Raw genomic sequence first — 57,671 nt, forward strand, 5'->3', positions numbered from 1 at the left:
AGCCCTGCAGGTTGCCCACCGTGTAGTTGAGGATGGTCGTGTAGTAGGGAGGCACATACCCCTTGACGTAGGGAAGGCAGATGTCGGCCGTACCGTCCCAGATGCTGACGCTGAAGTTGGGGTTGAGCAGCTGGCGCAGCGGACCGGCCGGCTGACGCTGCATCGTCTGGGGGTTGAACTGGAAGTTGCGCGAGAGCACGAGCGAGTCGGTCGACTTCTCGAATTCGGCCAGCCGTTCGGCGCGCCGCTTTTCGCGTACTTCGCGTCGCTCCTCCTTGGGCGACAACACTTTCTTCTGACCGATGACGGTCCATGCCGTGACGCAGAGCAGCGCTCCGGCAACGATGAGGATGACTTTTTTCATGGTATATGGGGTTTATGCCCCACTCCCATGCAAAAGCGGTGCCTAAATCCCCATCCGCCGCAAAAATTCTCCGGTGTAACTGCCTTGCGTGCACGCAATTTCATGCGGAGTGCCTGCAGCGACGATTCTTCCGCCCGCAGCGCCACCCTCGGGGCCGATGTCGATGATGTGGTCGGCGACCTTCACCACGTCGAGGTTGTGTTCGATGACCACCACCGTGTTGCCCCGGTCGACGAGCTTGTTGAGCACCTCGAGCAGCTGGCGGATATCCTCGAAGTGGAGACCCGTCGTCGGTTCGTCGAGGATGTAGAGCGTGCGTCCCGTGTCGCGTTTCGAGAGTTCGGCCGCGAGCTTGATGCGCTGGCTCTCACCTCCGGAGAGGGTTGTGCAGGGCTGCCCGAGGGTCAGGTAGCCGAGCCCCACCTCCTGGATGGCGCGCAGCTTCTGGTGGATGGCGGGAATGTTCTCGAAGAACTCCACCGCCATGTTGACCGTCATGTTCAGCACGTCGTCGATGTTCTTGCCCTTGTAGCGCACCTCGAGCGTCTCGCGGTTGTAGCGGTGGCCGCCGCACTCCCGGCAGCGGACGTAGACGTCGGGCAGGAAGTTCATCTCGATGGTCTGCACACCGGCGCCGCGGCACGTCTCGCACCGCCCGCCCTTCACGTTGAAGGAGAAACGGCCCGCCTTGAAACCGCGAATTTGGGCGTCGGGCGTCATTTCGAAGAGCTTGCGGATGTCCGCGAAGACGTTCGAATAGGTCGCCGGATTGCTGCGGGGCGAGCGCCCGATGGGCGACTGGTCGACGACGACCAGTTTGTCGACATGCTCGATGCCCTCGATGGAGTCGTATTCGAGCGGCTGGTCGTAGGAGCGGTAGAGCTCCCGCGCGAGGATGGGACGCAGCGTCTCGTTGATGAGCGTCGACTTGCCCGAGCCGCTGACGCCCGTCACGCAGATGAACTTTCCGAGCGGAAACTCCGCCGTGATGTTCTTGAGGTTGTTGCCCCGTGCGCCGCGGATGATGATGCTCTGCCCCGTCCCCTTGCGGAGCGTCGCGGGAACCTCGATGCGGCGGCGGCCGGTCAGGTAGTCGGCCGTGATGGAGTTGGACTTCAGAATGTCGTCCAGCGTGCCGGCGGCGACGATGTGCCCGCCGAGACGGCCCGCCTTGGGCCCCACGTCGACGATGTAGTCGGCCGCGCGCATCATCTCCTCGTCGTGTTCGACCACCAGCACCGAGTTGCCGGCGTCGCGCAGCTCCTCGAGGCTGTGAATCAGCCGCTGGTTGTCGCGCTGGTGGAGTCCAATGCTCGGCTCGTCGAGGATGTAGAGGACGTTGACCAGCTTCGAGCCGATTTGCGTGGCCAGGCGGATGCGCTGGCTCTCGCCGCCCGAGAGCGAACGTGACGAACGCGCCAGCGAGAGGTAGCCCAGCCCCACGTCCATGAGGAAGCGCAGCCGTTCGCGAATCTCCTTGATGACCTCCTGTCCGATTTTGCGCTCCTTCTCCGACATGTGCTCCTCGATGTGGACCATCCACTCCGAGAACTCCTCGATGGACATGGCCGAGACCTCGGCGATGTTCTTGCCGCCGATGCGGAACTGCAGCGCCTCCTTCTTGAGCCGCGTGCCTCCGCAGACCGAACACTTGCGGTAGACGAGGAACTGCTCGCGCCACTTCTGGCCGCGCTTCGAATCCTCGTCCTCCGTGCGGCTGATGTACTCGGCGACGCCCTCCCACGAAATCAGATGGTTGCCGCCCGCCGAGGAGAACTCCGCCAGGTTGACCGTGAGGGGCTCGGAGTCGCCGTAGAGGATGGCGTTGAGCCCCTCCTCGGAGATGCTCTCCACGGGGTCGTCGAGCGTGAAGTCGTAGCGGCGGCCCAGCATCTCGAGGATGGCGAAGAGCATGTTGTTGCGGTATTTGCCCAGCGGCTCGACGGCCCCCTGCCGGAGCGAGAGCGAGCCGTCGGGGATAATCTTCCTCAGGTCGAAGACCGCCTCCTCGCCCAGTCCGTTGCAGTGGGGGCAGGCCCCCTTGGGCGAGTTGAACGAGAAGGTATGGGGTGCGGGGTCCTCGAAGGCGATGCCCGTCGAGGGGCACATCAGGTGGCGTGAAAAGTAGCGCAGCTGTTCGGTGCCGTAGTCATAGACGGCCATCGTCCCCTTGCCCTGGTGCATTGCCTCCTTGAGCGAGGCCATCAGCCGGTCGTCGAACGCCCCCGTGATGCTGAGCCGGTCGACGACCAGGTCGATGGTGTGGATTTTGTAGCGGTCGAGCTTCATGCCGGCCGTGATTTCGCGGATTTCACCGTCGATGCGGGCGTAGATGTAGCCCTTCTTGGCCAGGCTCTCGAAGAGCTCGCGGTAGTGGCCCTTGCGCCCCTTGACGACGGGGGCCATCAGCGCAATCTTCCTCCCGGCGAACCCCTTGGCAATCAGTGCGGCAATCTGTTCGTCGGTATAGTGGACCATCTCCTCCCCCGTGACGGGTGAATAGGCGCGCGAGGCGCGGGCGTAGAGCAGACGCAGGAAGTCGTTGATTTCCGTCACGGTTCCTACCGTCGAGCGGGGGTTCTTGTTGGTGGTCTTCTGCTCGATGGCCACCACGGGGCTGAGGCCCGTGATTTTGTCGACGTCGGGACGCTCCATCGTGCCGACGAACTGGCGGGCATAGGTCGAGAGGGTCTCCATGTAGCGGCGCTGCCCCTCGGCATAGATGGTGTCGAAGGCGAGCGACGACTTGCCCGAGCCCGAAAGTCCGGTTATGACCACCAGCTTGTTGCGCGGAATCTCCACATCCACGTTCTTGAGGTTGTGGACCCGTGCGCCGAATATCTGAATCGTGTCGTTTTTCATCTTTGCGGACGAGCCGCCGCACGGTTTTCGGTGCGAGCAGCGGCAATCATGCAAAGATACGACATTTTCGCGTGATAGCCGATTTTTTCAACGGGAAAAGAAGCTTTGCAGATTCCGAGACGGAGTGCATGTCTCGATGATTCGTCAGTCGTTTTCATGTGCTTATCTTGTTGAAGGGGCATATCTCGGGATTGAATTGGGTTCGGATATGGTTTTGTGCAGCGTTCATTTTTACAAAAAAACACCAGAGTACATTGGATGCATCAAATAATTCACTATTTTTGTAATGATAAAAAAGACTGCCTATGAAGAAATGACCTTGTAAATTAGGGACATATTGACATAAAAAGCGTTAGCTTCTATTCTTGTTTCTGAAAATCGCCAAATTAAAGAAACTCCCAAGAGTAAAAGTTGATGCTCACGTTGTTTACCAACGTGGGCTTTTACTTGTTTGGGAGTAAGGTGTTTGGCGATACCTCAGAAACAAATGAAGTTAAAGGTCCGCGTTTTTTATTTGTCCGAGCCCCTTCCCGAAAACTGCAACGGACCGGAAAATAAAATGAAAACAAAATCAAAAGACAACGTATGAAACGTATTATATTTACTGGAATCATTGCAATTATTTCCCTGTTTGCATTTTCAAGTTGTTCGACATTGGGCAAAACCTGCGCTTCTGCGCCCTTTGCCTATACGGAAGTGCACCCTAACGAGATTCGAGCCGATTTGAATTTCAATACATCCGAAAAGTTGGAAGGAACGGTCCGTGTCGGATATCTGTTCGGCATAAAGGTCAGCGGCGGGCGTAAATATGCCGAGGTCTTGACTACCAACAACAGCAAGTCCATTTTTGGTCTGCGTGGCAAGCGCATTCGTTCGATGGCCATGGCGAAAGCGTTGGAAGGAACGGATTATGATATGGTCATAAATCCGCAATATGAGACCAAACGCAAGAGAGTTCTATTCGGGTTGTGGACTCGTTATACCGTTACAGTCAAAGGTTATGGCGCCAAGGTTTCTCGGCTTTATCAGGCGGATGAACCTTCTGTAAGGCAGGATATTCCTCTGATAAGAGACTAAAGCAATCAAAAACTGCCGCATCCGATGGCGGGGATTCCGCTGACGGATTGTACGCAGTGATTATACTTTGAGTTGGAAAAACCGGGCGCGTGCATTTGCACGCGCCCGGTTCGATTTGGAGGTTGCACATGTTTGTATCGCCATAATGCTGCAATCCTGTGGGTTCTCTTGTAATGCAGGAGCCGAATCTCCCGGATACAACACAGCCCGGAACGGGCCTCAGGCTCGTCCCGGGTGTATCTTTTTTTGCGCGGCACTCCGGCCTCGGGGCGGTGCCTTTGCCCGGCACCCGGCTTCGGGTCAGCGCAGCTCGAAGTTGTCGGCGTCAATCCAGGCGGGGAACTTCTCGCGGAAGGCCGCCATCTGCTCCGTGTCGAGCGTGGCCGTGAGGGTTCCCTCGCTGCAGCCGGCGTCGACCAGCGTCCGCCCCTTGAAGTCGATGATGGCCGAATCGCCCGCATATTCGGCGTCGGGGTCGCGTCCCACGCGGTTGACGCCGATGACGTAGCACTGGTTCTCGATGGCGCGGGCCCGCAGCAGCGTGCGCCACACCTCGCGGCGGTCGTCGGCCCACGAGGCGCTGTAGATAATCGCGTCGTAGTCGCCCCGGTTGCGGCTCCATACGGGGAAGCGCAAATCGTAGCAGACCAGCAGCAGGAAGCGCAGCCCCATGTACTCCACGATGACGCGCCGTTGGCCGGGTTCGTAGTCGCGCGCCTCGCCGCCCGGACGGAAGAGGTGGTGTTTGTCGTACCAGGTCATCTTGCCCGAAGGCTCGACGAAGAACTGTCGGTTGCGGAAGAGACCCCCTTCCGAGATGACGGCGCTGCCGACCACCGCCTTGCGGTATTCGCGCGCCCAGCGGAGCATCGTGGTCACCACTTCGCCGTCCATCGGCTCGGCCACCACGGCGGGCCGGAGCTTGAATCCGGTGGCGAACATTTCGGGCAGGACGACGATGTCGGCCTTGGCCTCGGCAACGGCAGGTTCGAACCGGGCAAGGTTGCGGGAGGTGTGCTCCCACTCCATATCAACTTGGCAAATTGCTACATCTACTTTCATGGTTACTGTTTGTGTGCTAACACAAATATAACAAAAATTCCTGCCGATGGTATCTGTAGCTTAAAAAATAGATGATATTGTGCCGTTTGTTTTAATAAATGAAACCCCCCTGTTTTGAAAAATATCGGGTACGGAGCCCCTTTCTTCCCGCCCTCTTGCGTTAATCGTTCGCGACACGGAGCGTAACCGACGAGGCGCGCCCCCGCTCGTGGAGCAGCGTCACCTCGCAGGGCAGAAACTCCTCCGGCCGGCAAGTCCACGGGTTGACGAACTGCTGCGGGCTGCGCTCGGCGAGCGGGAACCATGAGCTCTGCACCTGCACCACGATGCGGTGGCCGGCGCGGAAGGTGTGCACGGCGTCGGGCATCGTGAAGCGCACCTCTTCGACCCGTCCGGGGCGGAACGGCTCGGGGCGGGAGAAGCTGTGGCGGTAGCGTCCCCGCATCACGTCGCCGCGCACCAGCATCCGGTAGCCCGGCAGCGAATCCCCCTCGGGAAACTGGTCAGAGAGGCGGACGACGAAGTCGGCGTCGGTGGTCGAGAGCGTCGCATTGAGCGTCACCTCGACGGGGCCGGCGAGCGTCAGCTCCTCGGCCAGCGGCTCCGAGACGAAGGTGAGCACGTCGCGGCGGCCGTCGGTGAAGCGTTGGTCGGCCACCATGTAGCGCTTGTCGCGTTTGCGGCCGAGCGGCTCCATGTAGGGCACCGGGTCGTTCGGGTCGGAGCGGTAGCTGCTTCGCGAGCGGCGGGCCGTGGGGCGCAGCGTGTCGAGCGCTCCGCCCTCGTGCAGGTAGAGGGTCACCTCGCGTGATGCGGCGGGCGGCCAGCGGTCGAAGCCCTGCCACTCGTTGCGTCCCGGAACGTAGACCCGGACAGCCTCGCTGTCGGACGGAAGCGAATCCCGGACCTCCTCGCGGCCGCGCAGCCAGTGCTCGAAGAAGGGCAGCTCGAAGTGTTCGACGTAGTAGCGTCCCGATGCCTCCACTCCGAAGTCGAAGGGACCGAGCCGGCCGTCGCCGCTGCGCCAGGCGCCGTGCGACCAGGGGCCGATGACGAGTCGGCACGTCGTTGCGGGGCTCTGGCTGCGGATGGTCCGGTAGAGGTTCCATGTGCCGTAGCAGTCCTCGGCGTCGTAGGTGCCGCCGACAATCAGCACCGCGGGGCGGATGTCGCGGCAGCGTTGCCGCACGTCGCGCGCCTGCCACCAGGCGTCGTAGTCGGGATGGGCGGCCATCTCCTCCCAGAAGGGGGTGGGCGGCAGCATCCGGCTGAGGCTGTCGAGCGTGGCGATGCGCAGGAAGAATTCATATTCGGTCATCCCTTCGGGGCAGGTCGGCTGCCCTCTCGAGGGCATGCGCTCGGCCGGGGTATGCTTCCCGGGGCGGCTCATGCCGGGGATGAAGCGGTAGGAGTCGGTGAGCATCAACACGCCGTTGTGGTGCGTGTCGTCGCCCATGAACCAGTCGACCACGGGGGCCTGCGGCGAGACGGCACGCACGGCGGGATGACCGCACAGGGCGCCCATCAGTGCGTAGAAGCCCGGATAGGAGCTGCCGGCAAAGCCCACGCGGCCGTTGTTGTGCGGCACATGACAGACGAGCCACTCCACCGTGTCGTAGCTGTCGGTCGTCTCGTCGACAGCGCCCTTGCCGGCGGCGGGACGGACGTTGACAAACTCCCCTTCGCTCATGTAGCGCCCCCGCACGTCCTGCAGGACGAGGATGTAGCCCCGGTCGAGGTAGGTGCGCAGATAGCCCTCCTCGAGCGACGAGGGAAAGCGCCCGGGGCCGTAGGGGGCGCAACCGTAGGGGGTGCGGAAGATGAGGATGGGGGCCGGTTCGGCGCTGCGCGGCGCGTAGACGGTCGTGTGGAGCCGTACGCCGTCGCGCATGGCGATGCGGTGTTCGGTTTTGGTGCAGAGGCTGTCGAGCGGCTGGGCCGGGGCGATGCGGAGTGCGGCCAGCGCGATGAGCAGCAGCGGTATGAATCGTTTCATCGGAGCGTAGGATGGTTCAAACAGTGGTGAAAGGTAGCAAAAAATAGATGAAAGCGGCAAAAAACGGAGCGAAAAGAGGCAACAGTCGCGAAAAAGACGTATTTTTGTTTGTCTTTTCAACCCATCCCTACAACCTGACTTTGTCATGAAAAAATCGCTGCTTCTGCTCTTTCTGCTACTGCTCTTTGCCCCTGCCGGGGCCGCCGAATCCCGCCCGCGCGAGGTGGTTGAGGCCGAGCAGGTGATTCGCCGCACGTTCGGCCGCCTGCCCGAAGAGCTCCGTCTGGTTCTGACCGCACCCGACGCCTCGGGCTGCGACGGCTATGCCGTGAGCGTCGACGACGGGCTGCTCCGCATCGAGGGGAGCAGCTGCGTGGCCCTCTGCCGCGGATTCTACGACTACATCCTCTCGCATGGATACGGCGTGGCCAACTGGTCGGGCAACCGCCTCGAACTGCCCGACCGTCTGCCCGACATGAAGCGGCGCGAGACCCGTTCGCCCTTCCGCCACCACCTCTATATGAATGTATGCACCTTCGGCTATACGACCCCCTTCTGGGACTGGAAGCGGTGGGAGCAGGAGCTCGACTGGATGGCACTCCACGGCTTCGACATGCCGCTGGCACCGGTGGCCACCGAGGCTATCCTGGCGCGCGTATGGCGCAAAATGGGGCTCACGCAGGAGGAAATCGACGCCTACTTCACCGGTCCGGCCCACATGCCCTGGATGCGCATGGGCAACATGACGGGGCTCGACGGCGCCCCCTCGCAGGAGTGGCACGAGCGGCAAATCGAGCTGCAGCACCGGATTCTGGAGCGCATGCGGGCGCTGGGCATGAAGCCCGTCTTCCAGGGCTTTGCCGGCTTCGTGCCCGACGGCATGCGGCGCCTCTACCCCGACCTGGCGCTGACCCGTACCCGCTGGTCGGGATTCGAGAGCAACCTCCTCTCGCCGCTCGACACGCGCTTTGTCGAAATCGGCGCGGCCTTTGTCCGCGAATGGGAGCGGGAGTTCGGCCCGGGCAAATACTATCTGGTCGACTGCTTCAACGAGCTGGACGTCCCCTTCGGCAAGAAGGGTTCCGACGAGCGTGCAGAGACGTTGCGCCGCTACGCGCGGACGGTCTACAGCTCGCTCTCCGAGGCGAATCCCGACGCCGTGTGGATGATGCAGGGGTGGATGTTCGGCTACCAGCGCACCATCTGGGACCCCCACAGCGTCGAGGCGCTGCTGAGCGGCGTTCCCGACGGGCGGTTGTGCATCATCGACCTTGCGGTCGACTTCAACGACTACGTCTGGCGTTCGGAGAGGAGCTGGGACTACTATTCGGGCCTCTACGGCAAGGAGTGGATATACAGCACGGTGCCCAACTTCGGCGGCCGCTCGGCGCTGACGGGCGTGCTCGACTTCTACGCCAACGGCCACCTCGGGGCGCTTGCCTCGCGCAACCGGGGCGAACTGGTCGGTTACGGCACCTCGCCCGAAGGAGTCGAGAACAACGAGGCGGTCTACGAGGTGATTTCCGCCGCCGGATGGAGCTCCCGCCGCATCGACGTGCTGCGGCTGCTGCACGACTATTCGCGGGCCCGCTACGGCAAGTCGGTGCGGGGCGTCGACCGCTTCTGGCGCGGCATGCTCGGCTCGGCCTACGGCGAGTTCACCAACAACGCCCGCTTCCGTTGGCAGCTGCGGCCGCTCTCGCGCCGCATGGCGACGATGGGGGTCAACGAACATTATTTCGAAGCCATCGAGGAGTTCCTCGGCGCGGCTCCCGAACTGGGCGAAGCGCCCAACTACCGCACCGATGCCATTCAGTATGCGGCCTTCTACCTTGCCGGCAAGGCCGATATCCTGCTCGATGCCGCCGTGTGGGCCGCCATGCACGGTGAGACGGAACAGGCTGCCCGCTGCGAGCGGCGCTTCCTCGCCCTGCTGCGCGAAGCCGACCGCCTGCTGGCCTCGCATCCCCTGTTGAGGCTGGAGCGCTGGAATGAGCAGGCCCGTGCGGCGGGCTGCTCGGAGGAGGAGCGCGACCGCTTCGTGCGCGAGCAGCGGCGCCTCATCTCCGTTTGGGGCGGCCCGTCGCTGAGCGACTATTCGGCCCGCATCTGGTCGGGCCCCATCCGCGACTTCTACATTCCGCGCTGGCGCAACTTCTTTGCGGCGCTCAACGAGGGGCGCAGCTTCGACTTTCGTTCGTGGGACGAGGGGTGGCACCAAACCGACACTCTTTCGCGCGTGAAGCCCTTTGCCGAGCCGCTTACGGCGGCCTGCAAGCTGGTCGAAGCGACCCGCGACATCTCGCCCGAGATGGTGCAGCGCCCCGAGCGGGCGGTCTGCTGCTGGCTGCCCTTCGACTTTGCGCAGGAGCGCACCCGGGTCTCCTTCACCATCGGACACGAGGAGTTCCGCCGCATGCGGGGGCTGCGCTTCACCACGCTGCGTGGCTCCGAGTCGGTGACGCTCGAAAAGCTCCGCATCACGGCCAGCCGCCACTGCTGGGCCGAACAGGAGCCCGCGCTGCGGATTGAGCCGGGTAGCGACGGCGTGACGCTCCGTGTGGAGAAGCGCGACGTGGAGGCCCCTCTGGCCAAGGAGTTCACCGTGACGCTCACGCTGCACGGACGTCCGGCTGCCGACAACTATACGGCCGTTGAGCTGCTCTACTGACCCTCTGCCGGCCGTTGCCCTCTTCCGTCCTCGTTTCGCCGGGCTTCGTCCCTCGCTCCTTGCGGCCGGAAAGTTGCACGGCGTGAAAATAAAACGTATTTTTGCGGCGCAAATCCATCGAATACCGAATTTTCGTATGCTCAGAGCCGGACATGTTCAGCAACTCACCGTGAGCCGCATCTCGGAACACGGACTTTTTCTGGCGGACGAGGAACAGCAGGAGGTGCTGCTGCCCAACCGCTATGTTTCGCTTGCCGACAAGGTCGGCGACACGAAGGAGGTCTTCGTCTACCACGACTCCGAGGACCGGCTCGTCGCAACGACCGAAACGCCTCTGCTCAAGGTCGGTGAGGCGGGTTACCTCAAGGTGGTTGACAAGACCGAACACGGCGCCTTCCTCGACTGGGGACTCTACGGCAAGGACCTCTTCCTGCCGAACCGCAACCAGCAGGGGGGCGTGCTTCCGGGACGGAGCTATATCGTCTACCTCTACGAGGACAACATCACGGGCCGCTGCGTGGCGACCATGAAGCTCAAGGGCTTCATCAACAACGATATCATCACCGTGGCTCCCCGCCAGGCGGTCGAGCTGCTCGTTGCCTCGGAGAGCCCCATCGGCTACCGGGTCATCGTGGCCAACCGCCACTGGGGCATGCTCTACCGCAACCAGCTGTTCCGTTCGGTGTCCATCGGCGAGCGGCTGCAGGGCTACGTCAGCCGCATCACCGACGACAACCGCATTGACGTGAGCCTGCAGCAGACGGGGCTGGCCCAGGTGAAGAGCTCGGCCGAGACGCTGTTGGCGCTGCTGCACGACAACGGCGGCTTCCTGCCGCTCAACGATGCGAGCGCACCCGAGGAGGTGGCCGCACGCACGCAGATGAGCAAGAAGGTCTTCAAGCGTTCGCTGGGCATGCTGCTCAAGCGCGGCGAGGTGGAGATGACGGAACGGGGAATCAAACTGCGCAAGGGAAAATGAGCCGAATCAATACCGCGGAACGGGTCTCGCGTGAGACCTCGGACAACTTTGTCTTCCAGCGCTCGCTGCTGGCCTACCACGCCGCCGCGGAGCGCGTTGGCGGCGATACGCTCGAAATCGGCACCGGTTCGGGCTATGGCATCGAGGTCATTGCGCCCCGTGTCGACCGTTTCGTGACGCTCGACAAGCATGTTCCGGCGCCCGAACTGCTGCAGGTGCCCAACGTGGAGTTCCGCCGGGCGACGGTTCCTCCTCTGCCTTTCGCGGACGAAAGTTTCGACTGCGTCATCTCGTTCCAGGTCATCGAGCATATCAAGGATGATGCCTTGTTCGTGCGCGAGGTGGCCCGCGTGCTGCGTCCGGGCGGCTGCTTCGTGGTGACGACGCCCAACGCCCCGATGTCGCTCACGCGCAATCCGTGGCACGTGCGCGAATACCGCCCCGAAGAGTTGCGGCGGCTGCTCGCGTCCTCGTTTGGCGAGGTGGAGCAGCTGGGCGTCTTCGGCGACGAAAAGGTGATGGCCTACTACGCCGAGAACCGCCGCAGCGTCGAGCGGCTGCTCCGCTTCGACCCGCTGGACCTCCAGCACCGCCTCCCCCGCCGGCTGTTGCAGCTCCCCTACGACCTGCTCAACCGGCTCAACCGCCGCCGGCTGCTGCATGCCAATACGGAGCTGACTACCTCGATTCGCATGGAGGACTACCGCATCGCCCCCGTCTCGGAGGAGTGCTTCGACCTCTTCTACATCGCCCGCAAATAGTCCCGCAGGGGGCTCGAAGGGCTATTCCGTAGTTTCTGAAAAGGCTGCCGCGAAGACAGCCTCCGGACAAGTGCAGGATTTCCGCGGCGTCCCGATTCCCGCACTTCGGTGTGCCGTCTGCCGCATTGGGCGTCAGGCTGTCCGGGGCCGCGCTCCGAAAATAGGGGGCGGAATGTTTCCCCGTCTCGCCTGCTTTTCGTAAATTCGCAGCCGATAACACCTTTTTCCATGCAACAACGCAGAGTCAATTTCCATACACTCGGCTGCAAGCTCAATTTCTCGGAGAGTTCCACCTTCGCCCGCCAGTTCGAACAGGGGGGCTACGTGCGTGTGGCTCCCGATGAGGAGGCCGACATTTGTGTCATCAACAGCTGCTCGGTCACGGAGCATGCCGACAAGAAGTGCCGCAACCTGATACGCAAGCTTCATCGCCGCAATCCGCAGGCAATCATCGCGGTGACGGGGTGCTACGCCCAGCTCAAGCCGCAGGAGATTGCCGCCATCGAGGGGGTCGACCTCGTGCTGAGCAACAACGACAAGGGCGAGCTCTACCGTCGCGTGACGGAGCTGGCCGGCAAGGGACGCGCGCAGGTCTACAGCTGCGAGACGGACGAGCTGACCAACTTCTTCGCCGCCTTCTCGAGCGGCGACCGTACGCGCGCCTTCCTCAAGGTGCAGGATGGCTGCGACTACTGCTGCTCCTACTGCACGATTCACTATGCCCGCGGCTCGAGCCGCAACATGCCCATTGCCGACCTGGTGGCCGAGGCGCGGCAGATTGCCGCCGCCGGGCAGAAGGAGATTGTCATCACGGGGGTCAACACGGGTGACTTCGGCCGGACGACCGGCGAGACGTTCATCGACCTGCTCCGTGCGCTCAACGAGGTCGAGGGCATCGAGCGCTACCGCATCTCCTCCATCGAGCCCAACCTGCTGACCGACGAAATCATCGCCTTCTGTGCCGCGTCGCCCAAGTTCCAGCACCACTTCCACATTCCGCTGCAGAGCGGTTCGGACCGGATTCTGGGGCTCATGCGCCGCCGCTATACGACGGCCCGCTTCGGCGAGCGGGTCGAGGCCGTGCGCCGGCTGATGCCCGACGCCTTCATCGGCATCGACGTCATTGTGGGCTTCCCGGGCGAAACGGAGGCCGACTTCCGCACGACGTACGACTTTCTGGAGCGGCTCGCTCCCGCCTTCCTCCACATCTTCCCCTTCTCGGAGCGCCCCGGAACGCCGGCCGTCGATTTTCCCGGCAAGGTGCAGTCGTCGGTGGCAACCCGCCGCGTGGAGGAGCTGGAGGCCCTCTGCGCGCGGCTGCACGGCGATTTCTGCGCCCGCGGAACAGGCACGGAGGCCGACGTGCTGTTCGAAAGCACGCGCCGCGGCGGTATGATGTTCGGCTTCACGGGCAACTACCGCCGCGTGAAGGTCCCCTACGATGCGGCACGCGTCAATACGGTCTGCCGCGTCCGGTTGGGAAAAATGGACGAATCGCACGACCTGGAAGGGGATATTCTGGGTTAAAATTCGTATATTTGCACTAAAAGTGAATAGGAAGCTATGATGACAGGTTTGCGCAAACGGGTGACTACGGGATTCGTGAGCATCGTCTGCCTGCTCTTCTTCTCGGGTATGGTCTCCTTCCTCGAGCTCAGCCACCTGAGCCGCGATACGGAGGATATCCTCAAGGCCAATGCCCGCAACATCGAGCTGGCCCGCGAGATGCTCGATGCCGCCCACGAGCAGAACATCGCACTGGTGCACCTCTCGGTCTTCGGCGACCGCGAGTATGACTCGCTGTGCCGTGCGAGCATGGAGCGGCTGGAGAGTGCGCTGCTGGTGGCTCAGACCGAGGCGCTCGACAAGTCGTTCCTCGATTCGCTGGCCTTTGCCACCACCGAGCTGCGCCTTCTGACGGACAGCTACCTGACGTGGGCCGAGGAGGCTCCCGCGGGAAAGCCCGCCACGGCCTCGGGACCCGATTCGCTGCGCCACGGCTGGTACGACGGCGAGTACGAGGCGTTATACGGGCGTCTGACCTCGGCCATCAAGAACTACATGACCTCGACCCAGAGCTCGCTGGCGCCCCGTGCCGAGCAGATGAAGAAGAACGCCTACCGGGCCGTCACGCCGGTGCTCATCTCGCTGGCAGTGATGATTGCCATCGTGCTGATGCTCTCCTACTTCATGAACCTCTACTGCGTCGACCCGGTGCTCAAGATGAACAAGGGGCTGGGCGACTACCTCGTCTACCGGGTTCCCTTTGTTGCCAAGGGGGACTTCAAGGACGAGATGCTGCAGCTCAAGGAGAAGATAGATGCGCTCATTGCGCTCTCGAAACAACAGAAAAACTGACGCGCCATGCGGATGGATGTAGTCTTGCGGTATGTGGGCAGCGTGATGCTTTTCATCGCGCTGTTCATGCTGCTTTCGGCCGTAATCTCCTACGTCAGCGGCGTCGACTCGTCGTTCTATCCGCTGCTGCTCTCCTCGCTGCTGACGGCCCTGCTGGGGGTCTTCCCGCTGATTTTCGTCGAGAAGAGCGAGCAGATTACCACCAAGGAGGGCTTCTGCATCGTCGTCGGCTCGTGGTTGGTGGCCTGCGTGGTGGGGATGTTCCCCTACCTGATTTGGGGAGGCGAGTTCAGTCTGGTCAACGCCTGGTTCGAAAGCGTCTCTGGCTTCACGACCACCGGCTCGTCGATTCTTACGGATGTTGAGGCGCTGCCGCGCGGCCTGCAGTTCTGGCGCTTCTCGTCGACGTGGATTGGCGGTATGGGCGTGGTGATGTTCGCCCTGCTGATTCTCCCCTCGCTGGGACGCAGCAAGATGACCCTCTCGAACGTCGAGCTCTCGTCGATGGCCAAGGACAACTACCGCTACCGGACGCAGATGATTGTCCAGGTTCTGCTGGTGGTCTACGTCGGACTGACGGTGCTGTCGACCCTGCTGCTCAAGATGGCGGGCATGAACTGGTTCGATGCGTTGTGCCACGCCATGTCGGCCTGCGCCACGAGCGGCTTCTCGACCAAGAATGCCAGCATCTCGTTCTACAACAGTCCGGCCATCGATACGATTCTCATCCTGGTGATGGCCATTGCCGGTATGCACTTCGGACTGATTTATGCGACGGTGACCGGCAAGCGGAGCAACCTGTTCCGCTCGGAGGTGACGCGTTTCTACGTCGGGATGCTCCTCTTCTGCAGCCTGGCCATCGCCGTGAGCCTCTATGCGGCGGAGCTCTACCCCACGTTCGGCACCTCGTTCCGCCACGCCTGCTTCCAGTTCGTCACGGTGGCCTCGACGACGGGCTTCGCCACGGCCGACTCCAATACGTGGACCTCGTTCGCCATCATCACGCTTCTGTTCGGGTCGATGGTCTGCGCCTGTGCCGGTTCGACGGCCGGCGGTATCAAGGTCAACCGTCTGGTGCTGGCGCTCAAAATGATGCGGGCACAGCTGCGCCAGCAGCAGCACCCCAATGCGGTGATTCGCTTCAAGCTCGACGGCGTGATGCAGGAGCGCGAGACGCTCCACGCCGTGATGACCTTCATCTTTGCCTACCTGTTGCTGCTGCTCATTGGTACGGTCTTCAGCACGGCCTGCGGGGTTGACCTGCTGACGAGCTTCTCGTCGTCTGTTGCCTCGCTGGGCAACGTCGGCCCCGGATTCGGCGAGGTGGGTTCGCTCGACAACTATTCGGGACTGCCCGCCATGGTGAAGGTTTCCAATACGCTGCTGATGTTGCTGGGGCGTCTCGAGATATTCGGTTTAATCCAGTGGTTCTTTATCAAATGGTGGAGATAATGCTACGTAAGATGTTCAAATACATGTTGTCTGCGGTGGCTCTGTGTACGGTCGGAACGCTCTGTGCGCAGGAGGTTGCCCCCCGCATTGCCGGTCTGGAAGGCAACGAAGAGTACATGTCGCTGCTGCGCGAGGATGCGCGGCTGCAGTTCCGCGAGGACTCCGTCACGCGGGTGATTGAAGAGTCGCGACGGCTGCTGCGCGAGGAGCCCGAGACGCGGGCCGAGCGTTCGCAGCAGATTCTGGCGCTCGAGAGCGAGGTCTTCGAAATCCGCAGCGCCAAGGGTCGTCTCATCGACCGAATCAATACCATCGAGCAGGATTGGATTCTCTCCAACCTCGGCTCGGAGCCGACGCCCGAGAGCGAGCAGCCGGCGCTGCCCGTGCGCAGCGGCCGGGTGCGCTATCTGGTCCAGAGCCCCTATTTCCGCGAGCAGCTGCCCCAGGCCGACTACGCCGCGCTGCAGCAGGCTCAGCGCGAAGAGTATGCGGCGGCGGAGGATGTGCAGCGCTATTTTGAAAACTACCGCGCTCTGGCCGACTCGGTGCAGGCCTACGAGAAGGTCGACAACGAGCAGGCTGCGACGTCGCTTTACGAGCACTGCACGGTGCTGCAGCAGCTCAACCGGACGCTGGCCGATTCGCTCTCGAAGCGTTGGAACTACATCTTCGACAACAAGTCCTACGCCTATTCCTACGTGCTCGAGACGCTGGGCCGCGAGGAGGCGCTGGCCCGCGAAGAGGAGCTGCTGGCCAAGGCAACGCGCCGTCTTGCCGCACTGAAGGGCAGGACCGAATCGGACGAGGTGGTCGACTACTTCCTGCGCAAGGAGGTGCTGCTCGACTACGAGGTCTCGGTGGCCGAGGCGCTTGGACTCGATGCGGCGCGCGACTCGCTGCGTCAGGCCGGCGTCTGGCTCAACGGCGCCGAGTTCCAGTTGCCGAAGATAGAGCTGCGCGAGCGTTACTTCCTCGACTACGACAGCATCACTTTCGCGTCGACGCCCCGCTATACCTACAAGAACCCGATTCCCGAGTGCCCGGTCTATACGAACGGCACCATCTACCGCATCCTGCTCGGAACGTTCAACACCAAGCGGGCCGTCTCGACCTTCCGGGGTGTCGAACCGCTCTTCTATCTGGTCAACGACGAGCACAAGTGGTGCTACTACGCCGGCGGCTTTGCAACGCGCGAAGAGGCGGAGGCTGCCCAGGCGCTGCTCAAGGAGCACGGGTTCCTCCGTCCCGAGGTGGTTGTCTGGGTCGACGGCGTCTACCGCAATCTGGCCCGCGACCCCCAGCCCGCCCTCTCCTATAGGGTTGAAATTGCCGGGCTGCCGGCGCTGCCCGACCCCGTAAAGGAGGCGATTGCCGCGACGGCAGGCGGCCGCGAACTCTCGCGTGTGGGTCAGCAGCTCTTCGTCGTGGGGCTCTTCGACGACCGGGCCGAGGCCCAGCGGGTGGCCGACGCCGTGGCGCAGGCGGACAACGCACTTGAAATAAAAGTGGCCGAAATCGCCCAACAAACGGAATAAAGCGTTAACTTTATAGCAGAACCAACAAGCCTCATCCGCCATGTTCTACATCATTCTGCTCATCGTGCTGGGACTGCTGTTCCTCGTTGCGGAAATCGTGCTGCTGCCGGGCGTCTCGGTCGGTGCACTGCTGGCGCTGGTCTGCGATGGAAGCGCCATCTACCTCGCCTTCCGCTACCACGACACTCCGACGGGCATCGTCGTGGTCGTGCTCATCGTCATCCTCTCGCTCGTGGCGACGATTCTCTCGCTGCGCGCCAAGACGTGGCAGCGCTTCTCGCTGCGCCAGAAGATTGACTCGTCGAGCATGCCTTCGCCCCAGACGCGGCTTCGCGTCGGCGAACGCGGCGTCACCCTTTCGCGCCTGTCGCCCATGGGCCGGGTCGAAATCGGAGGCGAACTCTACGAGGCCAAGTCGCTCGATGCCTACGTCGACCCCAGAACCGAGGTCGAGGTGGTCGGCTTCGAGAACTTCAGCGTCATCGTCAAACCAATCCCAAAACAATAACCGTAAAACTCCTCTCTGACCATGGATTTGCAATCGGGTATCATCATCCTCATCGTATTCGTCTGCCTGCTGGCCATCTGGCTGGTTTTCTACTTCATCCCTGTGGGGCTGTGGTTCTCGGCTCTGGTGTCGGGCGTGCGCATCAGCCTGCTGCAGCTGATTCTGATGCGCTGGCGCAAGGTTCCCCCTTCGACAATCGTCTCCTCGATGATTGAGGGGACGAAGGCGGGGCTGCATCTGGACCCCAACGAGCTGGAGGCGCACTACCTGGCCGGCGGCAACGTCACGAATGTTGTGCACGCGCTCGTATCGGCCCAGAAGGCCAACATCATGCTCGACTTCAAGATGGCGACGGCCATCGACCTGGCGGGTCGCGACGTCTTCGAGGCGGTGCAGATGTCGGTCAACCCGAAGGTCATCAATACGCCTCCGGTCGCCGCGGTGGCCAAGGACGGCATCCAGCTCATCGCCAAGGCGCGCGTCACCGTGCGTGCCAACATCAAGCAGCTGGTTGGCGGTGCGGGCGAAGAGACCGTGCTGGCCCGTGTGGGCGAGGGTATCGTCTCCTCGATTGGCTCGGCCGAGACGCACAAAATCGTGCTGGAGAATCCCGACTCCATCTCGCGCGTGGTGCTGGACAAGGGGCTCGATGCCGGAACGGCCTTCGAGATACTCTCGATTGACATCGCCGACATCGACGTGGGCAAGAATATCGGCGCCCAGCTCCAGATGGACCAGGCCGAGGCCGACAAGAACATCGCCCAGGCCAAGGCCGAGGAGCGGAGGGCCATGGCCGTTGCGCTCGAACAGGAGAACAAGGCCAAGGCGCAGGAGGCCCGCGCCAAGGTGATTCTGGCCGAGGCGGAGGTGCCGCTGGCCATGGCCGAGGCGTTCCGCAACGGCAATCTGGGCATCATGGACTACTACAAGATGAAGAACGTGATGGCCGATACCGCCATGCGGGAGTCCATCGCGCGCCCCGAGACCAAGAAATAGGCCTGCTGGACCATCGACAGCAAAACGCCGGGCGGATGAGGAGAATCATCCGCCCGGCGCTTTTGTTACGGGCTTATTTGGGCTGCTGTCCGAGTGGACAGCCGCTTTTAGTTGGGTAGCCGGGCCGCTGCCTTTGGGCTGGTCGCTCCGCCTGTCGGCCCGGTTGGCTGACTCCATTTTGCCGGCAGCTGTCTTTGGGCCGGCACGACCGGCACGACAGTCCTGCCCTTCCGCTACCCTTCCGTTGCGGGCTCCGGGACGCGCTCTTCGAGCCCGTCCCGCCATTTGACGGAGGCGTGCGTGCCGTCGCAGAAGGGTTTGTCGGCCGAACGTCCGCAGCGGCAGAGCACGACGCGGTTGCGTGCGGCGTAGGTGCGCCCGTCTTCGCGTCGGAGCGTAATGCCGCCGCGCAGCCACAATCCGCCGCTGGCCCCGATGGAGGGGGCCTCAATCAGCCCGAGACTCGGCTCGTAGAGGATTTCGAAGGGCTCGCCGCTCTGACGGTCGCGCGCCGTGAGGCGGCCTCCGGGGCAGAGCTCCGCCTCGTGGACGGCTCGCCGGCGGGACTCCGGCTCGTCGGAGCGCCCGACAAGCGAGCGCACGTCGCCCTCGGCCTGGCAGAAGCGGGCCAGCGTGCAGCGGCGCGGATTATCCTCGAGCGTGAGCGTCGCCCCCTCGATGACGGTGCGTCCCGCCGTGGTCTCCTGCATGGGTGCTGTGAGCGTCGGGTCCCAGGCCGTCGTGGCGTGCGTGCCGTCGCAATAGGGCTTGCGGCGCGAGGCGCCGCAGCGGCAGAGCGCCGTGGGGTCGGTCCGCATCTCGAAGCGGGTCCCCTCTTCGAATCCGGGACCGCCCGGACGCGGCCCGAGGCGGATGCTCTGCAGGTTCAGAGGCGGCCGTCCATAGACCAGATAGGGCCCCTTTTCCGTCACCACGACACCGTAGCGGTCGGCCGGGTTGTCTTTTTTCGTAGGTTCAATTTTGTGGTCCGACATACTATGAGGATTTAGAATTCGTTAGAAGAGAGGCGGCAATAATTGTTCCCGAATGCAAATATTCGGAAGGGGCAGTAGGAAATACGCCGCTTTTTGGTATCTTTGCGTGAATTTTCGAAGTTGAAAAATGATTTTTCCAACGCACATGAAGAGTTTTTTCGAACAGAGTATCCGATGGGTCGTACTGCTTGTCGTTGCGGCGGCATCGTTCGTCTCCTGCAGCAAGGATGGTGATTCGGGCCGTATGGTCCTCAGCCAGTCGGCGCTTTTCATCGAGGAGCCGGGTGGCACCGGAACGGTAGGCCTCACAACCTCGAACGTCAGCTCCATCTCATTTTCCAACCTCCCGGGCGGCTGGACGGCCGAGGCCGACCTCTCGACCGGGACGCTGCGCGTGACCGCCCCGTCGGTCATCGACGAGGAGCATGTCGAGTCGGGCAACCTCATCCTCTCGGGTCGTACGACCGGCGGAGGGTATGTCTCGGCGACGCTCTACGTGGCGATTGCCGCTACCGATGACCTTTCGACGCAGCAGGCCAACTGCTTCGTGGTGACCCGGCCCAATACCAACTACTCGTTCGACGCGACGCTGCGCGGCGAAACCTCCGAGATGATGCCCACGGCCAAGGTGGAGGTGGTCTGGCAGACCGAGTCGGGGCTGCTGCAGTACCTCAATCTGCGTGACGGCAAGGTGAGCTTCTACGTTGGTGCGGAGGACGATGACGAGACGCAAATCAAGCAGGGCAACGTGCTGCTCGGCGCCTACGATGCCGCGGGAACGCTGCTATGGACGTGGCATATCTGGATTACCGGCTACGACCCCGTGGGCAAGGCCGTCACGCTGGCCAACGGTACGACGGTCATGGGCAGCAATCTGGGCGCCATGAACAACTCCAACGCGACGACGGACGAAATCCTTGAATCCTACGGACTCTACTACCAGTGGGGCCGCAAGGAGCCCTTCATCGGCCCGAGCGCCTACAACTTCTCGATGGGCAGCAGCGAGGCGATGTATGACGGCAATGCTAAGCGCGTCTACAATGCGTTCGAAGCCTCCGATGCAACGAAGGGAACGCTGGATTATGCCTCGCGGCAGCCGCTCTGCTTCCTGCTCGGTGTCGAGCAGTCGCGCTACGACTGGCTCTATGCCTCGCACTCCGAGGAGCTGTGGAACTCCTCGTCGAAGAGCCTCTACGACCCCTGCCCCAAGGGGTGGCACGTCCCCTCGGCCGATGCCTTTGCGGGACTTTCGATTGCCGACAAGTCGGGCTCTGCCACGGATTACATGGATAAATACGGCTGGGAGCTGACCGACGGCACGGCGACGATGCTCTTCATGGGCGCCGGACGCCGCGTCTATACCGACGGCAAGTTCCAGAATGTCTACAACCCGCTGCCCGAATCGCGCAACGAGGCGCTCGAGGCGCAGCCCTGGGTGGGTCTCTACTGGACGGCCGATGCGCTGACCAATGCCCAATCGGCGGCCTTCTATTTCTACTTCAACAAGAAGGATGTGGCGGCGAGCGGTGTGGAGCCTTCGGTGGCCCACTACCGTGCCAACGGCATGCCGGTCCGCTGCGTGAAGGAGCAGTAGCCGCTCCGAAGCGACGGAATCGGACAAAACGACGCGGAAGCGGCCCCATGGGGCCGCTTCCGCTTTTTGGTATGACAGTTGCGGTTACGGCCCGAAAATCCCGCAACCATGAAAATCCGAACCGGCAAAGGGCCCATTCCGCTCTCGGCGCTGCTTGCCATCTGGTCCGTCTCGGCCGTCGCCTCGCTGCCGGGGCTGGCCGTCTCCCCCATTCTGGGCGACATGAACCGCATCTTTCCCCATGCCACCGACCTCGAGATTCAGATGCTCACGTCGCTTCCGTCGCTGCTCGTCATCCCCTTCGTGCTGCTGTCGGGTAAAATTTCCGAACGGCGCAACAAGTTCACGCTCCTGGCCACGGGGCTTGCGCTCTTCTTCCTGAGCGGCGTGGCCTGCCTCTTTGCAGGGAGCATGACCGAGCTGATTGTCATCAGTTCGCTCCTGGGCGTGGGTGCCGGCATGGTGATTCCCCTCTCGACGGGACTTGTGGTCGACTACTTCACGGGCGACTACCGCGTCCGGCAGTTGGGTTACAGCTCGGCCATCAACAACCTGACGCTCGTGCTGGCCACGGCGCTGGCCGGCTATCTGGCCAACATCGAGTGGCACCTCCCCTTTCTGGTCTATACGCTGCCGGGCATCTCCTTTGCGGCCGTCTTTCTGCTGCGCCGCACACCGGCGGCCGCCGAGCCGCCGCAGAGCGACCAGCTCAAGCACACCTCCATCGACTGGCGCAAGCTGGCCGGGGTGATGGCGCTCTACTTCGCCATCACCTTCCTGGTGCTTACGGTGACCTACTACGTCTCGTTTCTGGTCGAGGCCCGCGGGCTGAAGGATTCGCTCTCGGGAGTGCTCATCTCGTTGTTCTTTCTGGCCATCATGCTGCCCGGATTCCTGCTCAGACGGACCATCCAGCTGCTTCGGCAGCGGGTCAACGTCGTGTCGCTGCTGCTTATTGCCGTCGGTCTGGCCTGTATCGGCAGCTTCGGCAGCCGGGCGATGCTCGTGACGGGCTGCCTGCTTGCCGGTTTCGGCTATGGGGTGATGCAGCCGCTCATCTACGACAAGGCGGCCATCGTCGGACCGCCCCGCACCTCGACGCTCGCCTTGTCGCTCGTCATGGCGATGAACTACCTGGCCGTCGTGCTCTGCCCCTTCGTGATGGACCCCCTGGAGCACCTCTTCGGGCTCGTGCATCTGGGCGGAGAGCGCTTTCCCTTCCTCTTTAGTGCCGTCGTGGCGGCGCTGCTTGCCGGTGCGGCATGGCGGTGGCGCGACAGCTTCGCCCTCGGCCTCGACAGCTCCTACTACGCAAAAAGGCAGCCCTGAGCCGTCTGTCGCACAACGGAGACAAGGGGGCGGGAATCCACAACCGGGATTCCCGCCCCCCTCGTCCGTTTCAGAGCCGTGAGGTGTCCGCCCCACGCTGGCCCCGCAGGGGTCAGTTGTTCTGGAAGAAGAGCGGAATGTTGGCCATGAAGACATCGTGGCCGTTGAGCTGCTCGCGCTTGCGGAGCAGCTCGGCGAGCGTGACGTCGCCGATGACGTAGCTGCTCTCGGCGCAGTAGTACTCCTCGTGAATCTTCTCGAAGTCGAGGATATGCGGGATGTTGGTCGCCGAATAGCGGACGTAGATGCGCAGCGGGATGTCGGTCGTGTATTCGGGCAGCTGGAGGTAGTTCTGCTTCTTGTACTCGTAGCGGTAGTCGTGCTGCCGGGCCATGATGTCGCTCAGAATAGACGAGGCGGTCGGAAGGCTTCCCGCCCCCTTGCCGAACATGAACTGTCGGTCGTAGCACTCGCCGCGGATGACCACGCCGTTGTACTCGTCGTCGACGCTGTAGATGTACTTGTCGGGGGTGACGAACTCCGGCATGACGAACATCGTGAAGTGTTCGTCGCTCACCTTGACCACCTGGGCCACCAGCTTGATTTTGACCCCCTTCTCGCGGGCGTAGCGGATGTCCGACTCGTGAATGGTCGAGATGCCGTAGGTGAAAATCCGCTCCGGGGCGACGTAGACTCCCAGTGCGTGGACCGTGATGATGACCAGCTTGAAGAGCGAGTCGTAGCCCTCGATGTCGAACGAGGGGTCGCTCTCGGCGAAGCCGAGCTCCTGGGCCTGCGCCAGCGCGTGGGCGTAGGTGTCGCTGTGGTCGAAGACGCGCGAGAGGATGTAGTTCGACGAGCCGTTGAGAATGCCCTTCACCTCGAGCAGCAGGTCGTTGTCGTAGTACTCCTCGAGGTTGCGGATGACGGGAATCGAGCCGCACGACGAGGCGTCGTAGAGCAGCGCGACGTGGTGCGTCTTCTGGATTTCGATGAGCTCGGGCAGGTGGTGCGCCAGCATCGTCTTGTTGCCCGAGACGACGGGAATCCTCTTCAGCAGCGCCGACTTGACGATGTCGTAGGCAGCCGCCGGGTCGTCAATCACCTCGACGATGAGGTTGATGTCGGGGTTGGAGAGAATCTCGTCGGGCGAGTCGGTGAACCAGGAGCGCTCGATTGAGCGCGGCTTATCGAGCGAGCGGACGCAGATTTTGACAATCTCGGCATTGGCGTTCTTCGCCTTGCGGACCACCTCGTAGATGCCCTGTCCGACCACGCCGAAGCCGAAGAGTCCGATGTTGATTTTTTTCATATCGTTCTGTTTTTAATTGTTTACAAATGGATAGAGCAGCGCGTTGAGCTGTTCGTGCTCGACCAGAAAGCCGTCGTGGCCGAACTCCGAGACGATTTCGCCGTAGCGGCTGCCGGGTATCCGGTCGGCCAACCAGTGCATCTCGGCGGGCGTGAATACGAGGTCGGTCGTGATGCCGACCACCAGCGTCCGGGCCTTGATGCGCGCAAGGGCGGCCTCTACCCCGCCCCGTCCGCGCCCCACGTCGTGCGTGTCGAAGGCATTGAGGATGGCGTGGTAGGAGTAGGCGTTGTAGCGGCGGCAGAGCTTTTCGCCCTGATAGCGCTGGTAGGTCGAGGCGCGGTGCGGCAGGGTCGTCCCGTCGGGGTCCTGCTGCGTGCGGTTGTAGCCGCTGCCGCCCCGGTAGGTGAGCAGCCCGATGGCGCGGGCGGCCGCCATGCCCGCCCGTCCGGCATCGTCGCGCGGCTGGCCGAACGTCGGGTCGGCCTCGATGGCCATGCGCTGCGTCTCGTCGATGGCGATGCACCACGGCGAGGCCTTGGCCGCTGTGGCTATCAGCGCGAGCCGCTCGATACGCGACGGCTCTTCGACGGCCCACTCCACGGCCTGGAAGCCTCCGACCGAACTGCCGATGAGCGCTGCGATGCCTCCGATGCCCAGCGCATCGGCCAGCAGCCGGTGGGCGCGGACCATGTCGCGGATGGTGAAGTTGGGAAACGTGCCGTAGTAGGGCCGGCCGGTTGCGGGATTTGTGTGGAGCGGCCCCGTCGTGCCGTAGTGCGACCCGAGGATGTTGGCGCAGACAATGAAGTGGCGCGACGGGTCGAGAAAGCGCCCCTGCTCGACCGTGTGGGGCCACCAGTCGGCTACCTCGGAGTTGGCCGTCAGGGCGTGGCAGACCCAGATGACATTGTCCCGCGAGGGAGAGAACTGCCCGTAGGTGTGGTAGGCAATCGTCAGCCGGGGGAGCGTTGCGCCCGACTCCAGCGTGAAGGGGGCGTCGTATTCGAAATGCAGGGCTTCCATCAGAGGTGCTTGAGGGCTTCGTTCAAATCTTCGCGGATATCCTCGACGTGTTCGATGCCGAGCGAGAGGCGCAGCAGGTTGGGATAGACACCCGAGGCGACGAGCTCCTGCTCGTTGAGCTGCGCATGGGTGGTCGAGGCGGGATGAATCAGCAGCGTCTTCGTGTCGCCGACGTTGGCCAGATGGCTGATGAGGTGGAGGTTGTCGACGATTTTCGCCGCCTGCGCCGCATTGCCCCGTACGCGGAAGGTCAGTACGCCGCCGAAGCCGTTGCGCAGGTATTTGCATGCAAGCGCGTGGTATTTGCTGCTTTTGAGGCCCGGGTAGCTCACCTGCTCGACCTTGGGATGGCGCTCCAACCACGAGGCGATTTCGAGCGCGTTGTCCACGCAGCGCTGCACGCGCAGCGAGAGGGTCTCCAGCCCCTGCGTCAGCAGGAAGGCGTTGAAGGGGCTGATGCAGGAGCCGATGTCGCGCAGCCCCTCGCAGCGTGTCCGCACGGCAAAGGCCTTCGGTCCGCATTCGCGCCAGAAGTTGTAGCCGTGGTACCCCTCCGAGGGCTCGCTCAGCGCCGGATAGCGGCCGTTGCCCCAGTCGAAGTTGCCGCCGTCGATGACCACGCCGCCCAGACTCGTGCCGTGGCCCCCTATCCACTTGGTGGCCGAGTGCGTCACGACGTTGGCTCCCCACTCGATGGGCCGGCAGAGGTAGCCTCCGGCGCCGAAGGTGTTGTCGACCACCAGCGCGATGCCGTGGCGGTGGGCCAGCTTGGCAATCGGCTCGAAATCCGGAATGTTGAATTCGGGGTTGCCGATGGTCTCCAGATAGATGGCCTTCGTACGCTGGTCGATGAGTGAGGCGATGCTCTGCAGCGAGTCGCCCGAGGCGAAGCGCACCTCGACGCCCATGCGTGAGAGCGTATGTTTGAACTGGCTGAAGGTGCCGCCGTAGAGGAACGACGTGCTGACGATGTTGTCGCCCACCTCCGCCAGATTGGCCAGGGCGAGGTACTGCGCCGCCATGCCCGACGCGGCCGCCACGGCATCGGTTCCCCCCTCGAGTGCGGCCATGCGCCGCTCGAAGACCTCGGTGGTGGGGTTGCTCAGGCGGGTGTAGATGTGGCCCTCCTCCTTCAGCGCAAAGCGGGCTGCTCCCTGCGCTGCGCTGTCGAAGACGTAGGAGGAGGTCTGGTAGATGGGCAGGGCGCAGGCTCCCGTCGTCGGGTCGGGCCGTTGGCCGGCGTGCACCTGCAGGGTTTCGAATCGGTAGTTTTGCTTGGACATGGCGTGTCGTTTTTGTGTTTGCAAAAAAATATCCGGCCTTTTCGGGGCCGGATGTTATCGTTCATATGGATATGCGAACAACCTACCCCCGGCACCGTCGGCGGAACATGCACATCGAGTGCATCATCATCGAGCGCATTCGGAGTGCGCTGCCGGTCGTAAGGTTCGTACGCATGGTTTTTCTCTTGTTTGTTGACAAAGATACTCTTTTTTTGGTATGATTGTCCACTTCGGAGCATTTTTTTGTCGCGAAGCCCCGAAAAACAGCGTTCCCGGACGGAATCAAATCCGTCCGGGAACGCTGTGTCCGGTATGTCGGAGCATCAACTCCGGTCGATGAGGTCGATGCCCTCCTGCGTGGCGACGCCCCGAAGCAGGGCCCGGCAGATGAGCTGCAGCTCCTCGCGCGATGCCTGGTTGATGCGCATCTCGTAGAGCGAGCTTACAAGCCTTCCGGCAAAGGCCTCGGCATTGAGGTCCGTGAGGATAAATCCGTCCTGCTGGCAGCTTTCGAGCATGGAGGTCAGCTCCTTGTCCCAAACTACGCGGTGTTCGGCATACTGCTCGGCATAGGCGAGCTTCTGCTTCACATCGTTCAGGAAACAGCTGTCCACCAGGTAGAGGCTGTCGATGTATTCGTTCGTCAGGCGGAAGGTCTTCTGGAGCGACGTGGCGCGCAGCCGTCGGTAGCCCGAGATGCGGCGGCGAATCGAGCGGCCCATCTCGTCCAGACAGGCGTTGACCAGTTCGTTCTTGTCGGCGAACATGGTGTAGAGCGTCCGTTTCGAGATGCCGAGCGTCTGCGCAATCTCATCCACCCGCACGGCACGGATGCCGTTGCGGGAGATGAGTTCCTGCGTCGTGCGGATGATTTCCTCTCTGGTAGCTCCCCGCTTCATGACTACTCCTCCTCGGTGAGGTCGCGGCCGCCACCAAGTGCCTGGTAGAGGTTGACAACACCCTGAATCTCATCGAAGCGGTCGGCAATCTGCGAGAGCTGGGCCGACAGCAGCGACTGCTGTGCGGTCAGCACCTCGAGATAGGTCGTCGAGCCGTGCTGCATGAGCAGTTCGGTGCTCTCCACGGCGCGGGCCATGGCCTCAATCTGGTTGATGCGCAGGTCGGTCTTTGCCCGTGCGTTCTGATACTGCGTCAGGGCGTTGTTCACCTCGGCACCGGCGTTGAGCAGCGTCTGCTGGAACGAGAGCTTGGCCTCCTCCTGCTGTGCCTTCATGATTTTCACCTGGGCGCGGTTGGCTCCGGCGTTGAAAATCGGCTGGAGCAGCGAGCCGGCTGCCGTGAGCAGCAGCTTGCCCGGGTTGACAATCATGGCACCGGCGCTGTTGGTCCAGCCGGCCGTACCGCTCAGCGTAATCGACGGGTAGAGGGCCGAACGGGCCTGGCTCGTTGCGTAGTAGGCCTGCATGAGGGCATACTCGGCGCTGCGTACGTCGGGACGGTTCGAGAGCATCTGAACCGGAACGCCGACGACAATCTGCTCGGGAAGCTGCTGTGCGTCGAGGCTGCCGCGCTCAATCTGCTGCGGGGCGATGCCCAGGATGGAGCAGAGGCTGTTCTCCGTCTGACGAATCGAGGTCTCGATGTCGCGCAGCGATGCCACCACGGCGAAGTAGTTGCCCTCGTACTGGGCAACGCCCGCCTCGTTGGTCATGCCGGCAGCCTTCAGCGCGCGCATCGTCTCGACGCTCTGCTCCCACTTCATGGCCGTCTCACGCGTCACCTCCTGCTGGCTGTCGAGCATGAGCAGCGTGTAGTAGAGGTTGGCGATGTTGGCGATGAGCTGCGTTTTGACCGCCTGCTCGTACTGCTGGCTCTGGGCGTAGAGCGCCTTGGCCTTGCGCTTGGCGTTGGTCAGACCGTTGAAGATGTCGATTTGCCAGCTTGCCGTGACGGGGATGCTGTAGGTCTTCGTCGTATTCTGGTTGTCGAAGCTGCTGATGCTCCCCTGCGGTGCGAAGTTGAACGACGGCAGGTAGGCCAGGCGTGCCGACTTGAGCGTCGCCTCGGCCTCCTTCACGCGCCACTGTGCCGACTGCAGGTCGGTGTTGTTGGCAAGACCCTCCTCGATGAGGCTCTGCAGGGCCGGGTCGGTGAAGACCTCCTGCCAGCGGAGATTGCCCAGAGTCATCGTATCGGCGCTCTCCGCGTCGCCGTAGAGTCCGTCGGTCTGGATTTCGGGACGGGTATAGGGCTTGTAGATGCCGCAGCCGGTCATGGCGACTGCCAGGCAGATGATAACTATCTTTTTCATGTGTTACTCCTCCTTCTCATTTTTGACCTCTTCCACTTCGGCGCGAACGGACCACTGCGGATCGGGATCGAGCTCGAGGGGTTTAACCTTCTCCTGAAGGGTTTCGAAGACGATGAACAGCGTCGGTACGAGGATCAGCAGCGCCAGCGTACCCACAATCATACCGCCTACGACACCCGTACCGAGGGTCGCGTTACCGTTGGCACCGGCACCGGTCGAGAATACCAGCGGGAGCATACCCAGCACGCAGGTGAGCACCGTCATCAGAACCGGGCGCAGACGGGCCTTGGCGGCCGATACGGCGGCCTGCGTGAGGCTCATGCCGGCGCGGCGGCGGTCGGCGGCGTACTCCGTAATCAGGATGGCCGTCTTCGACAGCAGACCAATCAGCATGATGATACCCGTCTGCAGGTAGATGTTGTTCTCGAGACCCATGATTTTGGCGAGAAGGAACGAACCCATCAGACCGCACGGTACGGCCAGGATGACGGCGAACGGAATCAGGTAGCTCTCGTAGAGGGCGCTCAGGATGAGGTAGATGAACAGAAGGCAGATACCGAAGATGATGAGCGTGTTGCTCGTCGTCTGGGCCTCCTCGCGGGTGATACCGTCGAACTCGTAGCCGTAGCCCTTCGGGAGCACCTGGTCGGCAACCTCGCGGATGGCGTTGATGGCGTCACCCGACGAATAGCCCGAGGCGGCGGTGCCCTGTACCGAGATGGCGTTGTAGAGGTTGAATCGGTTCAGCACGTCGGAGCTGTAGACCTTCGTCAGTTCGACGAACTCTCCCACGGGCGCCATCTCACCGCTGTCGGTGCGGACGTAGATGTTGTTGAGCGACTCCACGTCGAGTCGGTCCTCGGGACGGGCCTGCAGCGTCACGTAGTACATCTTCGAGAAGCGGTTGATGTACGATGCGTACTGGCCGCCGTAGTATCCCGCGATGGTCGACAGAATCGTCGAGGGCGAGACGCCGGCACGTTTGGCCTTCGCCGCGTCGATGCTTACCATGTACTGCGGGAAGTTGATGTTGAACGACGAGTAGGCCCGCTCGATTTCCGGACGCTGGTTGAGTGCGCCGATGAACTGCTGGAAGATGCCGTAGAAGTCGGTGAGCTCACCGCCGGCGCGGTCCTGCAGATACATCGAGAAACCGGACGTCGTACCGTAACCCGAAATCATAGGGGGTGCCACGGCGAAAATCTGGGCATTCTTGATGTCGGCCGTGCGGGCGTAAATCTGACCGATGACGGCGTGTACCTCATCCTCGGGATTCGGACGCTCGTCCCAGTTCTTCAGCTTGACGATACCCATGGCGTAGGAGGAACCTGCGGCCGAGGCAATCATGTTGAAGCCGGCGGTCTCCATGGCGTTCTCCACCTGCGGAATGTCCGCGATGCGGTTGGCAACCTGCTCGAGCACCTTGTAGGTCTCCTCGAGCGACGTACCGGGCGAGGTGGTCACGTTGACCATGATGGTACCCTGGTCCTCGTCGGGCACAAGACCCGTCTTGGTCGAGTTCATCAGCAGTACGAGCGCCGCAATGGCGATGACGAAGGTCGACCACATCAGCCACTTGTGCTTGATGAAGACCATCACGCCGCGCTTGTACTTGTTAATCAGTGCGTTGAAAATCGTATTGAAGGCCTTGCGGAAGCGTGCGGCGAAGTTGTCGCGCATCTCGCCGTTCTCATCCAGGTAGGGCTTCAGCAGCAGGGCGCAGAGGGCCGGCGACAGCGTCAGTGCGTTGATGGCCGAGATACCGACGGCCACGGCCATCGTAATACCGAACTGCGTGTAGAAGACACCGGACGTACCGCCCATCATGGCCACGGGGATGAACACCGCCATGAAGACCAGCGTCGAGGTGATGATGGCAGACGTAATACCCGACATGGCGTCGATGGTGGCCATGTACGAGGATTTGTAACCGGCATCGAAGCGCGCCTGCACCGCTTCGACCACAATGATGGCATCGTCGACGACCGTACCGATTGCCAGCACCAGCGCGAAGAGCGTCAGCAGGTTGATGGAGAATCCGGCAACGGAGAGGAAGGCGAAGGTACCGATGAGCGACACGAAAATCGAGACCGTAGGAATCAGCGTCGAGCGTATATCCTGCAGGAAGACGTATACCACCAGCACCACGAGGATGATGGCCTCGATGAGGGTCTTGATCACCTCGTTGATGGAGGCGAAGAGGAAGTCGTTCACACTGTGCAGGTGGGCGATGGCCATGCCCTTCGGCATGTCGGCCTCCACCTCGTCGAGCAGCTCGTTGATTTGGTTGACGACCTCCGTAGCGTTCGAACCGGCCGTCTGGAAGACCATGGTGCTGACGCCCGGGTGGCCGTTCGTCTTGCCGACGTAGGCGTAGGACTCACGACCCAGCTCGATGTCGGCGACATCCTTCAGACGGAGAATCGTACCGTCGTTCTGAGCCAGGATGACGATGTTCTCGAACTCCTCGGGCTGCGTCAGACGACCCGTATACTTCATCGTATACTGGAAGGCGTTCTTCGAGTTCTCACCCAGCGAACCGGTCGAGGCCTCGAGGTTCTGCTCGGCCAGCACGGCCGTGATGTCCGAAGGCATGAGGCGGTACTGCGCCATGACGTCGGGCTTGAGCCAGATACGCATCGAGTAGTCGGCGCCCAGCGTGAAGGCCTCACCTACGCCCGGGATGCGGACGATACGGGGCTCGATGTTGATTTTCGAGTAGTTGGCCAGGAAGCCTTCGTCGTAGGTGTCGTCGGGGCTGTAGAGCGAGAAGATTTTCACCATCGAGGTCTGGCGCTTCATGGTGGTCACACCAATCTGCGTTACCTCGGAAGGCAGCTGTCCGGTGGCCGTCGAAACCTTGTTCTGCACGTTCACGGCCGCCATGTCGGGGTCGGTGCCCTGCTTGAAGTAGATGGAAATCGAGGCGGAACCTGCGGCGGCGGCCGAGGTGATGTAGGTCATGTCCTCCACGCCGTTGATGGCCTCCTCAAGCGGGATGACAACCGATTTCTGAATCGTTTCGGCGCTGGCGCCCGGGTACGAGGCACGCACCATCACCGTCGGAGGTGCAATGTCGGGATACTGCTCGACCGGAAGCGTGGCCAGGCCGATGATACCGGCAATGACAATGACGATGGAGATGACCGACGCCAGTACGGGCCGTTCTATGAAATTTTTGAGTGTCATGGGTTATTCCTCCTTTGCATTTTGGGTTTGGGCGGCAGCCTCTTCCGTCTGGGCGGCCGTCTGGTTCATCTCGGCAGCCTGTCCGTTCTCCGTCGTCTGTGCGGCGGCAGCGGCAGCCTGGCCCTTCGGCACGACGGGCGTACCCTCGCGCATCAGACCTACGCCCTCGGTGATGATGACCTCACCCGGCGTCAGACCGGCGGTGACGATGTACTCCCGACCGTTCGAAATCTTCTCGACCTCAATCATCGACGAGGTGGCCTTGCCGTCCACGAGCTTGTAGACGTAGACCTTGTCCTGAATCTCGAAGGTGGCCGTCTGGGGAACGACGATGCAGTCCTTGTAGAGGTTCGGCATGATGATGTTGCCGGTGCTTCCGCTCAGCAGCAGACCGTTCTCGTTGGGGAATACGGCACGCAGCTGGACACTGCCCGTCGAGGTGTCAACCACGCCGCTGATGGACTCCACGCGGCCCGTCTGGTCGTAGACCGTACCGTCGTTGAGCTGCAGCTGCACGTCGGGCATGTTCTTGAGCGTCTCGGCAATCGAGCCGTAGCGGCGCGTCAGGTTGAGCTGCTGCTTGGCCGTCATCGAGAAGTAGACATACATCGTCGAGTTGTCCGATACGGTGGTCAGCGGCTGGGGAATCGAAGCGCTGACCAGCGCGCCGACACGGTACGGCAGCGTGCCGACCACGCCGTTCGACGGAGCCTTGACAACCGTATAGGAGAGGTTGTTGGCGGCGTTGACCAGGGCGGCGTCGGCCTGGGCGAGCTGAGCCTTGGCTGTCAGCAGGCTGTTCTCGGCCGTCGAGAGGTCATACTGCGAAACGACGTTGCGCGAGAAGAGCTCCTTCTTGCTGTCGTAGGTCAGCTGTGCGGTGGCTACGGCAGCCTTGGCTGCTTCCACATTTGCTTCGGCCGTGCGCAGGGCGGCCTTGTAGGGCACCTGGTCGATGATGAAGAGCGTCTGACCCTTGGTCACGCGCTGACCCTCGGTGATGCAGACCTGCGAAATCGTACCCGAGACCTGCGGATAGATGGCGATGTCCTGCCGTCCCCGAATCGTTGCCGAGTAGTTGGTCGGAATCGTACGGTCGGTCGTGGTGATGGTTTGCACGGAATACTCCGCGGCTCTTTGCTGAGTCGGTGCCTGTCCGCACGAAACGACTGCCATACAGCAAGCGACGAGCGCTGCCTGTACAAATGTTTGCTTCATAGTTTCTTCTTATTTTATACTAAAAAACTTTTTCAGGTGCAAAAGTATCGTATTCTCCTCCGGTTTATCCTTATATATTGCGAACAGTGTTGGTACTTTTCGGAATAACAAAGTGCGTATATGCTTATTTATCCCTATTTTTGTTCGAAAAAAGCAACGAACCCCATGCCTGCAACAAATCCCATTGTCACTACCGATACCGAACAATTCGTAGTCGGAGACTCCGATTTGCGCTACTTTTACAACTACCCCGCGCGCTGCGAATGCGGAGCCATCATCCTCTGCCGCAGCGGAAATGCCGAGGCGACGGTTAATCTGCGCCGGGGGCGCATCGAGCCCAATACGATTCTGCTGATGCTGCCGGGCAGCATCCTGATGCTGACAGACGTGTCGGACGATTTCCAGGTCACCTACTGCGCCTATTCGCGAGACATCTTTGCCGAGGCGAGCTTCCGCATGGAGCCTGCCTTTTTCCGCTTCCTGAGCGAGAATCCGATTTGCTACCCGCACGGGAACGAGAACGGCATCCACATCTGGTTCGACATCGCCACCTATACTTATCAGGACCGCGAGAACATCTTCCGCAACACGATTATCAAGAACCGGGTTCAGAACATCCTACTCGAAATCTACGACAAGCTCCAGCGCTTTGCCGAGCGCGACCGCCCGGCTCCCGGAACGACCAACCGTCAGGCGGAACTCTTTCACCGCTTTCTGGCTCTGGTGCACGACCATTGCTCCGAGCAGCGCGACGTGGCCTTCTATGCCGACAAGCTCTGTATCTCGACGCGCTACCTGTCGACCATCGTGCAGAACGTCTCGCACTCATCGGCCAAGGAGCTGATAGACAAGTCGGTCATCCTTGAAATCAAGATGATGCTCCAGTCGACCGACCTCTCGGTGCAGGAGATTGCCTATCGCCTCCACTTCCCCGACCAGTCCTATCTGGGACGCTATTTCAAGAAGCATACGGGGGTCTCTCCGACGGGATACCGTCGAAAATCCTGAGGCGTTGCATACCATGCGCTCCCAAACGTGCGTTTGTTGTATCACAGGACTAAAAGGACAAAGGGATGGAAGTAGTATTTTTCGGAACGCAGCCCTACGACAGGGAGTCGTTCGATACCATTAATAACAACGGAGCCTATGGCTTCGATATTGTCTACCACCACAGCCATTTAACCCCCGATAATGCGGTTTTGGCACGCGGAGCCGAGGCCGTATGCATCTTCGTCAACGATACGGCCGATGCTGCGGCCATCCGGCGGCTGGCCGACGAGGGGGTGCGGCTCATTGCGCTGCGCTGCGCGGGCTTCAACAACGTCGACCTCAAGGCGGCGGCCGCGTGCGGCATCGGCGTGGTCCGCGTACCGGCCTATTCGCCCCATGCCGTGGCCGAACACGCCGTGGCGCTGCTGCTGGCGCTCGACCGCAAGGTGCACCGGGCCTACTGGCGGACGCGCGACGGCAACTTCTCGCTGCACGGACTGCTGGGCTTTGACCTCTACGGCAAGACGGCCGGCGTCGTCGGCACGGGCCGCATCGCCCGGGCGCTGATTGGCATTCTGAAGGGGTTCGGCATGGAGGTGCTGGCCTACGACATCTGTCCCGACGAGGAGTATGCCCGGACGGCGGGCATCACCTACGTCACGCTCGACGAGCTGTACCGCCGCTCGGATGTCATCTCGCTCCACTGCCCGCTGACCGAGCAGACGCGCTACATGATTAACGCCGACTCGATTGCCCGCATGAAGCCGGGGGTTGTGCTGCTCAACACGGGCCGCGGACAGCTCATCCATACCGAGGCGCTCATCGAGGGGCTGAAGCAGCGGCGCATCGGTGCGGCCGGTCTCGATGTCTACGAGGAGGAGGCCGCCTACTTCTACGAGGATACCTCGGACCGCATCATGAGCGACGACGTGCTGGCGCGTCTGCTGTCGTTCAACAACGTGCTGGTGACCTCGCATCAGGGCTTCTTCACACGCGAGGCGCTTGACAACATCGCCCGCACGACGCTCGACAACATCCGCACCTTCGCTTCGGGGGCTCCGCTGGTTAACGAGGTGCGCTTCGAAGCCTGAGTGCCGGGTCGGGATTCGCTTCAAGGTGGCTGCTCCTGTTTTCGTCGGGACGGGCCCGGCGGCTGCGGGACGACTGCTTTTGGATGCGTTTGAGGCCCGCAGCTCTTGCAACAGAGAAAACCGAATCAATCGAAACGGTATGAAAAAGATACTGGTGATATCGTCGAATCCGCGTCGGGACGACAACTCCGACACGCTCTGCGCCCGGTTCCGGGCCGGGGCGGCCGAGGCGGGCCACGAGGTGGCCGAGGTGCTTCTCGGTGACCTTCGAATCGACCCCTGCCTGGGGTGCGGCAACTGCAGCGTCGAAGGCGGTGTCTGCCCGCTGCAGGACGATATGGCCCATCTGGCCTCGCGGATGGTCGGCTCGGAGGTCATCGTGCTCGATACGACGCCGCGGGCCTGCGCAATGGGCGGCCCGATGAAGAACTTCATCGACCGCTGCTGTGGCTGCCGTCACGAAATCCGTGCGAAGGAGTTCTGCATCCTCCTTACGGCTGCGGGGCGGGATGTGTGGCAGGCGGAGCGCACCGTCAATCGGCTGCGTGGCTTTGTCGGCAGTTTCGACTCTTCGCCTCTGAAGGGGATAGTCTGCGACGCCGCCCGGCGGCCGGGAGCCTCCGGGTCGGAACAGCCCCTGCAGGAGGCCTGCGAGTTGGGTCGGAGCTGCTGATTGGCAGTCTCTGTCGGACATAACAAAGCAAGCCGCCGCAACGGAATTTTGGAACCGTTGCGGCGGCTTCTTTTTTGGAGGGGCGCTACCCTGCTGCTCCTGCCCTTAGGCGGCTTTGGCCGTAGAACCGGCAACCCTGCCGGCAGAGCTGCCCGCACTGTCGGTTACTCTTCGCTGTCTTTCTTGTCGGGAATGGGATATGGCAGCTCGGCCGCTTTGTCGCCCATCTGCTCGAGATAGGCATCGTACATGTCGAGAATCCAGGCGTCGTTCTCCTCGGCCTCCTTCTTGTGGACCTTGCCTTCGGAGCCCTTGAACCACTTCTTGCAGAACTCCTTCAGACCGGGATAGCGGTCCTTCATCAGCACCGAGTTGACCAGCATGTAGGGATAGACAATCCCTTCGGGGTCGTTGTGGAAGCGGACGCCGTAGTTGGTCTGGAGCGAGCGGCCCATGCCGTTGAATCCCGATGCGACCCAGATTTTCCACCAGTAGGTTGTGGCGTTTTTGCCCACCTTGTCGACGCAGAAGAGCCGCTGCATCGTGTGGTAGCGGCTTGCAAAGTTGGGCCGGGCGAGCGGATGCGACTCCCAGCGCAGACCGTCGGGATGGTCCGCCGTGGTCTCCACGTAGTCGATGCTCACCACATCGTCTGCAGTATATTGAATCGGCTCCTTGTCATCGGGTGTCCGGGTCAGCTTGAACGAGTAGTTCTCCTTCTTGAAGACCGAATTTTCGGCATGCCAGCCCCTGTGGACATAGCAGTCGACCTTTTCGCCCGACTTGAGGGTGACAATCACGTGGTCCGACTCCGCATCCGCGGGTTTCCGGGCTTCGGCATGCGTCGCGATGCCGACGGTGGCCGCCAGGGCCAGCGCACAAAGGAAGAACGATTTCATACGGCACTATTCTTTTACAGGTTTTTCTTCGTCTGCGGGACAGTAGTTTTCGAGCATCAGAATCGTCCGGCTGCGGTCGCGGCTCTCCGACCGGAGAATCTCGGCGGACAGTGCGGGGTCATCGGCCACGTAGGCGGCCACCGACTCGCGGAAGCGCCCCTTGCCCTGACGGCTGGCCGACCCCGCGTCGTAGAACTCCTCCTCGCCTGCCTTGCGCAGGTAGTAGGCCGTGCGCGAACGGCTCAGCGAGCGGTACTTGACCAGCACCTCGATGCCTCCGTTCGAGTCGATGCCGTAGCCCTTCTGCGCAAAGACTCCGACGCAGATGTACGGCGTCTCGAAGTAGACCCACAGCCAGCCGACCCCGGGTGCCGGGATGAACTTCTGCCGGTGTTCGGGCGCCGTTGCGTGCCAGCAGACCATCGAGTCAATCTCCTCGTAGCGGTAGACCTCCTTGCTCTTGTCCTTGTAGAAGGCACGACGCAGCAGTTTGACGTCCTGTGCGTGTTTGGGGAGTTTGATTCGGTCCTTTTCGCCGCATTCGATGATGCGTCCGTCCTTGAGATAGATGCGCCCCTGGACGGTCGAGGCGGCGTTTACTGAACTGATTGTCAGGACGCTAAGAAGCGTCAACAGCGTGATGCGAAAAATCCGGATGTTCATGGTTTGACGTGTGGTTGGATATCGGGGCGGTCGAGGCGTCGGGTGTGGCGGCAGCTCTCTGCAGCTGCGGATGCACCATCCGTCTGGGTGCGGCGTTTCGGCCGATACGTAAAGATAGAAAAAAATGAGTATTTCGGCAAGCCCGACCCCGCATAATTTTACTGCCGGGCGGTTTTTGCCGGCCTGCCGCTGCTTTGTCGGGCTTGGCTCCGCGGCTTGCCGGGGATGGTTCTTACGTGGCATCGGACCCCACACAACCACTGATGCAGAAAAAAAAGAGGAGCATCCCCTTTCTGGGAAAACTCCTCCTCTGGAGCGGAAAGCGGGATTCGAACCCGTGACCCTCAGCTTGGGAAGCTGATGCTCTACCGACTGAGCTATTTCCGCATTCGGAGTACAAAGATACTCCGATTTTCCGATATTTCAAGCATTCCGCGCCGGAATTTTCATCATCCCAGCACTTTTTGCAGCGAGGCGAGGTTGCGCTCGTTCTGAAGTTTGCGCCCCTCGGCCGTATAGAGGTAGTCGATTCTGTCGCGGAAGTGCTCCTCGACCTTGCCGCGGACAACCTTCATCGAGCTGTTGACCAGTCCGTTGCGTTCCGTAAAGGGCTCGTCGACAATGGCCAGACCCGCCGGAAGCCACCGCTCGGGGAATTCGCCTGCGAAGATGCCGCCCGAGCGGTAGCGGTCGATTTCGCCGCCGAGAATCGCGGCCGCGGTGGCGGCCCGCTCGGCTGGAGCCGTGCCGCGCGCCTCCAGCTCGCGGAGCAGCGCGTCGCGGTTGGGCACGACGATGGCACCCGTGAAGGGGCTCTGGTTGTTGTAAATCAGAATCTGGTCGATGAAGGGCGACTTGTCGACGATGGCCTCCTCCATCCCCTCGGGGCTGTACTTCTCGCCGTCGGAGGCGATGAGCAGGCTCTTGAAGCGTCCCAGCACGTAGAGGAACTCGTCCTTAGAGACGTAGCCCATGTCGCCCGTGTGGAGCCATCCATCGCGCACGGTGGCGGCCGTCGCCTCGGGGTTCTTCCAGTAGCCGGCCATGACATTCTCGCCGCGGATGATGATTTCACCCTTCTCGCCGTGCGGGAGCTCGTGCCCCTGCTCGTCGACGATTTTCAGGTCGAGCGGGATGAGTATCTTGCCCGACGAGCCGAAGCGGTGCCAATGGTATTTGGGCGAGTTGGTCGAGATGACGGGCGTCGCCTCCGAGAGGCCGTAACCCTGGAACATCGGGATGCCGATGGCGTAGAAGAAGCGCTGCAGCTCGGCGTCGAGCAGCGCACCGCCGCCGACGAAGAACTTCAGACTGCCGCCGAAGGCCTCGCGGACCTTGCGGAAGAGGAACAGGTCGAAGAGCTTGACCGCGGGCCAGAGCACGAAGCGCCACCCCTTGCCGCGGCTGTAGCCGTCCTGGTTGTAGCAGTAGGCCGTGCGGAGCGCCAGTTCGAAGAGCCGCTCGGCGGCGGGTCCCTTGGCGCGGATGGAGCTCTCGATGTTCTTGCGGAAGTTCTTGGCCAGCGCCGGTACCGAGAGCAGGAAGTGCGGCCGCACCTCGCGGATGTTGAGCGGGATGTTCTTGAGCGTCTCCATCGGCGTGGCGCCCACCTGTACGGTAGCTACCGAGGCGCCGCAGGCTATCATGATGTAGAATCCCACGACGTGGGCGAAGCAGTGGTCCAGCGGCAGGATGATGAGCGTGCGGTACCACGACGGGATGTCGATGCGCGAGAGCGACTGCTCGACGTTGGCCGTATAGTTGCGGTGCGTCAGCACGACCCCCTTGGGGTCCGAGGTGGTGCCCGACGTATAGGTGATGGTGGCGTAGTCGTCGTTCTGGATAGCCTGCCCGATGGCAAGGAAGCGGTCGCGCTGGTCGGCCAGGTAGGCGCGGCCGAGCCGCTTGAGGGTTCCCAGCGCCATCTCCCCCGCTTCGAGCGGAATGTGGCCGAAGACGATGATGTGCTGCAGCTCGGGCAGCTGGCCGACGATGCGGCGGATTTTCGGCAGCTGGTACTTCGAAACGAAGATGGTCTTCACCTCGGCGTGGCGCAGCCGGAACAGCAGGTCGTTCGACTCCTCGAGCTTGACCGAGAGCGGCACGCTGATGCAGCCGGCATAGAAGAGGCCGAGCTCCGAGATAATCCAGGCGTTGCACCCCTCCGAGAGGATGGCTACCTTCTCCTTGGGGCGGATGCCGATGGCGGCCAGGCCGGCTCCCACCTCGAGCGCCTGCTCGCGGGTCTCGGCATAGGTCGTCGGTTCGAACTTGTGGTGGCGCTTCTCGAGCAGGAAGGTCTTCTCCCCGTACCGGGCGACCGATGATTCAAAGAGGTCGATGATGGTTTTCTTCATGGGGTTAATCCATTTTGAGGACGGCGAGAAAGGCCGACTGGGGAACCTCGACGTTGCCGATTTGACGCATGCGTTTCTTGCCTCGCTTCTGCTTCTCCAGAAGTTTGCGCTTGCGCGTGATGTCACCGCCGTAGCACTTGGCCGTCACATCCTTGCGCACCGCCTTGACCGTCTCGCGGGCGATAATCTTGGCGCCGATGGCCGCCTGGATGGCGATGTCGAACTGCTGCCGGGGGATGAGCTCCTTGAGCTTTTCGCACATCTTGCGGCCGAAGTCGTAGGCGTGGTCGGCGTAGATGAGCGACGAGAGGGCGTCGACCGGTTCACCGTTGAGCAGGATGTCCAGCTTGGCCAGCTTCGAGGGCTGGTAGCCCGTGCGGTGGTAGTCGAACGACGCGTAGCCTTTCGAGATGCTCTTGAGCTTGTCGTAGAAGTCAAAGACAATCTCCGAAAGCGGCATGTCGAAGTTGATTTCCACGCGGTCCTGCGTGATGAAGGTCTGGTTCTTCATCACGCCGCGCTTGTCGATGCAGAGCTTGATGACGTTGCCCAGGAAGTCCGCCTTGGTGATAATCTGGGCGAGGATGTAGGGCTCCTCGATTTTGGCAATCTTCGTGATTTCGGGCAGTCCCGAGGGGTTGTGCACCTCGAGCACCTCGCCTTGCGTGGTGGTGATGCGGTAGGAGACGTTCGGCACGGTGGTGATGACGTCCATGTCGAACTCGCGGTAGAGCCGCTCCTGGATAATCTCCATGTGGAGCAGTCCGAGGAAGCCGCACCGGAAGCCGAAGCCGAGCGCCAGCGAGCTCTCGGGCTCGAACGTCAGTGAAGCGTCGTTGAGCTGCAGCTTCTCGAGCGAGGCGCGCAGGTCCTCGTACTGGTCGGCCTCGACCGGGTAGACGCCGGCGAAGACCATCGGCTTGACATCCTCGAAGCCGGCGATGGCCTCGTGGGCGGGGTTCTCCACCGAGGTGATTGTGTCGCCGACCTTGACGTCGGACGAGGTCTTGATGCCCGAGCAGATATACCCCACGTCTCCGGCGCAGACCTTGTCGCGGGGCTGCATCTTGAGCTTCAGTACGCCCACCTCGTCGGCGTCGTACTCGCTGCCCGTGTTGAAGAACTTGACGTGCTCGCCCTTGCGGAGCGTGCCGTTGAAGATGCGGTAATAGGCGATGATGCCGCGGAAGGGGTTGAACACCGAGTCGAAGATGAGCGCCTGCAGCGGGGCATTCTCGTCGCCCTTGGGGGCGGGAATGCGCTGGACGATGGCTTCGAGCACCTCTTCGATGCCGGCACCCGTCTTGCCCGAGGCGAGCAGAATCTCCTCCTCCTTGCAGCCCAGCAGGTCGACGACCTGGTCCTTCACCTCGTCAATCATCGCCGACTCCATGTCGATTTTGTTGAGCACGGGGATAATCGTGAGGTCGTGCCCCACGGCCAGATAGAGGTTCGAGATGGTCTGTGCCTGGATGCCCTGCGTGGCGTCGACGACCAGCAGCGCCCCCTCGCACGAGGCTATGGCACGCGAGACCTCGTAGGAGAAGTCGACGTGCCCCGGCGTGTCGATGAGGTTGAGCGTATAGAGTTCTCCGTCGCTGGCGCGGTACTCCATCTGGATGGCGTGGCTCTTGATGGTGATGCCCTTTTCGCGCTCGAGCTCCATGTCGTCGAGCACTTGGGCCTGCATCTCGCGCTGGTTGAGCGTGTTGGTCTTTTCGAGCAGGCGGTCGGCAAGCGTACTCTTGCCGTGGTCGATGTGGGCTATGATGCAGAAGTTGCGGATGTTTTTCATGTCGTGGCGGAAAAATTCATGCAAATATACGAACTTTTTCGGAAACCGAAGGGACTCCGTGCCCGCAGCGGCGCGATTTTCGGCGGCTTGTTCGCCGTGCAGGGGCTTTTTGCGGGTCGGTGGTGTCGGAACCGGTGTCGGAACCGGTGTCGTGCGGCGGGCGGAATCGGTGCGGCCGGCTTCGCGGCGGAGGGTCGGGGCTGGGAGGCTGCGGAAAGGTTTGCGGGACGGAAGCGTGGATTTTGTCGTCTGGACGGAATTTTTTATCTTTGCCCTTCGGTTAAGGTTAAACAGGTTAATTAAATCACATAACATGCTGAGCAGACAGATTGCTCCCCGGCTGAGGGAGTTTGAGACCCCGTTCTATCTCTACGACATCGCGCTGCTGCGTCAGACGCTAGAAAGCGTCGTCTCGGAGTCGAAAAAATACGATTACAAGGTTCACTACGCCATCAAGGCCAACTACGACGACCACCTGCTTGCGGTCATCCGCGAGTACGGGCTCGGCATCGACTGCGCCTCGGGCAACGAGCTGCGCAAGGCCGTAGAGGCGGGCTTCGACCCCCGCGGCATCGTCTATGCCGGCGTGGGCAAACGCGACAAGGAGCTGCGCTACGCCATCGAGCAGGGCATCATGGCCATCAACTGCGAATCCATCGAGGAGCTGGAGCTGGTCGACCTGCTTGCGGCCGAGGCGGGGCGTGTGACCGACGTGGCGCTGCGCATCAACCCCGACATCGACCCCAAGACCAACCACTGCATCGACACGGGACAGGCCGACAGCAAGTTCGGCATCTCGTACGAGGAGGTGCTGGCCCATGCCGAGTGGATTAAGTCGCTGTCGCACATTAGCATCGTCGGCATCCACCTGCATATCGGCTCGCAGATTCGCGAGCTGCACGTCTTCGAGAACATGTGCCACAAGGTCAACGCCATCGTGGCCAACCTCGAGGCGCTGGGCTTCTCGTTCCGCTTTGTCGACGTGGGCGGCGGCCTGGGCATCAACTACGACGTGCCCGAGAACGAGCCGATTCCCAACTTCGCCTCCCTCTTCTCGATTGTCCACACCCATCTGCAGGTGGGCGGCCGCGAGGTGCACTTCGAGTTCGGCCGTTCGATTGTCGGCGAGTGCGGCGAGTTGATTACCTCGGTGCTCTTCAACAAGACCACGGCCACGGGCCGCAAGCTGGTGATTGTCGACGCCAGCATGACCGAACTGATTCGTCCGGCGCTCTATGGCTCCTACCACAACATTGAGAACGTCACCTCCGAGGCCGAGACACGCGAGAAGTATACGGTGGTGGGTACGGCCTGCGAATCGACCGACGTCTTCGACGAGAACGTGACGCTGCGCACGACCCGCCGCGGCGACCTGCTCTCCATCAAGTCGGCCGGCGCCTACGGCATGTCGATGGCCTCGCGCTACAACCTGCACGACCTGCCCGGCGCGGTCTATAGCGACGAACTGTAGCCGGGACTTGTAGCCGGTCGGCTGAATCGACCGGGCGCCTGCTACCCTGCCGGGCCGCCAGTTCTACCGTCGGTCCGCCCGCTGCCCCGCCGGCAGCCGGCTCTTTTGCGGGTGGTCGGCTCTCCTGCCGGTGGCCTGCTTCATGTCGGCCTCACCCCTATCGGCGGCCTGCTTTTTCTGTCGGGTTGCCGGCTGAACTCCGGCCGGTGACGTAATCCGACCCCAAAACCGTGAACGAATCATGTGGCTGACTCTTGCCTTTACCTCTGCCGCCCTGCTGGGCCTCTACGACGTGGCCAAAAAGCGGGCGCTGACGGACAACGCCGTGTTGCCCGTCCTGCTGCTCAATACGCTTTTTTCGAGCCTGCTCTTCGTCCCGGTCATCGTGGCTGCGGAGTGCGGTCTGGGATGGTTCGACGGGACGCTGCTCGAGAGTGTCCCGGGTGATGCACATGCTCACGCGCTGGTTGCGCTCAAGTCGGCCATCGTGCTGGTGTCGTGGGTATTCGGATACTTCGCCATGAAACATCTCCCGCTCACCATCGTGGGCCCCATCAACGCCACGCGTCCCGTCATGGTGCTCGTCGGCGCGATGCTGCTCTTCGGCGAGCGGCTCAACGGCTACCAGTGGGTCGGTGTGGCACTGGCGCTGCTGTCGCTCTTTCTGCTGAGCCGTTCGGGACGGCGCGAAGGGGTCGATTTCGCCCACAACGTCTGGATACTCTGCATCGCGGCCGCCGCAGTCATGGGGGCCGTCAGCGGTCTCTACGACAAGTACATCATGGCGCGGCTCGACCCGGTCTTCGTCCAGAGTTGGTACAACTTCTACCAGCTGCTGATGATGGGCACGGTGGTCGGCCTGCTCTGGTGGCCCCGCCGCCGCACGACCACCCCGTTCCACTGGAGCTGGGCCATTCCGCTCATCTCAATCTTCCTCTCGCTGGCCGACTTCGCCTACCTGACGGCGCTGGGCGAAGAGGGGGCGATGATTTCGGTGGTCTCGATGGTGCGCCGCGGCTCGGTGGTGGTTTCGTTCTGCTGCGGGGCGCTGCTCTTCCACGAGCGGAATCTGCGGGCTAAGGCGCTCGACCTGCTCTTCATTCTGGTCGGCATGTTCTTCCTCTGGCTCGGCTCGCGCTGAGCGGAGCGGTGACCGGACCGTTCGCCGGCGGACAAAAAAAGTGAGCGGACTGCCTCGGGGCGGTTCGCTCACTCATTTTGTTGTTAGAGGTGCTCTTCAGATGAGCTTCTCCAGCTGGGAGAGGGTCTTCGAAATCTCGGCGTCCGAGGGCGAGTAGTCCTTCAGCGCCCCGGCCAGATACTGCTCGTAGGCATAGAGGTCGATGACGCCGTTGCCCGAGAGGTTGAAGAGGATTGTCTTTGCGCGCCCCTCCTCCCTGGCCCGAAGGGCTTCGCGGATGGTGGCGGCGATGGCATGGGTCGACTCCGGAGCCGGGATGATGCCCTCGGTTCGGGCGAAGAGGATGCCGGCGGCCAGCGTCTCGTTCTGCGGAATGGATTGGGCCTCGATGAGCCCGTCCTTGAGCAGCTGGCTGACGATGGCTCCCGCTCCGTGGTAGCGCAGTCCGCCGGCGTGGATGTCCGAGGGCTGGAAGTTGTGCCCGAGCGTATACATCGGAATCAGCGGCGTGTATCCGGCCACATCGCCGAAATCGTACTGGAATGCTCCGCGGGTGAGTTTCGGGCAGCTCTCAGGTTCGACGGCGATTGCCCGTATCTTCTTGCCCTCGACGAAATTCCTGCGCAGGAAGGGGAAGCTGATGCCGGCGAAGTTGCTGCCGCCGCCGAAGCAGCCAATCACCATGTCGGGCTCGGCGTCGGCCATCTCCATCTGTGCGACGGCCTCCTGTCCGATGACCGTCTGGTGGAGCAGCACGTGGTTCAGCACGCTGCCCAGGCAGTAGCGCGTATCCTCGGGGCTGCGCAGCGCCACCTCCACGGCCTCCGAGATGGCCAGTCCGAGGCTTCCCGAGCAGTCGGGGTCGCGCTTGAGGGCGGCCCGGCCCGATTCGGTGAGCGTCGAGGGCGATGCCACGCATTCGGCGCCCCACGTGTTCATCATTAGCCGCCGGTAGGGCTTCTGGTTGTAGCTGACCTTGACCATGAAGACCTGAAGGTCGATGCCGAAGTGCTTGGCCGCGAAGGCGATTGATGCTCCCCACTGTCCGGCTCCGGTCTCGGTGGTCAGATGCTTGATGCCCTGCTTGTGGTTGTAGTAGGCCTGCGGTACGGCCGTGTTGGGCTTGTGCGAGCCGGCCGGCGAGACGCTCTCGTTCTTGAAGTAAATCCTGGCGGGGGTGTCGAGGGCCTTTTCGAGCGCCGTGGCGCGGACGAGCGGCGTGGGTCTCCAGATTTTATAGATTTCCTGCACCTCTTCCGGGATGTCGATGAAGCGCTCGGTCGACATCTCCTGGTCGATGAGCTCTTCGGCGAAGATGGCCGACATCTGCTCCTTGGTGACGGGCTCCTTGGTGGCGGGATTCAGGGGCGGCAGGGGCTTGTTGGGCATGTCGGCTACGATGTTGTACCATTGGGTGGGCATTTGACGCTCGGAGAGGCAGATTTTTTTCGTTTCCATGGCGTTGAAATTTTAGAAGATTTTGAGATTGAGTTTTGATACGGATATGAAAAAAACCGTTGCTTACGATTCGTAAACAACGGGTTTCAAGTGTGTATCCTTGGGGTCTCACCACACATGCGACGGGGCGCACTCATTGTTCACGAGCGTCAACGGGTGCCACCACCAAGCCTGTATGTTGAAATTGCAGAACATTCTTTCGAATTGCTTGAAACAAAAGTAATGTTTCGAAACGAAAAAAGCAACCGTTTCGCGGATTATTTTCGCAAAAAAAGCAGACACCTATTTATAGAATTTGTGGCAGGAGGCGCTTATGCCCCACCTTTGGACCGTATCCGCGGCGGTCGCGGATGTTGACGCCTTCTGCAGCTGGCGGATTGGCGTCCGGACCGCGCGTGACGCTGCGCGACGGAGGGGTTACCTGCTCTCGGAGAACCGTTTCCGCGTGAAAACTGCGGAAAAAGCCGCCGAGTTCCGGAAAAATTTGTATTTTTGCATGATAATCTGCAAAATCAAAACACAACGATATGAATATTTCGTATAACTGGCTTAGACGTTACCTCGACACTTCGCTGACGGCGGAGCAGATTTCCGCGATTCTGACGGACATCGGCCTCGAGGTCGAAGGGTTCGAGAAAATCGAAACCATACGCGGCGGTCTGAAGGGCGTCGTGGTCGGCGAGGTGCTGACCTGCGTCGACCATCCCGATTCGGACCACCTCCACATAACGACGGTCGACGTGGGAAGCGGCGAGCCGCTCCAGATTGTCTGCGGCGCCGCCAACTGCCGTGCGGGGCTCAAGGTGCTCTGCGCCACCGTAGGTTCGGTGCTCTACCCCAACGGCGGCGAGGAGGAGTTCAAAATCAAGCGCAGCAGGATTCGCGGCGTGGAGTCGCTCGGCATGCTCTGTGCCGAGGACGAGCTGGGTGTCGGCTCGTCGCACGCGGGCATCATGGAGCTTCCGGCCGATGCCGTCGTGGGTACGCCGGCCAAGGAGTTCCTCCACATCGAGGACGACTATCTGATTCAGATTGGTCTGACCCCCAACCGGGTCGATGCCGCCTCGCACATCGGCGTGGCGCGCGACCTGGCGGCCTACCTGCGCAGCCGCGGCGAGCAGGTCGAGGTGAAGTGGCCCGATGTTTCGGCCTTCGCCCCGGACAACCACAACCTCGAGATGCGCATCCGCGTCGAGAATACGGAGGCGGCCCCCCGCTATGCCGGCGTGACGGTGACGGGGTGCAAAATCGGCCCCTCGCCCGAGTGGATGCAGAACTGCCTCCGCGCGGCGGGCATCAACCCCAAGAACAACCTGGTCGACATCACCAACTTCGTCCTCTTCGAGCTGGGACAGCCGCTGCACGCCTTCGACGCCTCGAAAATCGAGGGGCATGAAATCGTCGTGCGCACCTGCGCCGAAGGGACCCCCTTCGTGACGCTCGACGGCGTGGAGCGCAAGCTCACGGCCAACGACCTGATGATTTGCTCGGCCGAGCGCCCGATGTGCATCGCCGGCGTCTTCGGCGGTCTGGATTCGGGCATCAGCGAGACGACGACCGACGTCTTCATCGAGAGCGCCTACTTCAACCCCGTATGGGTGCGCAAGACGGCCAAGCGGTTCGGTCTGAATACCGACTCGTCGTTCCGCTTCGAGCGCGGAGTGGACCCCAACCTGCAGATTTATGCAGCCAAGCGCGCCGCCCTGCTGATGAAGGAGCTCGCCGGCGGCACCATCTCGAGCGACATCACGGACATCTGCCCCGTTCCGGCCCGCGACTTCACCTTCGACGTCTCCTTCGCCCGCATCAATGCGCTCATCGGCAAGGAGCTGCCCGAGGAGACGGTCCGCACGATTCTCGATGCGCTGGAGGTGAAGATTCTCGCCGAGCACGACGGCGTGATGACGGTGGCCGTACCGCCCTACCGCGTTGACGTGCAGCGTGAGGCCGACCTCATCGAGGATATTCTCCGCATCTACGGCTACAACAACGTCGAGATTCCCGCTCGCGTGCGCTCGACGCTCTCCTATGCGCCCAAACCCGACCGCAACCGGCTGGTCAACCTGGCTGCCGACTTCCTGACCGACCGCGACTTCACGGAAATCATGTCCAACTCGCTCACGAAGGGGGCCTACTACGAGGGGCTGACGAGCTATCCGGCCGAGCACTGCGTGCGGATTCTCAACCCGCTGAGCGCCGACCTGAACGTGCTGCGCCAGACGCTGCTCTTCAACATGATGGAGGCCATCCAGCTCAACGTCAACCGCAAGAACGGCGACCTGAAGCTCTACGAGTTCGGCAACTGCTACTTCTACGATGCGTCGAAGCGCGGCGGCGAGCAGGCGTTGGCTCCCTACTCGGAGGGTTACCGCCTGGCGGTGGCCGTGACGGGTCTTGCCACGGAGCCTTCGTGGAACGTCAAGGCGGAGCATACCTCCTTCTTCACGCTGCGTGCTGTGGCCGAGCTGCTGCTGCGCCGCTTCGGCATCGACATCTACACGCTGAAGTGCGAGACGCTCGACAGCGACCTCTTCAGCGAGGCGCTGAGCATGTCGCTCAACGGCAAGGAGCTGCTACAAATCGGTTCGGTGAGCGCCCGGGTGCGCCGCGCAACCGATGTCAAGCAGCCGGTATACTTCATGGAGCTGAACTTCGACCTGCTGGTCAAGTCGACCCGGAAGCATCGCATTGCGGCCGAGGAGCTGTCGAAATACCCCGAGGTAAAGCGCGACCTGGCGCTGCTGGTCGACAAGTCGGTCACCTTCTCGGCGCTGCGCGATGTGGCCTTCGCTGCCGAGCGCAAGCTACTCAAGAGCGTTTCGCTCTTTGACGTCTACGAGGGCGACAAGCTGCCCGAGGGCAAGAAGTCCTATGCGCTGAGCTTCATCCTGGAGGACAAGAGCCGGACGCTCGACGAGAAGAGCATCGAGCGGGTGATGACCACCCTCGCGAAGCAGTTCGAGCAGCGGTGCGGCGCGCAGATTCGCGCCTGAAGCCTCTGACCGGGGCGGCGGCTCCGGCGGCCGTTCCGCGGTCTAGCGGGCCTCTGTCCGAAACAGTCCAAGAAAAAATCCTGTCGCAGATGGTGCGGCAGGATTTTTTTGTGTGCATGGATGCACGGCCCTCTTCCGGCTGAGGGGTCAGAGCACCGGCTTCACGACGGGCGGCTGGATGACGACGAAGGGGGTGCTGTTACCGCGGCAGGTCGCCACGAGCCGCACGGCCCTCACCGGCCGGTTGGGACGGAGCGTGATGCACCCCTTGTCGAGCGCTCCGGCCCGCTCGAAGCGTACGCCGTCGTAGGAGACCTCGGCATAGCCCGTGACGATGTGGGCGTTGGGCAGCTGCCGGTATCCCGTCTGGAGGAAGAGCTCGCGGCAGCGCAGCGGCATGTCGAAGGTGTAGAGCAGCCAGTCCTTCGGCCGGCAGGTGCGGCAGGTGCGGCTCATGCCGCGGTAGTGCTCGGCGTTCGAGGCCGGGAAGCGCTCGCTCAGGGGCATCGACGAGGTGAGCTTCCACGAGGGGGTGACGGTGCGGTAGAAGGAACGGTCGGCCGCCTCGGGGCTGCGGCCTGTGCCGCGGCGCGTGAAGAAGCGGTAGCGGTACGGCTGCGTGGTGGCGATGGGGCCGGTATAGGAATGCTCCTCGGGCGACGAGTCGACGAGGTAGCAGAGCGTCGAGCCGTCGTCGGTCGAGGCCGTGAGCTCGCCGTTGCGGCAGGAGACCGTCGGCGGGAAGAGGCGGAAGCGGATGCCCATGGCCGTCATGCGGTCGTAGTGCTCCCCGACCAGTTCGCGGTAGTAGGACTCCCACCCCGCCTCGTTGCCGCTCCAGGCCAGGCGCGAGAGGGCGCACAGGCGCGGGAAGGTCATGTAGTCGAGGTAGTCGGGCTTTTCGGGCTCGTGCGAGACGTAGGCCTCGCTCCAGAAGGCCGCCTCGAGGCCCTCTACGTGGCGCATCCGCTCGGCATTGAAGCCTTCGCGGGCGAAGTCGAAGTTGTAGGTGGTGCGGGCATCGAAGACGGCGGCCCAGCTGTGGCCCTCCTCGTGGGGCGACTGCCGCATGTCGAAGTAGAAGCTCGTTGCGGGCATCACCACCGTCGGATACCCCTTGTCGACGGCATCGAGGCAGGCCCGGACGCTCTCCCAGCCGTGGACGCGGCTCGTGCGCGCCGGTCCGCCGCGCTTGACCGCTTCGTTCCAGAGTGCCGGCCTCTTGCCGTGGGCGGCGAGGATGTCGCTCATGCGCTGCATGAAGATATCCTCGAGCCGGTGCGGGTCGGTGATGCCGCGGCGCTCCATCAGCGCCCGGCAGTCGGGACAGCGCTCCCATTGCGAGGCATCGACCTCGTCGCCGCCGATGTGGATGTAGGGCGAGGGGAAGAGCGCGCAGAGCTCGCCGAGGATATCCTCGAGCAGACGGTAGTTCTCCTCGCGGGCCACGCACCATGCCGAACGGTAGTCGTAGCCGCATGTCGAGACCGTATCGGGACGGTAGTTGCAGCGAATCTCGGGATGGACCGAGGCGATGTTGCGGCTGTGCCCCGGAAGGTCGATTTCGGGGATGATTTCGATGTTGCGCGCCGCGGCGTAGGCAATCAGCTCGCGCATCTGCTCCTGGGTGTAGTAGCCACCGTACTTTTCGTCCCACTTTCCGTAGATGGGCCGCACGGGCGAGTCGCCGCCGCGGAAGCCGCCGATTTCGGTCAGCTCGGGGTGCGAGCGGATTTCGATGCGCCACCCTTCGTCATCGCTTAGATGAAGGTGCAACTTGTTTATGTTATGATACGAAAGCAGGTCTATGTAACGTTTCACATGAGGTGCATCCACCCACGTGCGGGCTACGTCGAGCATCATGCCCCGGTAGGCGAAGCGCGGAGCATCCTCGATGTGCAGCGTCGGCAGCCGGAGCGGCAGCGTGCACTCCCGGGCATAGACCTCGGGCGGCAGGAGGCGGAAGAGCTGCTGGATGCCGTTGAAGACGCCGCCGTAGGCGCCGCCCTCGATGGCGATGTGGTCGGGGAGGATGTCGAGCCGGTAGGCCTCCTCGCCGAGCGAGGGGTCGAGCGCCAGCACGAGCGCCGCGTCGGAGGCGTACTGCTCGCTTGCGCCCGCCAGCGGGAGGTACGAGCGCAGGTAGTCGGCCAGCGCCTCGAGCCCCTGTTCGTAGGTGACGAGCGTCGCTCGCGTGAAGAGAAACTCGCCTCCGAGGTCGGTACGGTGGGCCGGTGCGGGTTGTGCCTGGGCCGTCAGCGTGAGGAACCACAGGGCGGCCGCAGAGAGCAGATGACGTATTTTCATGGGGAAAATGGGTGTTTTTGTCTCGTGCAAAGTTATATTTTTTCCGCCGAATTCGTAACTTTGCCTCAATTATGGAGCGAAGGAGCGCTCCGGCCGTCATGCGGACGGCAGCCGCACGGAGACCTCCCGGCGGAGTGCGTCCGGATGCGGACAGGAAGTGTGAAACAGACGATTCAAAGATATTCAATCCTATGGAAGACAAACGTTTGGAGGCCACGGCCCGGCTGCTGGAGGTGATGAACACCCTGCGCCGTGAATGCCCGTGGGACCGCGAACAGACATTCGATTCGTTGCGGAGCAACACGATTGAGGAGACCTACGAACTGGCCGATGCGATTCTCGACCACAACATGGAGGGCATCAAGGAGGAGCTGGGCGACCTGCTGCTCCACGTGGTCTTCTACTCGAAACTGGGCGAGGAGCAGGGTGCGTTCGACTTTGCCGACGTGGCCAATGCGCTGTGCGACAAACTCATCTACCGCCATCCGCACGTCTACGGCGACATCCACGCCAATACGCCCGACGAGGTGAAGGAGAACTGGGAGGCGCTCAAACTGCGCAAGAAGAAGCGCAAGAGCGGCACGCTGGGCGGCGTGCCCCGTTCGCTGCCGGCGATGGTCAAGGCCTACCGCGTGGGCGAAAAGGCCGCCGCGACGGGCTTCGACTGGGAGCGCCGCGAGGATGTCTGGGCCAAGGTCAAGGAGGAGACCGCCGAGGTCGAGGCCGAAATCAACTCGAAAGACCACGAACGGCTCGAGGGCGAGTTCGGCGACCTCTTCTTCGCGCTCATCAACGCCTGCCGTCTCTACGGCGTCGACCCCGAGGCGGCGCTCGAACGGACGAACAAGAAGTTCATCCGCCGCTTCAACTACATGGAGGAGCACGCCGCCGCCGAGGGCCACATGCTGCACGACATGACCCTCGACCAGATGGAGGCGCTCTGGCAGCAGGCCAAGAAGGAGGAGTAGTCCGCTACCCTGCCCGATGCGGCCGGCCGGGCTGCCCTTTCCGAAAAACATGAAACAAAACACGTATACAAAAACGACATTTTCAATATGGCACTGATTCGAAAAGTACGCGGGCACGAGCCCGTCATTGGCGAGAACACCTTTGTGGCCGAGACGGCCGTCATCCTGGGCGATGTGACCATCGGTCACGACTGCTCGATTTGGTACAACACCGTGCTGCGCGGCGATGTGAACAAAATCGTCATCGGCGACCGTACGAACATCCAGGACGGTGTGGTGCTCCACACGATTTACGACAAGGCGAAGCACCCCTCGCAGACCATCATCGGCAACGACGTCTCGGTGGGTCACAACGCAACCATCCACGGAGCCATCATCGAGGACAACTGCCTCATTGGCATGGGCTCCACCATCCTCGACAATGCCCACGTCCCCTCGGGCTGCATCATTGCGGCCAATGCGCTGGTGCTCTCCAACGCTCAGCTGGAGCCCAACTCGGTCTACGCCGGTGTCCCGGCCCGCAAGGTCAAGGAGGTGACGCCCGAGCAGCGTGACGAAATCATCCGCCGGACGGCCCACGACTACATGCTCTATGCGTCGTGGTACACGAAGGAGGAGTAACCCCGCAGACGGAACGACATGGGGCTCCATCCGAAATATTCGGCCGTGATTCTCAACCTGCTGGTTGCTGTGGCAATCAGCCTGGTGGTCAATTTCTCCTACCTGCTGCTCTATCTGGTCGACCAGCGCGAACTCGGCAAGCCGCAGCCCGGCAAGGCGCGGATTGTCGAGCGGCGCGAGACCGGACGGCTCTCGGTGAGCCCCGACGGACACGGCTATCTGGTCTATGAAAACGGCGACAGCGTCTACGTGCCGCAGACGCGCATCCGGAGGCTCGGGCTCGAAGACGGCGACCGCATCGTCGCCGACCTCTCCGTCCGGGGACGCGAGGGGGGCCATCCCCTCATCTCCGACATCCGCTACCGCAACGGCGTGGAGTTCGACTACAGCGCGCTGTTCAACCGGCCGTCGCGGACGGTCGAGATGCTGCTCCAGCTGCTCTACTACCTGGTCGTGTCGTTCATCCTGCTCTCGATTCTCACCTCGGCCCGTCACCGCTACACCTCGCGCGGCTTTGTCAAACGCTCGCTCTGGTGCCTCGTGGCGGCGGTGCTGCTCTACCTGATTGCCCCCGTCACGCAATGGCATACGGGGCGCATCATGTTCAACTTCATGAGCGGGCGGATGCTCGACTACCTGCTGCTGCTCAAGTGTTCGTTCGCCGTGGTGGTCTCGGTGCTCTACGGCCGCATCTACGTGCTCATCTCGCAGCGGCAGGCCGTCGTGCTGGAGAACGAACGGCTGAAGAACGAGAATCTGACGACGCGCTACAACATGCTCGTTGGTCAAATCAACCCCCACTTCTTTTTCAACTCGCTCAACTCGCTGGCCATGCTCGTGCGCGAACGCGACGGAGAGAAGGCGCTGACCTACATCGACCAGCTCTCCTATACGTTCCGCTACATCATTCAGAACGGTCAGAGCACGCTCGTGCCGCTGAGCGAGGAGCTGCGGTTTGCCGAGGCATACGGCTATCTGTTCAAAATCCGCTATGCCGACAAGCTCTTCTTCGATGTCGACGTGGCCGACGAGTACCGCTCGTGGCTGCTGCCGGCCCTCTCGCTGCAGCCGCTCATCGGCAATGCCGTCAAGCACAACGCCATCACGCGCAACCGACCCTTCCACATCTCCATCCGCACCGAAGGGAGCGTGCTGGTGGTGTCGAATCCCCGCATCCCGAAGCTCGAGCAGGAGCCCTCGACGGGCATCGGTCTGCGCAACCTGCGCAGCCGCTGGATGCTCATCACGGGGAGCGACATCGAAATCATCGAGACCGAAGCGGAGTTCACCGTGCGTCTGCCGCTCCGCAAAAACGAGACAAAGGCATGAAAACACTCATCATCGAAGACGAAACCGCCGCGGCACGCAATCTGGAGGCGATTCTTGCCGACATCGAGCCCGACGCCGAGGTGCTGGGTGTGCTGGAGAGCGTGAGCGAGAGCGTCGAGTGGCTGCGCACGCATCCGTCGCCCGACCTGCTCTTCATGGACATCCACCTGGCCGACGGCGACTCGTTCCGGATTTTCGAGGCGGTCGAGGTGACCGCTCCGGTGGTCTTCACTACGGCCTACGACCGCTATGCGCTCGAGGCCTTCAAGGTCAACAGCATCGACTACCTGCTCAAGCCGCTCAACGAGCGGGACGTCCGCCGGGCGCTCGACAAGCTGCGCCGGCTGACGGGCGACGAGCGCCGCGCCTACGGCTCGCGTGTGCAGCGGATGGCTGACCAGCGGCGCGAGGATGTCTTCCTGGTTCATGTCCGCGACCGCATCATCCCGCTGCGTCGCGAGGAGATAGCCTTCTGCTACACCTCCAACGAGCGGGTCACGGCCCATACGTTTGGCGGCGAGGTCTACACGCTCGACAGGACGCTCGAGGCGTTGCAGGCGCAGTTGCCCGGCGACGACTTCTTCCGGGCCAATCGCCAGTTCATCGTGGCACGCCGCGCCGTGAAGGACATCGTCGTCTGGTTCGGCAGCCGGCTGGCGCTCAACCTGCAGGTGGAGACCCCCGAGCGAATCATCATCTCGAAGGCCCGCGTGCCCGAATTCAAGGCGTGGCTCACGTCGGCTCACCCCGCCGGGTAGTCGTTTTGCCGGCGCAAAAAGGCGTTTGACCAGCTGCCCTGCCCTCAATCTTTCACTCTGGCCCTACCTTTGCACTGTGACGAACACGGAAACAGTAACCGGCCGCACGGCGGCCCCAAAAAATAAAGGAACCATGAAAAAGAGATTATTTGCAGCCCTCGCAGCAGTTTGCATGCTGGCCGGCACGAGCGCATTCGCGCAGCAGACCGAAGCTCCCCGCACCAAGGCCAAGCAGCGCCCCACTCCCGAGCAGATGGCTCAGCGCATGAGTGACCGCATGGCCCAGCGCTACGAGCTGACCGATGCCCAGAAGCAGCAGGTCTACGACCTGAGCCTGCAGCAGGTGCAGAGCATGCAGGAGCACCGCCGTCAGATGGTGGCCGAGCGCAAGGCCGCCGACGAGAAGATGAAGGGCATCCTCACCGAGAAGCAGTACAAGCAGTGGAAGGAGGACCAGGCCAAGATGATGCGTACGGCCAAGCACGACCGCGGTGCGAAGCATGCCGGGAAGCATCATGGCGACAAAAAGTAGCTCTTCGGAGGAAAATCCTCGTCGATGACGCCTTCTGCGTCGTACGAAAAGAGGTGTCGGCAGTCGGCTGACACCTCTTTTTTGTCGTTTCACCCCCGCGGGATGGGAAATCCGAAATAAAAGCGTTAATTTCGCATGCGATACGTGCAAACGACGCAAAATAGAAATACTCGAACCTCTACACACAAACATGAAAAGAATCATACTGACCTTACTGTCGAGCCTCCTTGCGGTTGCGGCCTTTGCCCAGAAGGGAAGCGTCACGGCGACGATTGTCGATGCCGAGACGGGTGAAACCATCCCGGGCGCCGTGCTGCAGGTCTCTCCGACGAAGTCTCCCGATACGAAGAGCTTTTTTACATCGGGCTACAAGGGTGCGGTGACCATTCCGGGACTCTCCTACGGGGAGTACAGTGTCGAAGTCTCCTTCCTGGGTTATAATAACGAAACGCGTACGTTCACCGTCTCGTCGGCGCGCCAGAGTCTGGGCGAAATCGCGCTGAAGGCCGGTGTGCAGATTGCCACGGTGGTCAAGGAGGCGAAGGCGCTCCGGACCTCGCAACGGGGCGATACGCTGAGCTACAACGCCAGCGCCTTCAAGGTCGCGACCGATGCCGACGTCGAGGGTCTGCTCAAGAAGATGCCCGGGATCACGATTACCGACGGCGCGGTCGAGGCCCAGGGCGAGGAGGTGCAGAAAATCTTCGTCGACGGCAAGGAGTTTTTCGGCGAGGATGTCACGACGGCCATCAAGTCGCTGCCGGCCGAGGCCGTGAAGAGCATCGAGGTCTTCGACAAGCTGAGCGATGCGGCCGAATTCTCGGGCATGGACGACGGCGAGGGCTACAAGGCCATCAACATCGTGACGCACGAGAACATGCGTCAGGGCCAGTTCGGCAAGTTCTACGGCGGCTATGGATATGAACCCGACGCCCAGACCGGCACCTCGCACAAGTACATCATCGGCGGCAACGCCAACATCTTCAGCGGCGACAGCCGTGTCTCCGTCATCGGCCTGTTCAACAACGTCAACCAGCAGAACTTCTCGTTCGAGGATATCCTCGGCGTCTCGGGTTCGACGGGCGGCGGCGGTCCCCGTCGGGGCGTGGGCCAGTACATGGTGCGCCCTCAACCGGGTGTCGCGCGGGTTAATGCCATCGGCGTGAACTACTCCGACACGTGGGGCAAGCGCGACCAGGTCTCGTTCCAGGGCAGCTACTTCTTCAACAACACCCGCACCATCAACCATGCGACGACCGACAAGTGGTACGAGGCTCCCATGCCGCTCGATACCCTCGCGACGCGCGGCTACTCCAACACGCTGGGCAACAACCACCGCTTCAACGCCCGCATCGAGTGGAAAATCTCGGAGAACCAGAACCTGATGATTCGTCCGGGCTTCAGCTACCAGGCCAATGACCCCTACAGCTGGACGCGCGGCTGGCAGTACGGTGCTCCGGCCGACGGCGGCAGCGGATACAGCTATACGAACAACCTCGAGGATGCGACGCGTCAGGGCTACAATGCCCGCCTGTCGGCCGTCTACCGGGCCAAACTGGGCAAGGCGGGCCGTACGATTACGCTCGACGGCAGCGCCAACTATTCGAGCCGTACGGACGATGCGGACTCCTATTCGAACGTGCTGCCCACCAGCGACATCCGTCCCGAGGTGGACCCCGAAACCGGGGAGTGGAATCCCGACGACTACATGCGTCTGCGCTATCTGCGCGACGAAGCCCCTTCGAGCAGCTACCGCCTGCGTGCGAACTTCACCTATACGGAGCCCATCTCCAAAATTTCGCAGCTGAGCCTCCAGTACCGCTTCAAGTACGACTTCCAGGAGCGCGACAAACGCTCCTATGCGGGCTATACGCCGGGAGAACTCGAGTTTGACAGCGACCTTTCGAACTCCTACGAGAGCGGTTACCAGACCCATGCCGTCGGCCCGGGCTTCCGTCTGGCCAAGGAGCGCAACACGCTGGTGGCCAACGTCTACTACCAGCGTTCGATGCTCGACGGACAGGTGATTCACGGGCAGAGCGACAAAATCAGCCACGGGTACGACAACGTGACCTACTTCCTGATGGGTCAGTTCAACTTCAACCGCGAGAACTCGCTGCGCATGTTCATCTCCTCCTATACGGACAACCCCCGGATTACCTCGCTGCAGAACGTGCCCGACGTGACGGATGCGCAGAACATCACCAACGGTAACCCCGACCTCAATCCGTCGTACAACCACCGCATCCGGCTTCACTACGTCAATTCGAACGTGACGAAGGGGCGCACCTTCATGTGGATGTTCATGATGAACGCCACGCAGGACTACAACGCCACGCACATGGTCGCCTCGCCGGGTACCATCACCCTCAACGGCCAGAGCTATACGCCCAACTACTACTCGCGTCCGGTCAACATGGACGGCTACTGGAACCTGCGCACCCACCTGAGCTACGGCTTCCCCATCGGTTTCCTGAAGAGCAACTTCAACGTGATGGCGGGTCTGACCTATACGCTCACGCCGAGCATGCTGGGCGGCGTGGTGCAGAACGACGGCTCGATTACGGGCGGTTCGCGCAACGATACGAGCACCATAGGCTACGACTTCAACGCCGTGCTGGGCAGCAACATTTCGGAGAACGTCGACTTCACGCTCGGTTGGAACGGAACCTATTCCGAGGCGACCAACTCGCTGGTTGAGGGGGGCTCGAAGAACCGCTACTTCAACCACTCGGCCATGGGCAACATGAAGTTTGTCCTGCCGCTCGGCTTCACCTTCACGGCAG

General features: G+C 62.0%; 42 protein-coding genes and 1 tRNA gene (2 of these 43 only partly in view). 24 read left to right on the forward strand and 19 right to left on the reverse strand.

Annotated elements, in window-relative coordinates; all coding sequences use genetic code 11:
• Together B5F90_RS05325 and uvrA are read right to left on the reverse strand one after the other, a co-directional pair.
• Positions 1 to 364, reverse strand: partial view of a DUF4251 domain-containing protein gene (locus B5F90_RS05325; protein ID WP_087361771.1) — the 5' portion only. It extends 179 nt beyond the left edge of the window; 364 of the gene's 543 nt are visible here — the first part of the coding sequence; its start codon is at positions 362 to 364; the stop codon falls past the left edge of the window.
• 42 nt (positions 365 to 406) lie between these two features.
• Positions 407 to 3,226 carry an excinuclease ABC subunit UvrA gene (gene uvrA, locus B5F90_RS05330; protein WP_087361772.1) on the reverse strand — a complete coding sequence of 940 codons (2,820 nt, stop codon included), beginning with the start codon at positions 3,224 to 3,226 and terminating at the stop codon, positions 407 to 409.
• A gap of 585 nt (positions 3,227 to 3,811) precedes the next feature.
• On the opposite strand from uvrA, the gene B5F90_RS05335 reads away from it, so the two are divergent.
• Positions 3,812 to 4,303, forward strand: coding sequence for a hypothetical protein (locus B5F90_RS05335; protein WP_106633424.1), 492 nt, complete (start codon positions 3,812 to 3,814; stop codon positions 4,301 to 4,303).
• Positions 4,304 to 4,603: 300 nt separating this feature from the next.
• Here B5F90_RS05335 and B5F90_RS05340 read toward each other — a convergent pair whose 3' ends face one another.
• The gene (locus tag B5F90_RS05340) at positions 4,604 to 5,365 is read right to left on the reverse strand and encodes a nitrilase-related carbon-nitrogen hydrolase (protein ID WP_087361774.1); all 762 of its coding nucleotides are present in this window, start codon (positions 5,363 to 5,365) and stop codon (positions 4,604 to 4,606) included.
• 160 nt (positions 5,366 to 5,525) lie between these two features.
• Positions 5,526 to 7,361, reverse strand: a complete 1,836-nt coding sequence (locus tag B5F90_RS05345) for a CocE/NonD family hydrolase (protein WP_087361775.1) — start codon at positions 7,359 to 7,361, stop codon at positions 5,526 to 5,528.
• Positions 7,362 to 7,506: 145 nt separating this feature from the next.
• Between B5F90_RS05345 and B5F90_RS05350 the strand changes: the two genes are divergently transcribed.
• From B5F90_RS05350 to floA, 9 genes are all read left to right on the forward strand, one after another.
• Positions 7,507 to 10,032, forward strand: coding sequence for an alpha-N-acetylglucosaminidase (locus B5F90_RS05350; protein ID WP_087361776.1), 2,526 nt, complete (start codon positions 7,507 to 7,509; stop codon positions 10,030 to 10,032).
• A 136-nt stretch (positions 10,033 to 10,168) separates the two neighbouring features.
• Positions 10,169 to 11,011 (forward strand): S1-like domain-containing RNA-binding protein, encoded by an 843-nt coding sequence (locus B5F90_RS05355; RefSeq protein WP_087361777.1) that lies wholly within the window; start codon positions 10,169 to 10,171, stop codon positions 11,009 to 11,011.
• Positions 11,008 to 11,772 (forward strand): class I SAM-dependent methyltransferase, encoded by a 765-nt coding sequence (locus B5F90_RS05360; protein ID WP_087361778.1) that lies wholly within the window; start codon positions 11,008 to 11,010, stop codon positions 11,770 to 11,772. The genes B5F90_RS05355 and B5F90_RS05360 overlap by 4 nt, the downstream gene beginning before the upstream one ends.
• A gap of 228 nt (positions 11,773 to 12,000) precedes the next feature.
• Positions 12,001 to 13,299 carry a tRNA (N(6)-L-threonylcarbamoyladenosine(37)-C(2))-methylthiotransferase MtaB gene (gene mtaB, locus B5F90_RS05365; RefSeq protein WP_087361779.1) on the forward strand — a complete coding sequence of 433 codons (1,299 nt, stop codon included), beginning with the start codon at positions 12,001 to 12,003 and terminating at the stop codon, positions 13,297 to 13,299.
• 39 nt (positions 13,300 to 13,338) lie between these two features.
• Positions 13,339 to 14,130, forward strand: coding sequence for a hypothetical protein (locus B5F90_RS05370; RefSeq protein ID WP_087361871.1), 792 nt, complete (start codon positions 13,339 to 13,341; stop codon positions 14,128 to 14,130).
• Positions 14,131 to 14,136: 6 nt separating this feature from the next.
• Positions 14,137 to 15,582 carry a TrkH family potassium uptake protein gene (locus B5F90_RS05375; RefSeq protein WP_239307748.1) on the forward strand — a complete coding sequence of 482 codons (1,446 nt, stop codon included), beginning with the start codon at positions 14,137 to 14,139 and terminating at the stop codon, positions 15,580 to 15,582.
• The gene (locus B5F90_RS05380; protein ID WP_087361873.1) at positions 15,582 to 17,117 is read left to right on the forward strand and encodes an SPOR domain-containing protein; all 1,536 of its coding nucleotides are present in this window, start codon (positions 15,582 to 15,584) and stop codon (positions 17,115 to 17,117) included. The genes B5F90_RS05375 and B5F90_RS05380 overlap by 1 nt, the downstream gene beginning before the upstream one ends.
• A gap of 40 nt (positions 17,118 to 17,157) precedes the next feature.
• Positions 17,158 to 17,625: an NfeD family protein gene (locus B5F90_RS05385; RefSeq protein WP_087361780.1), complete on the forward strand. Its 468-nt coding sequence runs from the start codon at positions 17,158 to 17,160 to the stop codon at positions 17,623 to 17,625.
• 21 nt (positions 17,626 to 17,646) lie between these two features.
• Positions 17,647 to 18,621: a flotillin-like protein FloA gene (floA, locus tag B5F90_RS05390; protein ID WP_087361781.1), complete on the forward strand. Its 975-nt coding sequence runs from the start codon at positions 17,647 to 17,649 to the stop codon at positions 18,619 to 18,621.
• Positions 18,622 to 18,854: 233 nt separating this feature from the next.
• On the opposite strand, the gene B5F90_RS05395 is transcribed toward floA, so the two are convergent.
• Complete coding sequence (locus tag B5F90_RS05395) at positions 18,855 to 19,616, reverse strand: CDGSH iron-sulfur domain-containing protein (protein ID WP_087361782.1); 762 nt, start codon at positions 19,614 to 19,616, stop codon at positions 18,855 to 18,857.
• 145 nt (positions 19,617 to 19,761) lie between these two features.
• On the opposite strand from B5F90_RS05395, the gene B5F90_RS05400 reads away from it, so the two are divergent.
• Positions 19,762 to 21,210 (forward strand): FISUMP domain-containing protein, encoded by a 1,449-nt coding sequence (locus tag B5F90_RS05400; protein ID WP_087361783.1) that lies wholly within the window; start codon positions 19,762 to 19,764, stop codon positions 21,208 to 21,210.
• 108 nt (positions 21,211 to 21,318) lie between these two features.
• The gene (locus B5F90_RS05405; RefSeq protein WP_087361784.1) at positions 21,319 to 22,539 is read left to right on the forward strand and encodes an MFS transporter; all 1,221 of its coding nucleotides are present in this window, start codon (positions 21,319 to 21,321) and stop codon (positions 22,537 to 22,539) included.
• A gap of 112 nt (positions 22,540 to 22,651) precedes the next feature.
• Here the strand turns inward: B5F90_RS05405 and B5F90_RS05410 are convergent, their stop codons facing one another.
• The 7 genes from B5F90_RS05410 to B5F90_RS05440 form a co-directional block, all read right to left on the reverse strand.
• Entirely contained in the window at positions 22,652 to 23,851 is a 1,200-nt protein-coding gene (locus B5F90_RS05410; RefSeq protein WP_087361785.1) for a homoserine dehydrogenase, read from the reverse strand.
• 12 nt (positions 23,852 to 23,863) lie between these two features.
• The gene (metX, locus tag B5F90_RS05415; protein WP_087361786.1) at positions 23,864 to 24,877 is read right to left on the reverse strand and encodes a homoserine O-acetyltransferase; all 1,014 of its coding nucleotides are present in this window, start codon (positions 24,875 to 24,877) and stop codon (positions 23,864 to 23,866) included.
• On the reverse strand, positions 24,877 to 26,160 hold the full coding sequence (locus B5F90_RS05420; RefSeq protein ID WP_087361787.1) for an aminotransferase class I/II-fold pyridoxal phosphate-dependent enzyme: 1,284 nt from the start codon (positions 26,158 to 26,160) through the stop codon (positions 24,877 to 24,879). Before B5F90_RS05420 ends, metX begins: the two co-directional genes overlap by 1 nt.
• A 323-nt stretch (positions 26,161 to 26,483) precedes the next feature.
• Positions 26,484 to 27,059: a TetR/AcrR family transcriptional regulator gene (locus tag B5F90_RS05425; protein ID WP_087361788.1), complete on the reverse strand. Its 576-nt coding sequence runs from the start codon at positions 27,057 to 27,059 to the stop codon at positions 26,484 to 26,486.
• Positions 27,060 to 27,061: 2 nt separating this feature from the next.
• A complete protein-coding gene (locus B5F90_RS05430) occupies positions 27,062 to 28,432 on the reverse strand; it encodes a TolC family protein (RefSeq protein ID WP_087361789.1) in 1,371 nt (456 codons plus the stop codon).
• Between the two features lie 3 nt (positions 28,433 to 28,435).
• The gene (locus B5F90_RS05435; protein WP_087361790.1) at positions 28,436 to 31,621 is read right to left on the reverse strand and encodes an efflux RND transporter permease subunit; all 3,186 of its coding nucleotides are present in this window, start codon (positions 31,619 to 31,621) and stop codon (positions 28,436 to 28,438) included.
• 3 nt (positions 31,622 to 31,624) lie between these two features.
• Positions 31,625 to 32,839, reverse strand: a complete 1,215-nt coding sequence (locus B5F90_RS05440) for an efflux RND transporter periplasmic adaptor subunit (protein WP_087361791.1) — start codon at positions 32,837 to 32,839, stop codon at positions 31,625 to 31,627.
• A 165-nt stretch (positions 32,840 to 33,004) separates the two neighbouring features.
• Between B5F90_RS05440 and B5F90_RS05445 the strand changes: the two genes are divergently transcribed.
• From B5F90_RS05445 to B5F90_RS05455, 3 genes are all read left to right on the forward strand, one after another.
• Positions 33,005 to 33,847, forward strand: a complete 843-nt coding sequence (locus B5F90_RS05445; protein ID WP_087361792.1) for a helix-turn-helix domain-containing protein — start codon at positions 33,005 to 33,007, stop codon at positions 33,845 to 33,847.
• Positions 33,848 to 33,912: 65 nt separating this feature from the next.
• Positions 33,913 to 34,920, forward strand: a complete 1,008-nt coding sequence (locus tag B5F90_RS05450; protein ID WP_087361793.1) for a 2-hydroxyacid dehydrogenase — start codon at positions 33,913 to 33,915, stop codon at positions 34,918 to 34,920.
• A 139-nt stretch (positions 34,921 to 35,059) separates the two neighbouring features.
• A complete protein-coding gene (locus B5F90_RS05455) occupies positions 35,060 to 35,593 on the forward strand; it encodes a flavodoxin family protein (RefSeq protein ID WP_087361794.1) in 534 nt (177 codons plus the stop codon).
• A gap of 164 nt (positions 35,594 to 35,757) precedes the next feature.
• Here the strand turns inward: B5F90_RS05455 and B5F90_RS05460 are convergent, their stop codons facing one another.
• The 5 genes from B5F90_RS05460 to lepA all read right to left on the reverse strand — a co-directional run bounded on the left by B5F90_RS05460 (position 35,758) and on the right by lepA (position 41,307).
• Entirely contained in the window at positions 35,758 to 36,492 is a 735-nt protein-coding gene (locus B5F90_RS05460; protein WP_087361795.1) for a hypothetical protein, read from the reverse strand.
• Between the two features lie 6 nt (positions 36,493 to 36,498).
• Positions 36,499 to 37,155, reverse strand: coding sequence for a hypothetical protein (locus tag B5F90_RS05465; RefSeq protein ID WP_143256109.1), 657 nt, complete (start codon positions 37,153 to 37,155; stop codon positions 36,499 to 36,501).
• A 311-nt stretch (positions 37,156 to 37,466) separates the two neighbouring features.
• Positions 37,467 to 37,542, reverse strand: a tRNA-Gly gene (locus B5F90_RS05470).
• Positions 37,543 to 37,604: 62 nt separating this feature from the next.
• A complete protein-coding gene (locus B5F90_RS05475; protein WP_087361797.1) occupies positions 37,605 to 39,512 on the reverse strand; it encodes an AMP-binding protein in 1,908 nt (635 codons plus the stop codon).
• Between the two features lie 4 nt (positions 39,513 to 39,516).
• A complete protein-coding gene (gene lepA / locus B5F90_RS05480) occupies positions 39,517 to 41,307 on the reverse strand; it encodes a translation elongation factor 4 (RefSeq protein WP_087361798.1) in 1,791 nt (596 codons plus the stop codon).
• 313 nt (positions 41,308 to 41,620) lie between these two features.
• Between lepA and lysA the strand changes: the two genes are divergently transcribed.
• Together lysA and B5F90_RS05490 are read left to right on the forward strand one after the other, a co-directional pair.
• Complete coding sequence (gene lysA / locus B5F90_RS05485; RefSeq protein WP_087361799.1) at positions 41,621 to 42,778, forward strand: diaminopimelate decarboxylase; 1,158 nt, start codon at positions 41,621 to 41,623, stop codon at positions 42,776 to 42,778.
• A gap of 241 nt (positions 42,779 to 43,019) precedes the next feature.
• A complete protein-coding gene (locus B5F90_RS05490; RefSeq protein ID WP_087361800.1) occupies positions 43,020 to 43,919 on the forward strand; it encodes a DMT family transporter in 900 nt (299 codons plus the stop codon).
• A gap of 96 nt (positions 43,920 to 44,015) precedes the next feature.
• On the opposite strand, the gene B5F90_RS05495 is transcribed toward B5F90_RS05490, so the two are convergent.
• Positions 44,016 to 45,377: a TrpB-like pyridoxal phosphate-dependent enzyme gene (locus B5F90_RS05495; protein ID WP_087361801.1), complete on the reverse strand. Its 1,362-nt coding sequence runs from the start codon at positions 45,375 to 45,377 to the stop codon at positions 44,016 to 44,018.
• A gap of 527 nt (positions 45,378 to 45,904) precedes the next feature.
• Between B5F90_RS05495 and pheT the strand changes: the two genes are divergently transcribed.
• Entirely contained in the window at positions 45,905 to 48,370 is a 2,466-nt protein-coding gene (gene pheT, locus B5F90_RS05500; protein WP_087361802.1) for a phenylalanine--tRNA ligase subunit beta, read from the forward strand.
• A 147-nt stretch (positions 48,371 to 48,517) separates the two neighbouring features.
• Here the strand turns inward: pheT and B5F90_RS05505 are convergent, their stop codons facing one another.
• Positions 48,518 to 50,677, reverse strand: coding sequence for a beta-N-acetylhexosaminidase (locus tag B5F90_RS05505; RefSeq protein ID WP_087361803.1), 2,160 nt, complete (start codon positions 50,675 to 50,677; stop codon positions 48,518 to 48,520).
• A 191-nt stretch (positions 50,678 to 50,868) separates the two neighbouring features.
• Here B5F90_RS05505 and mazG point away from each other — a divergent pair, with 191 nt between their 5' ends.
• The 6 genes from mazG to B5F90_RS05535 all read left to right on the forward strand — a co-directional run.
• Complete coding sequence (gene mazG / locus B5F90_RS05510; RefSeq protein ID WP_087361804.1) at positions 50,869 to 51,645, forward strand: nucleoside triphosphate pyrophosphohydrolase; 777 nt, start codon at positions 50,869 to 50,871, stop codon at positions 51,643 to 51,645.
• An 87-nt stretch (positions 51,646 to 51,732) separates the two neighbouring features.
• Complete coding sequence (locus B5F90_RS05515; RefSeq protein ID WP_087361805.1) at positions 51,733 to 52,266, forward strand: gamma carbonic anhydrase family protein; 534 nt, start codon at positions 51,733 to 51,735, stop codon at positions 52,264 to 52,266.
• A gap of 18 nt (positions 52,267 to 52,284) precedes the next feature.
• On the forward strand, positions 52,285 to 53,595 hold the full coding sequence (locus tag B5F90_RS05520; protein ID WP_087361806.1) for a histidine kinase: 1,311 nt from the start codon (positions 52,285 to 52,287) through the stop codon (positions 53,593 to 53,595).
• On the forward strand, positions 53,592 to 54,353 hold the full coding sequence (locus B5F90_RS05525; protein ID WP_087361807.1) for a LytTR family DNA-binding domain-containing protein: 762 nt from the start codon (positions 53,592 to 53,594) through the stop codon (positions 54,351 to 54,353). Before B5F90_RS05520 ends, B5F90_RS05525 begins: the two co-directional genes overlap by 4 nt.
• A gap of 133 nt (positions 54,354 to 54,486) precedes the next feature.
• On the forward strand, positions 54,487 to 54,885 hold the full coding sequence (locus B5F90_RS05530) for a DUF4890 domain-containing protein (RefSeq protein WP_087361808.1): 399 nt from the start codon (positions 54,487 to 54,489) through the stop codon (positions 54,883 to 54,885).
• A gap of 190 nt (positions 54,886 to 55,075) precedes the next feature.
• Positions 55,076 to 57,671, forward strand: partial view of an outer membrane beta-barrel protein gene (locus tag B5F90_RS05535; protein ID WP_087361809.1) — the 5' portion only. Its footprint extends 350 nt past the window's final position; 2,596 of the gene's 2,946 nt are visible here — the first part of the coding sequence; the start codon lies at positions 55,076 to 55,078; its stop codon lies beyond the right edge, outside the window.

Source organism: Alistipes sp. An31A (genome assembly GCF_002159425.1).
GTDB classification, from domain to species: Bacteria; Bacteroidota; Bacteroidia; order Bacteroidales; family Rikenellaceae; genus Alistipes; species Alistipes excrementigallinarum.

What these genes read in the sequence shown, in the direction of transcription:
- metX (WP_087361786.1), bottom strand. Translation starts at nt 24,877, where the DNA reads ATGGAAGCCCTGCATTTCGAATACGACGCCCCCTTCACGCTGGAGTCG.
- B5F90_RS05425 (WP_087361788.1), bottom strand. Translation starts at nt 27,059, where the DNA reads ATGAAGCGGGGAGCTACCAGAGAGGAAATCATCCGCACGACGCAGGAA.
- B5F90_RS05400 (WP_087361783.1), top strand. Translation starts at nt 19,762, where the DNA reads ATGAAGAGTTTTTTCGAACAGAGTATCCGATGGGTCGTACTGCTTGTC.
- B5F90_RS05340 (WP_087361774.1), bottom strand. Translation starts at nt 5,365, where the DNA reads ATGAAAGTAGATGTAGCAATTTGCCAAGTTGATATGGAGTGGGAGCAC.
- B5F90_RS05355 (WP_087361777.1), top strand. Translation starts at nt 10,169, where the DNA reads ATGCTCAGAGCCGGACATGTTCAGCAACTCACCGTGAGCCGCATCTCG.
- B5F90_RS05440 (WP_087361791.1), bottom strand. Translation starts at nt 32,839, where the DNA reads ATGAAGCAAACATTTGTACAGGCAGCGCTCGTCGCTTGCTGTATGGCA.
- B5F90_RS05495 (WP_087361801.1), bottom strand. Translation starts at nt 45,377, where the DNA reads ATGGAAACGAAAAAAATCTGCCTCTCCGAGCGTCAAATGCCCACCCAA.
- lysA (WP_087361799.1), top strand. Translation starts at nt 41,621, where the DNA reads ATGCTGAGCAGACAGATTGCTCCCCGGCTGAGGGAGTTTGAGACCCCG.
- B5F90_RS05380 (WP_087361873.1), top strand. Translation starts at nt 15,582, where the DNA reads ATGCTACGTAAGATGTTCAAATACATGTTGTCTGCGGTGGCTCTGTGT.
- B5F90_RS05435 (WP_087361790.1), bottom strand. Translation starts at nt 31,621, where the DNA reads ATGACACTCAAAAATTTCATAGAACGGCCCGTACTGGCGTCGGTCATC.
- B5F90_RS05490 (WP_087361800.1), top strand. Translation starts at nt 43,020, where the DNA reads ATGTGGCTGACTCTTGCCTTTACCTCTGCCGCCCTGCTGGGCCTCTAC.
- B5F90_RS05385 (WP_087361780.1), top strand. Translation starts at nt 17,158, where the DNA reads ATGTTCTACATCATTCTGCTCATCGTGCTGGGACTGCTGTTCCTCGTT.
- B5F90_RS05375 (WP_239307748.1), top strand. Translation starts at nt 14,137, where the DNA reads ATGCGGATGGATGTAGTCTTGCGGTATGTGGGCAGCGTGATGCTTTTC.
- floA (WP_087361781.1), top strand. Translation starts at nt 17,647, where the DNA reads ATGGATTTGCAATCGGGTATCATCATCCTCATCGTATTCGTCTGCCTG.
- B5F90_RS05420 (WP_087361787.1), bottom strand. Translation starts at nt 26,160, where the DNA reads ATGTCCAAGCAAAACTACCGATTCGAAACCCTGCAGGTGCACGCCGGC.
- B5F90_RS05445 (WP_087361792.1), top strand. Translation starts at nt 33,005, where the DNA reads ATGCCTGCAACAAATCCCATTGTCACTACCGATACCGAACAATTCGTA.
- B5F90_RS05345 (WP_087361775.1), bottom strand. Translation starts at nt 7,361, where the DNA reads ATGAAACGATTCATACCGCTGCTGCTCATCGCGCTGGCCGCACTCCGC.
- B5F90_RS05460 (WP_087361795.1), bottom strand. Translation starts at nt 36,492, where the DNA reads ATGAAATCGTTCTTCCTTTGTGCGCTGGCCCTGGCGGCCACCGTCGGC.
- mtaB (WP_087361779.1), top strand. Translation starts at nt 12,001, where the DNA reads ATGCAACAACGCAGAGTCAATTTCCATACACTCGGCTGCAAGCTCAAT.
- B5F90_RS05515 (WP_087361805.1), top strand. Translation starts at nt 51,733, where the DNA reads ATGGCACTGATTCGAAAAGTACGCGGGCACGAGCCCGTCATTGGCGAG.
- B5F90_RS05410 (WP_087361785.1), bottom strand. Translation starts at nt 23,851, where the DNA reads ATGAAAAAAATCAACATCGGACTCTTCGGCTTCGGCGTGGTCGGACAG.
- pheT (WP_087361802.1), top strand. Translation starts at nt 45,905, where the DNA reads ATGAATATTTCGTATAACTGGCTTAGACGTTACCTCGACACTTCGCTG.
- B5F90_RS05465 (WP_143256109.1), bottom strand. Translation starts at nt 37,155, where the DNA reads ATGAACATCCGGATTTTTCGCATCACGCTGTTGACGCTTCTTAGCGTC.
- B5F90_RS05430 (WP_087361789.1), bottom strand. Translation starts at nt 28,432, where the DNA reads ATGAAAAAGATAGTTATCATCTGCCTGGCAGTCGCCATGACCGGCTGC.
- B5F90_RS05525 (WP_087361807.1), top strand. Translation starts at nt 53,592, where the DNA reads ATGAAAACACTCATCATCGAAGACGAAACCGCCGCGGCACGCAATCTG.
- uvrA (WP_087361772.1), bottom strand. Translation starts at nt 3,226, where the DNA reads ATGAAAAACGACACGATTCAGATATTCGGCGCACGGGTCCACAACCTC.
- B5F90_RS05505 (WP_087361803.1), bottom strand. Translation starts at nt 50,677, where the DNA reads ATGAAAATACGTCATCTGCTCTCTGCGGCCGCCCTGTGGTTCCTCACG.
- B5F90_RS05450 (WP_087361793.1), top strand. Translation starts at nt 33,913, where the DNA reads ATGGAAGTAGTATTTTTCGGAACGCAGCCCTACGACAGGGAGTCGTTC.
- mazG (WP_087361804.1), top strand. Translation starts at nt 50,869, where the DNA reads ATGGAAGACAAACGTTTGGAGGCCACGGCCCGGCTGCTGGAGGTGATG.
- B5F90_RS05335 (WP_106633424.1), top strand. Translation starts at nt 3,812, where the DNA reads ATGAAACGTATTATATTTACTGGAATCATTGCAATTATTTCCCTGTTT.
- B5F90_RS05405 (WP_087361784.1), top strand. Translation starts at nt 21,319, where the DNA reads ATGAAAATCCGAACCGGCAAAGGGCCCATTCCGCTCTCGGCGCTGCTT.
- B5F90_RS05530 (WP_087361808.1), top strand. Translation starts at nt 54,487, where the DNA reads ATGAAAAAGAGATTATTTGCAGCCCTCGCAGCAGTTTGCATGCTGGCC.
- B5F90_RS05360 (WP_087361778.1), top strand. Translation starts at nt 11,008, where the DNA reads ATGAGCCGAATCAATACCGCGGAACGGGTCTCGCGTGAGACCTCGGAC.
- lepA (WP_087361798.1), bottom strand. Translation starts at nt 41,307, where the DNA reads ATGAAAAACATCCGCAACTTCTGCATCATAGCCCACATCGACCACGGC.
- B5F90_RS05475 (WP_087361797.1), bottom strand. Translation starts at nt 39,512, where the DNA reads ATGAAGAAAACCATCATCGACCTCTTTGAATCATCGGTCGCCCGGTAC.
- B5F90_RS05520 (WP_087361806.1), top strand. Translation starts at nt 52,285, where the DNA reads ATGGGGCTCCATCCGAAATATTCGGCCGTGATTCTCAACCTGCTGGTT.
- B5F90_RS05395 (WP_087361782.1), bottom strand. Translation starts at nt 19,616, where the DNA reads ATGTCGGACCACAAAATTGAACCTACGAAAAAAGACAACCCGGCCGAC.
- B5F90_RS05350 (WP_087361776.1), top strand. Translation starts at nt 7,507, where the DNA reads ATGAAAAAATCGCTGCTTCTGCTCTTTCTGCTACTGCTCTTTGCCCCT.
- B5F90_RS05455 (WP_087361794.1), top strand. Translation starts at nt 35,060, where the DNA reads ATGAAAAAGATACTGGTGATATCGTCGAATCCGCGTCGGGACGACAAC.
- B5F90_RS05370 (WP_087361871.1), top strand. Translation starts at nt 13,339, where the DNA reads ATGACAGGTTTGCGCAAACGGGTGACTACGGGATTCGTGAGCATCGTC.